Source organism: Cellulomonas sp. URHE0023 (genome assembly GCF_000688475.1).
In the GTDB taxonomy this organism is placed as follows: Bacteria; Actinomycetota; Actinomycetes; order Actinomycetales; family Cellulomonadaceae; genus Cellulomonas.
The window spans coordinates 741275-798731 of the sequence record NZ_JIAN01000006.1 but is presented as its reverse complement, the minus strand read 5'-3'; the positions used below and the strand labels follow the sequence as shown (position 1 = coordinate 798731).

At 71.5% G+C, this 57457-nt stretch carries 54 protein-coding genes and 2 tRNA genes (2 of these 56 cut by a window edge); 41 read left to right on the top strand and 15 right to left on the bottom strand.

What is annotated here, in order from left to right; all coding sequences use genetic code 11:
* The 3 genes from N553_RS22585 to N553_RS0112870 form a co-directional block, all read left to right on the top strand.
* Window positions 1-80: the end of a WhiB family transcriptional regulator gene (locus tag N553_RS22585; RefSeq protein ID WP_034621879.1), read on the top strand. It extends 250 nt beyond the left edge of the window; 80 of the gene's 330 nt are visible here — the last part of the coding sequence; its start codon lies off the left edge, out of view; the stop codon is at window positions 78-80.
* 67 nt (window positions 81-147) lie between these two features.
* A complete protein-coding gene (locus N553_RS0112875; RefSeq protein WP_028046860.1) occupies window positions 148-3669 on the top strand; it encodes a glycosyltransferase in 3522 nt (1173 codons plus the stop codon).
* A complete protein-coding gene (locus N553_RS0112870) occupies window positions 3666-5285 on the top strand; it encodes a DUF5719 family protein (protein ID WP_028046859.1) in 1620 nt (539 codons plus the stop codon). The genes N553_RS0112875 and N553_RS0112870 overlap by 4 nt, the downstream gene beginning before the upstream one ends.
* A 5-nt stretch (window positions 5286-5290) precedes the next feature.
* Here the strand turns inward: N553_RS0112870 and N553_RS0112865 are convergent, their stop codons facing one another.
* Window positions 5291-6172, bottom strand: coding sequence for a glycosyltransferase family 2 protein (locus N553_RS0112865; RefSeq protein WP_028046858.1), 882 nt, complete (start codon window positions 6170-6172; stop codon window positions 5291-5293).
* A 12-nt stretch (window positions 6173-6184) separates the two neighbouring features.
* On the bottom strand, window positions 6185-6682 hold the full coding sequence (locus N553_RS0112860; protein WP_231505258.1) for a metallopeptidase family protein: 498 nt from the start codon (window positions 6680-6682) through the stop codon (window positions 6185-6187).
* 75 nt (window positions 6683-6757) lie between these two features.
* Between N553_RS0112860 and N553_RS0112855 the strand changes: the two genes are divergently transcribed.
* The 6 genes from N553_RS0112855 (at window position 6758) to ahcY (ending at window position 11665) form a co-directional block, all read left to right on the top strand.
* Window positions 6758-7123: a DUF3499 domain-containing protein gene (locus N553_RS0112855; protein ID WP_028046856.1), complete on the top strand. Its 366-nt coding sequence runs from the start codon at window positions 6758-6760 to the stop codon at window positions 7121-7123.
* Window position 7124: 1 nt separating this feature from the next.
* Entirely contained in the window at window positions 7125-7406 is a 282-nt protein-coding gene (locus N553_RS0112850; RefSeq protein ID WP_028046855.1) for a hypothetical protein, read from the top strand.
* 22 nt (window positions 7407-7428) lie between these two features.
* On the top strand, window positions 7429-8901 hold the full coding sequence (locus N553_RS0112845; RefSeq protein WP_028046854.1) for a phosphomannomutase/phosphoglucomutase: 1473 nt from the start codon (window positions 7429-7431) through the stop codon (window positions 8899-8901).
* Complete coding sequence (locus N553_RS0112840; protein ID WP_028046853.1) at window positions 8898-9104, top strand: Trm112 family protein; 207 nt, start codon at window positions 8898-8900, stop codon at window positions 9102-9104. Before N553_RS0112845 ends, N553_RS0112840 begins: the two co-directional genes overlap by 4 nt.
* Entirely contained in the window at window positions 9104-10036 is a 933-nt protein-coding gene (locus tag N553_RS0112835) for a cation diffusion facilitator family transporter (protein ID WP_028046852.1), read from the top strand. The genes N553_RS0112840 and N553_RS0112835 overlap by 1 nt, the downstream gene beginning before the upstream one ends.
* Before the next feature lie 147 nt (window positions 10037-10183).
* The gene (ahcY, locus tag N553_RS0112830) at window positions 10184-11665 is read left to right on the top strand and encodes an adenosylhomocysteinase (RefSeq protein WP_028046851.1); all 1482 of its coding nucleotides are present in this window, start codon (window positions 10184-10186) and stop codon (window positions 11663-11665) included.
* 9 nt (window positions 11666-11674) lie between these two features.
* On the opposite strand, the gene N553_RS0112825 is transcribed toward ahcY, so the two are convergent.
* A complete protein-coding gene (locus N553_RS0112825) occupies window positions 11675-12496 on the bottom strand; it encodes an RDD family protein (RefSeq protein ID WP_081844541.1) in 822 nt (273 codons plus the stop codon).
* Between the two features lie 104 nt (window positions 12497-12600).
* On the opposite strand from N553_RS0112825, the gene N553_RS0112820 reads away from it, so the two are divergent.
* Window positions 12601-13590, top strand: coding sequence for a stage II sporulation protein M (locus N553_RS0112820; protein WP_028046849.1), 990 nt, complete (start codon window positions 12601-12603; stop codon window positions 13588-13590).
* Between the two features lie 14 nt (window positions 13591-13604).
* Here N553_RS0112820 and N553_RS22580 read toward each other — a convergent pair whose 3' ends face one another.
* The 6 genes from N553_RS22580 to N553_RS0112790 form a co-directional block, all read right to left on the bottom strand.
* Window positions 13605-14765, bottom strand: a complete 1161-nt coding sequence (locus N553_RS22580) for a winged helix DNA-binding domain-containing protein (RefSeq protein WP_034621874.1) — start codon at window positions 14763-14765, stop codon at window positions 13605-13607.
* Window positions 14766-14830: 65 nt separating this feature from the next.
* On the bottom strand, window positions 14831-16123 hold the full coding sequence (locus N553_RS0112810) for a DUF58 domain-containing protein (protein WP_028046848.1): 1293 nt from the start codon (window positions 16121-16123) through the stop codon (window positions 14831-14833).
* A gap of 16 nt (window positions 16124-16139) precedes the next feature.
* The gene (locus tag N553_RS0112805; protein WP_231505257.1) at window positions 16140-17288 is read right to left on the bottom strand and encodes a MoxR family ATPase; all 1149 of its coding nucleotides are present in this window, start codon (window positions 17286-17288) and stop codon (window positions 16140-16142) included.
* Complete coding sequence (locus tag N553_RS0112800) at window positions 17285-18481, bottom strand: DUF4350 domain-containing protein (protein ID WP_028046846.1); 1197 nt, start codon at window positions 18479-18481, stop codon at window positions 17285-17287. The genes N553_RS0112805 and N553_RS0112800 overlap by 4 nt, the downstream gene beginning before the upstream one ends.
* Window positions 18478-19167 (bottom strand): DUF4129 domain-containing protein, encoded by a 690-nt coding sequence (locus N553_RS22575; protein WP_231505256.1) that lies wholly within the window; start codon window positions 19165-19167, stop codon window positions 18478-18480. The genes N553_RS0112800 and N553_RS22575 overlap by 4 nt, the downstream gene beginning before the upstream one ends.
* Window positions 19164-20129 carry a glycerophosphoryl diester phosphodiesterase membrane domain-containing protein gene (locus tag N553_RS0112790; RefSeq protein ID WP_231505255.1) on the bottom strand — a complete coding sequence of 322 codons (966 nt, stop codon included), beginning with the start codon at window positions 20127-20129 and terminating at the stop codon, window positions 19164-19166. The genes N553_RS22575 and N553_RS0112790 overlap by 4 nt, the downstream gene beginning before the upstream one ends.
* A gap of 510 nt (window positions 20130-20639) precedes the next feature.
* Between N553_RS0112790 and mtrA the strand changes: the two genes are divergently transcribed.
* The 7 genes from mtrA (at window position 20640) to secA (ending at window position 30696) form a co-directional block, all read left to right on the top strand.
* Entirely contained in the window at window positions 20640-21323 is a 684-nt protein-coding gene (gene mtrA / locus N553_RS0112785) for an MtrAB system response regulator MtrA (RefSeq protein WP_028046844.1), read from the top strand.
* Window positions 21324-21359: 36 nt separating this feature from the next.
* Window positions 21360-23069: an MtrAB system histidine kinase MtrB gene (gene mtrB, locus N553_RS22570; RefSeq protein ID WP_369796712.1), complete on the top strand. Its 1710-nt coding sequence runs from the start codon at window positions 21360-21362 to the stop codon at window positions 23067-23069.
* Complete coding sequence (locus tag N553_RS0112775) at window positions 23066-24760, top strand: LpqB family beta-propeller domain-containing protein (protein WP_034621870.1); 1695 nt, start codon at window positions 23066-23068, stop codon at window positions 24758-24760. Before mtrB ends, N553_RS0112775 begins: the two co-directional genes overlap by 4 nt.
* Before the next feature lie 76 nt (window positions 24761-24836).
* The gene (locus N553_RS0112770) at window positions 24837-25592 is read left to right on the top strand and encodes a ComF family protein (RefSeq protein ID WP_028046842.1); all 756 of its coding nucleotides are present in this window, start codon (window positions 24837-24839) and stop codon (window positions 25590-25592) included.
* Window positions 25593-25788: 196 nt separating this feature from the next.
* Entirely contained in the window at window positions 25789-26424 is a 636-nt protein-coding gene (hpf, locus tag N553_RS0112765) for a ribosome hibernation-promoting factor, HPF/YfiA family (RefSeq protein WP_028046841.1), read from the top strand.
* Window positions 26425-26548: 124 nt separating this feature from the next.
* Window positions 26549-27775, top strand: coding sequence for a winged helix-turn-helix domain-containing protein (locus N553_RS22565; protein ID WP_369796711.1), 1227 nt, complete (start codon window positions 26549-26551; stop codon window positions 27773-27775).
* Between the two features lie 116 nt (window positions 27776-27891).
* Window positions 27892-30696 (top strand): preprotein translocase subunit SecA, encoded by a 2805-nt coding sequence (secA, locus tag N553_RS0112755; RefSeq protein ID WP_028046840.1) that lies wholly within the window; start codon window positions 27892-27894, stop codon window positions 30694-30696.
* 54 nt (window positions 30697-30750) lie between these two features.
* On the opposite strand, the gene N553_RS24320 is transcribed toward secA, so the two are convergent.
* Window positions 30751-31332: an Rv3235 family protein gene (locus N553_RS24320; RefSeq protein WP_051640127.1), complete on the bottom strand. Its 582-nt coding sequence runs from the start codon at window positions 31330-31332 to the stop codon at window positions 30751-30753.
* Window positions 31329-32210 carry a LysM peptidoglycan-binding domain-containing protein gene (locus N553_RS22555; RefSeq protein ID WP_197030045.1) on the bottom strand — a complete coding sequence of 294 codons (882 nt, stop codon included), beginning with the start codon at window positions 32208-32210 and terminating at the stop codon, window positions 31329-31331. The genes N553_RS24320 and N553_RS22555 overlap by 4 nt, the downstream gene beginning before the upstream one ends.
* Before the next feature lie 261 nt (window positions 32211-32471).
* On the opposite strand from N553_RS22555, the gene N553_RS0112740 reads away from it, so the two are divergent.
* The 3 genes from N553_RS0112740 to N553_RS0112730 all read left to right on the top strand — a co-directional run bounded on the left by N553_RS0112740 (window position 32472) and on the right by N553_RS0112730 (window position 34715).
* A complete protein-coding gene (locus N553_RS0112740; protein WP_028046839.1) occupies window positions 32472-33179 on the top strand; it encodes a hypothetical protein in 708 nt (235 codons plus the stop codon).
* A 139-nt stretch (window positions 33180-33318) separates the two neighbouring features.
* On the top strand, window positions 33319-34074 hold the full coding sequence (locus tag N553_RS0112735; protein ID WP_028046838.1) for a hypothetical protein: 756 nt from the start codon (window positions 33319-33321) through the stop codon (window positions 34072-34074).
* Window positions 34075-34193: 119 nt separating this feature from the next.
* Window positions 34194-34715 (top strand): hypothetical protein, encoded by a 522-nt coding sequence (locus N553_RS0112730; RefSeq protein ID WP_028046837.1) that lies wholly within the window; start codon window positions 34194-34196, stop codon window positions 34713-34715.
* A gap of 10 nt (window positions 34716-34725) precedes the next feature.
* Here the strand turns inward: N553_RS0112730 and N553_RS0112725 are convergent, their stop codons facing one another.
* Complete coding sequence (locus tag N553_RS0112725) at window positions 34726-34953, bottom strand: helix-turn-helix domain-containing protein (RefSeq protein ID WP_028046836.1); 228 nt, start codon at window positions 34951-34953, stop codon at window positions 34726-34728.
* 117 nt (window positions 34954-35070) lie between these two features.
* Between N553_RS0112725 and N553_RS0112720 the strand changes: the two genes are divergently transcribed.
* The 15 genes from N553_RS0112720 (at window position 35071) to N553_RS0112650 (ending at window position 49836) form a co-directional block, all read left to right on the top strand.
* Window positions 35071-35733 carry a hypothetical protein gene (locus N553_RS0112720; protein ID WP_028046835.1) on the top strand — a complete coding sequence of 221 codons (663 nt, stop codon included), beginning with the start codon at window positions 35071-35073 and terminating at the stop codon, window positions 35731-35733.
* Window position 35734: 1 nt separating this feature from the next.
* Entirely contained in the window at window positions 35735-36988 is a 1254-nt protein-coding gene (locus N553_RS0112715; RefSeq protein ID WP_028046834.1) for a hypothetical protein, read from the top strand.
* A gap of 58 nt (window positions 36989-37046) precedes the next feature.
* On the top strand, window positions 37047-37502 hold the full coding sequence (locus N553_RS0112710) for a hypothetical protein (protein ID WP_028046833.1): 456 nt from the start codon (window positions 37047-37049) through the stop codon (window positions 37500-37502).
* Between the two features lie 164 nt (window positions 37503-37666).
* Window positions 37667-37738 (top strand) — tRNA-Gln (locus N553_RS0112705).
* Between the two features lie 86 nt (window positions 37739-37824).
* Window positions 37825-37897, top strand: a tRNA-Glu gene (locus N553_RS0112700).
* Between the two features lie 423 nt (window positions 37898-38320).
* Complete coding sequence (locus tag N553_RS0112695; protein WP_028046832.1) at window positions 38321-39673, top strand: LLM class flavin-dependent oxidoreductase; 1353 nt, start codon at window positions 38321-38323, stop codon at window positions 39671-39673.
* A 42-nt stretch (window positions 39674-39715) separates the two neighbouring features.
* Window positions 39716-41257, top strand: coding sequence for an ABC transporter substrate-binding protein (locus N553_RS0112690; protein ID WP_028046831.1), 1542 nt, complete (start codon window positions 39716-39718; stop codon window positions 41255-41257).
* 64 nt (window positions 41258-41321) lie between these two features.
* Window positions 41322-42323, top strand: a complete 1002-nt coding sequence (locus N553_RS0112685; protein ID WP_081844539.1) for an ABC transporter permease — start codon at window positions 41322-41324, stop codon at window positions 42321-42323.
* A 2-nt stretch (window positions 42324-42325) separates the two neighbouring features.
* Complete coding sequence (locus tag N553_RS0112680; protein WP_028046829.1) at window positions 42326-43183, top strand: ABC transporter permease; 858 nt, start codon at window positions 42326-42328, stop codon at window positions 43181-43183.
* A 9-nt stretch (window positions 43184-43192) separates the two neighbouring features.
* On the top strand, window positions 43193-44044 hold the full coding sequence (locus N553_RS22550) for an ABC transporter ATP-binding protein (protein WP_051640126.1): 852 nt from the start codon (window positions 43193-43195) through the stop codon (window positions 44042-44044).
* Window positions 44034-44864 (top strand): ABC transporter ATP-binding protein, encoded by an 831-nt coding sequence (locus N553_RS0112670; protein WP_028046828.1) that lies wholly within the window; start codon window positions 44034-44036, stop codon window positions 44862-44864. Before N553_RS22550 ends, N553_RS0112670 begins: the two co-directional genes overlap by 11 nt.
* 12 nt (window positions 44865-44876) lie before the next feature.
* Window positions 44877-46226, top strand: coding sequence for an NtaA/DmoA family FMN-dependent monooxygenase (locus tag N553_RS0112665; RefSeq protein WP_028046827.1), 1350 nt, complete (start codon window positions 44877-44879; stop codon window positions 46224-46226).
* A gap of 24 nt (window positions 46227-46250) precedes the next feature.
* Window positions 46251-47942, top strand: a complete 1692-nt coding sequence (locus N553_RS22545; protein WP_034621863.1) for an FAD-dependent oxidoreductase — start codon at window positions 46251-46253, stop codon at window positions 47940-47942.
* Between the two features lie 26 nt (window positions 47943-47968).
* The gene (locus N553_RS22540) at window positions 47969-48781 is read left to right on the top strand and encodes an alpha/beta hydrolase (protein ID WP_051640125.1); all 813 of its coding nucleotides are present in this window, start codon (window positions 47969-47971) and stop codon (window positions 48779-48781) included.
* On the top strand, window positions 48781-49836 hold the full coding sequence (locus N553_RS0112650) for an LLM class flavin-dependent oxidoreductase (protein WP_028046826.1): 1056 nt from the start codon (window positions 48781-48783) through the stop codon (window positions 49834-49836). Before N553_RS22540 ends, N553_RS0112650 begins: the two co-directional genes overlap by 1 nt.
* A 54-nt stretch (window positions 49837-49890) precedes the next feature.
* Here the strand turns inward: N553_RS0112650 and N553_RS22535 are convergent, their stop codons facing one another.
* The 3 genes from N553_RS22535 to N553_RS0112635 form a co-directional block, all read right to left on the bottom strand.
* The gene (locus N553_RS22535; protein WP_034621861.1) at window positions 49891-50745 is read right to left on the bottom strand and encodes a LysR family transcriptional regulator; all 855 of its coding nucleotides are present in this window, start codon (window positions 50743-50745) and stop codon (window positions 49891-49893) included.
* A gap of 71 nt (window positions 50746-50816) precedes the next feature.
* Entirely contained in the window at window positions 50817-51047 is a 231-nt protein-coding gene (locus tag N553_RS0112640; RefSeq protein WP_028046825.1) for a hypothetical protein, read from the bottom strand.
* A 1-nt stretch (window position 51048) separates the two neighbouring features.
* Window positions 51049-51768: an IclR family transcriptional regulator gene (locus N553_RS0112635; protein ID WP_028046824.1), complete on the bottom strand. Its 720-nt coding sequence runs from the start codon at window positions 51766-51768 to the stop codon at window positions 51049-51051.
* A gap of 106 nt (window positions 51769-51874) precedes the next feature.
* On the opposite strand from N553_RS0112635, the gene leuC reads away from it, so the two are divergent.
* From leuC to N553_RS0112605, 6 genes are all read left to right on the top strand, one after another.
* Window positions 51875-53329, top strand: coding sequence for a 3-isopropylmalate dehydratase large subunit (leuC, locus tag N553_RS0112630; RefSeq protein WP_028046823.1), 1455 nt, complete (start codon window positions 51875-51877; stop codon window positions 53327-53329).
* 20 nt (window positions 53330-53349) lie between these two features.
* Window positions 53350-54015 (top strand): 3-isopropylmalate dehydratase small subunit, encoded by a 666-nt coding sequence (gene leuD / locus N553_RS0112625; protein ID WP_028046822.1) that lies wholly within the window; start codon window positions 53350-53352, stop codon window positions 54013-54015.
* Window positions 54016-54112: 97 nt separating this feature from the next.
* Window positions 54113-54781: an HU family DNA-binding protein gene (locus N553_RS24315; RefSeq protein ID WP_197030043.1), complete on the top strand. Its 669-nt coding sequence runs from the start codon at window positions 54113-54115 to the stop codon at window positions 54779-54781.
* A gap of 88 nt (window positions 54782-54869) precedes the next feature.
* Window positions 54870-56198 carry a UDP-N-acetylglucosamine 1-carboxyvinyltransferase gene (murA, locus tag N553_RS0112615; protein ID WP_028046821.1) on the top strand — a complete coding sequence of 443 codons (1329 nt, stop codon included), beginning with the start codon at window positions 54870-54872 and terminating at the stop codon, window positions 56196-56198.
* A 20-nt stretch (window positions 56199-56218) separates the two neighbouring features.
* Window positions 56219-56983, top strand: a complete 765-nt coding sequence (locus tag N553_RS0112610) for a 1-acyl-sn-glycerol-3-phosphate acyltransferase (RefSeq protein WP_028046820.1) — start codon at window positions 56219-56221, stop codon at window positions 56981-56983.
* A 5-nt stretch (window positions 56984-56988) separates the two neighbouring features.
* Window positions 56989-57457 carry the 5' portion of an NAD(P)H-dependent glycerol-3-phosphate dehydrogenase gene (locus N553_RS0112605; RefSeq protein WP_028046819.1) on the top strand. The gene runs 530 nt beyond the window's last position, so only the first 469 of its 999 coding nucleotides appear in the window; its start codon is at window positions 56989-56991; its stop codon lies beyond the right edge, outside the window.

Genomic DNA, 57457 nt, shown 5'->3' with positions numbered 1-57457 from the left:
TGCAGAACGACGAGCGCTTCGGCATCTGGGGCGGCCTGTCCGAGCGGGAGCGGCGCAAGCTCAAGCGGCGTGTCGTCTGACCCTCGTAGGTCGCCGGGGCGTGTCGCTCCCGGGCTCCCGCTGGGGCTGACGCACCATGTTCCGAGCATGACTGACACGCTCCAGCCCGTGGATGTCCCCACGGCGACCTCCTCGACACCGGTGACGACGCCGGTGTCGGCGGTCGTCGTCACTCACGGCCGCACCCCGTACCTCGAGACGACGCTCGTCGCGCTCGCGGCGCAGACGCGTCGCCCTCTGCGCGTCTTCCTCGTTGACGTCTCCCAGGCCGCCGACGAGTCCGTCGGGCCGATGTTCCAACGGATCTTCGGCGCCGTCGTCGACTCCCCGACGCCCTCTCTCTACCTCGTGCACGCTCCCGGAGCCCGCACCTTCGGACACGCCGTGCGGCGCGCGCTCGCGACCGAGGTCGGTCCCACCACGACCTGGTTGTGGCTTCTGCACGACGACAGCGCCCCCGCACCCACGGCACTGGCCGAGCTGGTGCGCGCGGTCGGCCGCGCGCCCTCGGTGGCCGTCGCGGGCGTCAAGCAGCGGACCTGGACGGATCCGGAACGTCTGCTCGAGGTGGGCCTTCGTACCTCGCGCTCCGGTCGCCGCATGACAGACGTCGAACCGGGGGAGCTCGACCAGGGTCAGCACGACGGCCGCGACGACGTGCTCGGGGTCGGCCTGGCTGGCGCGTTGGTGCGGCGTGACGTGTGGGAGCACCTGCGCGGAACCGACCCGCTGCTCGGACCCTTCGGCGACGGCTTCGACCTGTCGCGCCGGGCACGCCTGGCGGGGCACCGCGTCATCGTGGTCCCGTCAGCCGTCGTGCGACACGCACAGGCCGGCTACCTCGGGCTGCGCACCGCAGGCGGGTCGGGCGCCACCGCTGTGCCGACCGACCTGGACGGCGACGGCGAGGACGACGCGGCGGACCCTAGGCGCTCGTTCGACGCACGCCGCCGCGCGCTCGTGCACAGCCGTCTGGTCGCGGCGCCGCTCGTGCTCGTGCCGGTGGTCGCGGTACTCGCGCTCGTGGGGGCGGTCGTCCGGTCGCTGTGGCAGCTCGCAGCCAAGGAGCCGGGCCTCGCGGTCGACGAGCTGCGCTCGGCACTGGTCGCGATCGGCCGGCCTGCCGGTGTCGTCCGGGCCCGGGCGCGCGCGACGCGCACCCGGCGGCTGCCCCGACGCGCGCTGCGACCGCTCCAGGCGGGGCTGCGCGACGTCTGGTCGCAGTCGCGCGACCGGCGTCTCGCACGTGCGGAGGTCCGGCGCGTCGTCCAGGCGCCCAGCGAGCTCGAGCTGCGCGAGCTGGCCGCCCTCACGACCAAGCGCCGCACCACCCTCGCCGTCCTGGCAGGCGGGCTCTCGATCGTCACGGCGTTGGCGCTCGGCTCTCTGGTGGCCCCCGTGGTCGGCGGTGCGCGGCTCGTCGGCGATGCTCTGCTGCCGACCACCGCTCGCCTCGGGGACCTGTGGAGCGCGGCGACCTCGGGCTGGGTGGCCGGGGGCCTCGGGACGCCCGGGCCCGCCGACGCGCTGCTGACTTTGCTCGTCGGTCCGACGGCCGCCACGGGCGGGTCCTCGTCGGCCGCCGTCGGGCTGCTCCTGCTCGGGTCGGTCGTGCTCGCCGGGACCGGCGCCTGGGCCGCGGCAGGCGCGGTGACGCGTTCCGTCGGCGTGCGTGCGTGGGCGGCACTGGTCTGGGCTGCGGCGCCGACGCTCCTGCTCGCACTGGGCGCGGGCCGGCTCGGGGCGGTCGTCGCACACGTGGCGCTGCCGTGGGTGGGTCTCGGGCTTGCGCGAGCGGTCGGCGTGCAGCGCGTCGACCAGGTCCTGTCGGGGTTGGTGACGGCTCGGCACGCCGACGCCGACGACATCGACCCTGCAGGGCCGGTTGCGGCCGAGATCCCGCACCAGCGCGTGCCCACGCACTCCGGGCCGACCCCCGCGGTCCCGTTGGCCGAGCCCCTCACGCTCGTGGGTGCGCCCGACCCGACGGGGTCGATCGCCGCAGCGGCGGGTGCCGCGTTGGCATTCGCTGTCGTCGTGGCCGGAGCCCCTGTGCTGCTCGTCCCGGGTCTGCTCGCGCTCTGCATCGTCGCGTTGTGCGCACCACGCCGCCGCGGACGCGTGCTGCTCGCCGCCGTCCCGGCGATCGTCCTGCTGGCCCCGACCCTGGTGGAGGCGGCTCGCCGCGGTCTGCCCGGGTGGCGCCTGCTCGTCGCCGACCCGGGACTGCCGGTTGTGACCCCCGCAGCCGACCCCCTCAGCCGGCTGCTGGGCGTCCCGTCCGATCCGAGCACCCTCGTCGGTGCAGTGCTGCCGTCGGGTGTCGCGAACGCGCTGCCGCTCGCCACAGGTGCCGTCGTGCTCGTCCTTGCCGTGCTCGCCCTCCTGCGCGGCGCCCCCGCGGCTCGCGCCGTGCGCGGCGCCTGGCTGGTCGCCGTGACCGGTCTGGCCACGGCGTCGGTCGTCGTCCTCGTCCCCGTGGCGCTCGACGGTGGGTCACTGGTGCGCGGCTGGTCGGGCCCGGCGGTCTCGCTGGCAGGCGCTGGACTGCTCACCGCGGCGGTGATCGGCACCGACCGCCTGCGTGAGCGGCTCGGCAGCTACTCGTTCGGCGTGCGCCAGGTGCTTGCTGCTGCGCTGACGTTGGTCGCCGTCGTCGTGCCGCTGGCCTGGCTGGGTACGTGGACCTGGCAGGCACGGACGGGTGACGCGGTCGCACTGAGCACCCTCGACGGACCGATCGTCCCTGCGGTCGGGCAGCAGGCGCAGAACTCGCCGGCAGCATCCCGGGTCCTCGCCGTGAGCGCGACGCCGGAGGAGGGCTCCGGCCCGACGGCAACCTGGCAGCTCATGCGGGGGGACGGGCCGGCCCTGGTCGACCAGGCCGCCGCCGCCTGGACCCGCACGCTGGACGGGGACCTCACGGACCCGACCGTGGCCCCGGACGACGCCGCGACACAGGAGGTCGACGCCCTCGTCGCACGTCTCGCGACCGCGGCGAGCGGTGACGTCGCCGGCGAGCTCGGCTCGCTCGGGGTCGCCGACGTGCTCGTGCCAGCCCTTCCCCAGCGCACGGCCGACGACCAGGTGGCCAGGGCTGCGCGCGACGAGCTGGTCAGCCGGCTGGACGCCACCGCGGGGCTCGAGCGCGTCACCGTCAACGCGGCGGGCACCCTGTGGAGGGTCCAGGCGACCGCCCCCGGTGCCGGCGCGGCTGCCCCGGTCGTGGTGTCCGCGTGGGCCCGTCTGGTCCCCTCGGGAGCCGATATCGCCGACCCGACGGTCGCCGCGGTCGCAGTGCCCTCGTCCGACCGCTCCGTCCACGCCCGTGTTCCCGCGGGTGACGCCGGCCGGCATCTCGTTCTCGCGGAGCGTGCCGACCCGCACTGGCACGCCTCGCTCGACGGTGCACCGCTGCGCGCGCTCCAGGACGGATGGCGACAGTCCTTCGACCTCGGCGCCGGTGGCGGCGACCTCGTCGTCCGATACGACACCCCTGATCGGACCCCGGTGCTCGTCGTCCAGTCGCTCGTCCTGCTCGTCACCCTGCTGCTCGCGGTACCGGTCCGCCGGCGTCGCGGCGCCCGGAGCTGGAGCGGACGCTCATGACCGATGCAGAGGTCTCCCGTTCGCACGTCTGGCTGGGACGCACGGCGCGCGCTGCCACGGGGCTCGTGGTGCTCGGGCTGACGGTCGCGGTCGTGGCGGCCGGGACGCGCCTGCCTGATGGCGACGACCCGGCGGTGCCCGCGACCCGGGTGCCCGTCAAGCCGTCGGCGACGACGCTCGTCTGCCCCGGGCCGCTGATCCTGCCCGACGACACGGGTCGCGGCGACGGTGCGTTCGACCCGACACCGGTGGACCCGATCAGCACGGTCACGGCGGTCACCTCGTCCCCCAGCGGTCCGGGCGCGGTCCTCCCGCTGGACCGGTCGACGACCTGGGCGACCCTGGCCGCGGACGGAGACGCAGTCCAGCTCCCGACCGTGGGGGTCCCCTCGATCGTGCGAGCCGACCCGACCGACGTCCCGGCCCGGGTCGCGGCGGTCGGCAGCGGGCTCGTCACGGCAGGCGACCTGCGAGGTCTGGCCGCGGCCTCCTGCCAGCAGTCGACCGGCGACGCCTGGCTCCTCGGAGGGGCGACCGATCTGTCGAGCACGGCGCAGCTGGTCCTCGACAACCCGGGGACGACACCGGCGGAGGTCGCGCTCGAGGTCTGGGGGCCCAACGGCACGGTAGACCTCACCGGCGAGCGGTATCTCGTGGCGCCTGGAGCGCAGCGCGTGATCGTGCTCGGCGGCATCGCGGCGGAGCAGCGCCGGCTCGCGCTGCACGTCGTCGCGACAGGCGGACGCATCGGTGTGCACGTGCAGGACTCCGCGCTCGACGGCTTCACTCCCGGCGGCACCGAGCTCGTGGTGCCGGGTGCGATGCCCTCGACGCGCCAGGTGGTTCCAGGCATCTCGGTCGTCGCGTCCACCGTCGACGACCCGCACGCTCCCGCCCTACGGCTGCTGGCACCGGGCGACGCTGCGACGACCGCGACCGTGACGCTCCTCGGACCGGACGGAGTCCTCGAGCTGCCCGGTGTCGACACCGTGGCGCTCGCGCCTGGCGAGGTCACCGACGTCCCGCTCGGCGGGCTGCCGGCGGGCGCCTACACGGCCGTGGTGGACTCCGACGAGCCGGTGATCGCGTCGTCGGTGATGTCACGCCCCGGTTCGCTCGGTGAGCTCGACGACTCGCCGAGCGTCGAGCGTGCATGGGCGGCGTCGACCGCGCCCGGGCGCGCCGGCCTGGTCGCTCTTCCTGCGGGGACGCAGGGCACGCTCGTGCTCGCCGCCGTGTCGAGCGCGAAGGACGTCACGGCCGGCGGCGCGGCGACAGGACGCCTCAGGCTGCTCGGGCCCGGGGGAGCGGTTGTGGCAGAGCGGACGGTGAGCATCCCGGCGGGCACCACCAGCGCCTGGACGCTCGACGAGCTCGCAGCGGGCACGGGCGCGGTTGCGCCCGCGGATCCCGCCGCTGTCGCTGCGCCGCACGCCGGGGTCGTCGGTGTCGACCTGCTCAGCGACCAGGGTGCGGGGGTGACGCTCGCCTGGGTCGTGGTCGCGGAGGCGCCACAGGCCGACGGGACACTCTTCTCGGTCCTCGACCCGGTCCCGGTACCGGACACCGCGCCGGACGTCGCGGTCCGCGAGGATCCACGACTTGGTACGTACTGAGGCGCTCAGGAGGCTGCGCGCAGCTCCGAGCGTTCACGCAGGCGCAGGCCGAGCGCAGCCGCCTTGCGGACCGGCCACTGGTACCAGCGCGGATAGCGGCGCCCGACGTACCGAGCGGCGCTGGCGTGGTGCGCGGAGATCATCCGCGCAGGTCTGGCGCGCCACGACGTGCCACCCACGTGCGTGACGCGTGCCTGCGGGACGTACAGGTTGGTCCATCCGGCGCGACCGAGGCGCTCACCGAGGTCGACGTCTTCGAAGAACATGAAGTACGCGTCGTCGAAACCTCCGACCGCCTCGAACGCCTCTCGGCGCACCAGGAGGCAGGCGCCCGAGAGCCAGCCCGCGGCCCGCTGCTGCCCGGCGGCCTCCTGCTCGGCGCGGTACCGACGCGTCCACGGGTTGCCCGGCCACACGCGGACGAACAGCGCGTGCCCGGCACCCTGCGTCAGCGACGGCAGCGCGCGGGCGGACGGGTACACCGTGCCGTCCGGGTTGAGCAGGGCCGGGCCTGCGGAGCCGGTCCGTGCGTCGACGGAGGCGGCGGCGACCAGCACGTCGAGTGAGCCCGGCTCCCACTCGAGGTCGGAGTTCGCGACGAGGAGCCACGGCGACGCGCACGCCGCGGCACCCGCGTTCACGGCGCCCCCGTAGCCCAGGTTGGCGCCGGTGACCAGCAAGCGGGCGCCGAACTCGTCGGCCACCGCTCGCGACACGCTCTGGTCGGTGCCGTTGTCGACGATCACGAGGTCGACGGGGTGGGCCGAGGCGGTGGTCAGGGTGCGGGCGAAGGTCGCGAGCTCGTCTCCGGGATGGAAGACGACGCAGACGACGCGAACGGGGGGATCTGTGCTCGGGACAGAGGGGTTCGGGACAACGGGGCTCATCGTGGCGACAGGTTAGTGCGAGTCGCGGTAGTCCGGGTCCACGTCGTCGGGAGAGCGGCCGAGCAGATGGGCCACCTGCTCGACGACGACGTCGCGCACGAGGTCGGCCATGTCGAACGGGTCGCCGGCGCGGGACTCGACCGGCCGCCGGTAGATGACGATGCGGGCGGGCAGACCCGCGTCGGACGGAAAGTAGCGTCCGAGGGGCACCCCGCCGCGTTCCCACGGTGCCGGGTTGGAGGGCGGGACGTCCTCCACCGCGAACTCGGTTCCCGAGAGCTGCTTGGCCCAGTGACGCTCGATCCGCTCGACGGCGTCGAGCACGAGGTCGTCGAAGCGTTCCGCCCGGGTGCGGTAGGCGGGCATCGTGCTCGGCATGAGCGGCCCTCGTGGGCCCCGCCCGCGCCGGTCGCGACGACGTACGGGCTGCACCGCGACCGACGGCACGGCCATGGTGCGTCGACCGACGCCGGCGGTGCGGCGGGCTGGTGGTGGGGACGCGGGACTCACCTCTGAACTGTAGATCGCGGGTCCGTGTCGGCGTGGGGAGCGCGGCGTGTCGTGCCCCAGGGGTACCGTCAGCCCGTGAGATCTGTGAGGCAGTGCACGCGCACGGCGTGCGGCCGTCCGGCGGTGGCGACGCTGACGTACGTGTACGCCGACTCCACCGCGGTCCTCGGCCCGCTCGCGCAGCAGGCGGAGCCGCACTCGTACGACCTGTGCATGGAGCACGGCGAGCGACTGACCGCTCCCCGGGGCTGGGAGGTCGTCCGGCTCACCCCCGAGTTCACACCCGCTGCACCGAGCCGCGACGACCTGCTGGCGCTCGCGGACGCCGTGCGTGAGGCGGGTCGTCCAGCTCAGCCCGACCCGCTCCCGGAGGCAGTGGGCTCGGCTCTGGCGGAGGCGCCCCGGCGCGGGCACCTGCGGGTCCTGCGAGGAGAGGGCTGACGTGGCCCGCCGCAAGGGTGAGGCTGCCCGGGCGCGTGCTCAGCAGGCGACCGAGCCGCTCGGCTCGATCAGCCAGCCTGGCGGTCCGGCCATCCCCGGCACCGCAGCGTGCCTGCGGTGCGGCGAGACGCAGATGACCCGGATCCGGATGGCGCTGACGTCCGGCAAGCAGGTGCTCTTCGTGTCCTGCCCCGCGTGCGAGCAGCGCAACTGGTTCCCGCTCGACGGCGACGGCGCGCCCCTGTCCCGGGAAGAGGTCATGGGCGGCGAGACGCAGGACTAGGGCCGATTCCCCGCCGGGTAGCATGACGCCCGTGACTTCCCCTGCAGCCGACCGTGTCGATCTGTCTGCCCTGATCAAGGCCTATGACGTCCGGGGTGTCGTCCCCGAGGAGCTGAACCCGGCGGTCGCACGAGCGATCGGCGCCGCGTTCGCCGACGTCGTCGTGATCCCCGAGAGCGAGGGTCGGGCCCGCGTCGTCATCGGCAACGACATGCGCCCGTCCGGTCCTGAGCTCGTCGCGGCCTTCGCCGAGGGCCTCTCGCTCCGTGGCGTGGACGTGGTCCGGATCGGGCTCGCCTCGACGGACGGGCTCTACTACGCGTCGGGTGCGCTCGACATCCCGGGTGCCATGTTCACGGCCAGCCACAACCCGGCGAAGTACAACGGGATCAAGCTCTGCCGCAAGGGTGCGCGCCCGGTCGGCCAGGACAGCGGCCTGACCCAGGTCCGCGAGCTCGCCGGTGACTACCTGGCGAGCGGCGAGATCCCGCTGGTCGGACCGGAAGAGATCGGCACGATCTCCGACCAGGACATGCTGACCGACTACTCGCAGTTCTTGCGGTCGCTGGTTGACCTCTCCGGCATCCGACCCCTCAAGGTCGTGGTCGACGCGGGCAACGGCATGGGTGGCTTCACAGCCCCGGCCGTCCTCGGCACGGGTGCCGGCCTGCCCGAGCTGCCGCTCGATGTGGTCCCGCTCTACTTCGAGCTCGACGGCACGTTCCCCAACCACGAGGCCAACCCGCTCGAGCCGGAGAACCTGCGCGACCTGCAGGCAGCGGTCGTCAAGCACGGCGCCGACATCGGCCTGGCTTTCGACGGCGACGCGGACCGGTGCTTCGTGATCGACGAGAACGGTGACCCGGTCAGCCCCTCGGCGATCACCGCTCTGGTCGGCCTGCGTGAGGTGGCGCGCGAGCGTGCCGCCGGGCGGACGCCGACCGTGATCCACAACCTCATCACGTCGCAGGTCGTGCCCGACCTGCTCAGCGCAGCGGGCGCGACGACGGTTCGGACCCGAGTCGGCCACTCGTTCATCAAGGCGGAGATGGCGCAGAACGACGCGGTCTTCGGGGGCGAGCACAGCGCGCACTACTACTTCCGCGACTTCTTCTTCGCGGACACCGGCATGCTGGCGGCGTTGCACGTGCTCGCCGCGCTCGGGGGTCAGCCGCACCCGCTGTCGGCCCTGGCCGAGCAGTTCCAGCCGTACTCCGCCAGCGGTGAGATCAACTCCCGGGTGACCGACGTCCAGGCCGCGCGGGAGCGCGTGATCGAGGCGTACGTGACCACGCAGGGCGCCGGTCCGGTGACGGTCGACGAGCTCGACGGGCTGACGGTGTCGCACTGGGACGGCCACCCCCAGTGGTGGTTCAACCTGCGTGCCTCGAACACCGAGCCGCTGCTGCGCCTGAACGTCGAGGCGGCGGACGAGGACATCATGGAGAAGGTCCGTGATGACGTCCTCGCACTCGTGCGGCAGGACGCCTCATGAGTGACGACGCGCGCGTGCTCGCGCCCTGGGCTCGTGACCTCCTTCGCTGCCCCGTGACCGGCGCGACCCTTGTGGACGGCGTCGGGCCCGACGGTGAACCCACACTGGTCTCCACGGATCCTGACGACCCCCTGGCGTACCCCGTGCGCGACGGCATCCCGGTGCTGCTCGTCGACGAGGCTGTCCCCGTCCGGCGCGGCTGATGGCGCACGAGGGCGGCAGTACCCGAGCCATCCTGGCGGCGCTCGCGGCCAACCTGGGCATCGCGCTCACCAAGTTCATCGCCTACCTGCTGACGTTGTCCAGCTCCATGCTGGCCGAGTCGGTGCACTCGCTCGCGGACTCCGGGAACCAGCTGCTCCTGCTGCTCGGTGGCAAGCGGGCCCGACGTGAGGCCGACGCCGCCCACCCGTTCGGCTACGGCCGTGAGCGGTACGTCTACTCGTTCATCGTGTCCATTGTCCTGTTCTCCCTCGGTGGCCTGTTTGCCCTGTACGAGGCCTGGCACAAGTGGCAGGACCCGCACCCCATCGAGGGGCGCTGGTGGTGGGTTCCCCTGGTCGTCCTGGGCGCATCCATGGTGCTCGAGGGCTTCTCGTTCCGCACCGCGATCATCGAGTCCAACCACACGCGTGGTGACCAGTCGTGGGTCTCGTTCGTGCGGACCGCCAAGGCGCCCGAGCTGCCGGTCGTGCTGCTCGAGGACTTCGGCGCACTCATCGGCCTGGTCCTCGCGTTCTTCGGTGTGTCGCTGACCCTCATCACGGGGAACGGGAAGTTCGACGCGCTCGGCACGGCGGGCATCGGCATCCTGCTCGTCCTGATCGCGATCGTGCTCGCCATGGAGACCAAGTCGCTGCTGCTCGGCGAGTCGGCGACCGCCAAGGACGTCGACGCGATCACCACCGCCCTCGTCGGCCCGGGGGTCGCGTCGGTGATCCACCTGCGCACCCTGCACCTGGGTCCGGAGGAGCTGCTGGTGGCAGCCAAGATCGAGGTGGACGGTGCGACCAGCGCCGCCGACGTGGCCGCCGCGATCGACGCGGCGGAGACTCGCGTGCGCGCAGCCGTCCCGATCGCACGGGTCATCTACCTCGAACCGGACCTGCGCAGGGCCGTCGAAACCTCGGCGTAGGGCCGTCGCGCGGTTAGCATGGCCGCGACGGCGTGGGTGATGCCCGCAGACCGAGAGGGGTCGCGCCGGCGTGAGTGTCCCGTCCTCGGACGGTCCGCTCCGCTGTGCCTATCGACTGCCCATCGCTGCGCACCCGTCAGGAGTGAGATGTCCACCTTCTCCGAAGCCCCCGGACGCTACAAGGTCCGCGACCTGTCACTGGCCGAGGCCGGCCGTCACCAGATCCGGCTCGCCGAGCACGAGATGCCGGGACTCATGGCGCTGCGGGCCGAGTTCGGCCCCACCCAGCCGTTGGCCGGCGCCCGCATCGCGGGTTCGCTGCACATGACCGTGCAGACCGCCGTCCTCATCGAGACCCTCGTCGCGCTGGGCGCGCAGGTCCGTTGGGCGTCGTGCAACATCTTCTCGACGCAGGACGAGGCTGCCGCCGCGATCGTCGTGGGGCCCAGTGGCTCGGTCGACGAACCGACCGGCGTCCCCGTGTTCGCGTGGAAGGGCGAGTCCCTGGCCGAGTACTGGGACTGCACCGAGCAGATCCTCGTCTGGCCCGGGGGAGCCGGCCCGAACATGATCCTCGACGACGGTGGCGACGCGACGCTGCTGGTGCACAAGGGCGTCGAGTACGAGGCGGCGGGCGCGGTGCCGAGCAACCCGGTTCCCGGCGACGCGGACTACTCCGAGGAGCTCACGGTCATCCTCGACACGCTCCGGGCGTCCCTGGCCGCCGACCCGCAGCGCTGGACCACGATCGCCGCGGCGATTAAGGGGGTCACCGAGGAGACCACGACAGGCGTGCACCGCCTGTACCAGCTCGCCGAGGCGGGCGGACTGCTGTTCCCGGCGATCAACGTCAACGACTCGGTCACCAAGTCGAAGTTCGACAACAAGTACGGCATCCGCCACTCCCTGCCGGACGGCATCAACCGCGCCACCGACGTGCTGATGGGCGGCAAGGTCGCGTTCGTCGCGGGCTACGGAGACGTCGGCAAGGGTGCTGCGGAAGCCTTCAGGGGCCAGGGCGCGCGCGTCATCGTGTCCGAGGTGGACCCGATCTGCGCGCTCCAGGCCGCGATGGACGGCTTCCAGGTCGCGCGTCTCGACGACGTCATCGACCAGGCGGACTTCTTCATCACGACCACAGGCAACAAGGACGTCATCTCCGCGGCGCAGATGGCCGCGATGAAGAACAAGGCCGTCGTCGGCAACATCGGGCACTTCGACAACGAGATCGACATGGCCGGCCTGGCCGCCGTCCCGGGGATCACGCGCACGGAGATCAAGCCGCAGGTGCACGAGTGGACGTTTCCCGCGGACGAGGGGCGTCCCGAGCGGTCGATCATCGTGCTGTCGGAGGGGCGTCTGCTGAACCTGGGCAACGCGACCGGCCACCCGTCGTTCGTCATGAGCAACTCGTTCTCCAACCAGGTCATCGGCCAGATCGAGCTGTTCACCAAGCCCGGGGAGTACGGCCGGGAGGTCTACCGGCTGCCCAAGGTGCTCGACGAGAAGGTGGCGCGCCTGCACCTCGACGCGCTCGGAGTCAGGCTCACGGAGCTGACCAAGGTGCAAGCCGAGTACCTGGGAGTCGACGCTGCCGGCCCGTACAAGCCGGAGCACTACAGGTACTGACGGGCGACGTCAGTCGACCGGGTCTGGGATGCCGTGCGGGAGCCGGTGCAGCTGCATCGCCTCGACGGCGTCCCGGTGCCCGGCCCTCTCCAAGGCCACGAACTCCCGGTTCCGACGCTCGGTGAGCACCGCAGCGAGGAACGCCTCAGGGTGGGTACCCGACGGGGGCAGCGGGTTGACGTAGCGCTGCACCTCCTCGCTGAGCCGGGTACCCAGCTGCACCCGTGAGGTCGGGTGCAGGGTGGCCGTGCGACCGAGGAACTGGCGAGCGGACAGCGCCAGGCCGTCGGGCAACCGGGCGATGTCCGAGCTGGCCGCCCAGCCCGCGAGCTGCGCCGGCATCGACAGTGGCGGCCGCTGTGGGGCCGATCCCCGGACCCGGACGGCGTAGGTCCCCGCCAGGAGATCCCCGACCCGCTTGCCCTGCGGGTTGACGGTCGACGTGATCAGGGCGACCGATCCGAACGTCAGCCAGAGCTCGACGATGCCGACGAGCGCCCGGACCAGGGACTGACGGAAGACGATCGGGCCGCCGTCGTCCCGGACGATGCGAATGCCGAGGGCCAGCTTTCCGAGCGACCTGCCCCGGGTCAACGTGTCGACAGTCGTCGGGATGACCACCGTGATCGTCGCGATGAAGACCACGCTGGTGATCCGGGCGGCTTCCTCCGTGGTCGGCGAGATGCTGGAGAGCACGATGATCAGGAGGAACACGACGACGCCGAGAACCAGGAGGTCGAGGAGCGCCGCGAGCAGGCGGACGGCCGAGGACGTCGGCCTCGCATCGAGGACGACACCCTCGCCGATGACGATCCCGTCCATGTTCGCCATGCTCGCCCCCATCCATCCGTCCCCGCGTGCATCCACAGCCTTCCGGCCGGGCTCCTGCCGCAGAGTAGCCGCTGGCAGCGCGTGCAGGATGGCAGGCTGTGCACATGGACCTCGACGCGTACGAGCGGGTGCGCGCAGGCGCGTGGGCACGGCTCGACGAGCTCGCGCGTCGCAGGCGGCTCACCGGAGCCGAGGTGGACGAGCTGGTCCGCCTCTACCAGGCTGCCGCGACCGATCTCTCGGTCATCCGGTCCAGCGCGCCGGATCCGGTCACTGTCGCGAGGCTCTCCCAGCTCGTGGCCCGCGGGCGGGCGGCGATCGCAGGGTCGCACCAGGCCGGGTGGCGGGACGTCACGCGGTTCGTCGTCGTCTCGCTCCCGGCCGCGCTCTACCGCATCCGCTGGTGGACCGCGGCGGTCGCGCTCGGCTTCGCCGTCCTGGCCACCGTGTCCGGGGTGTGGGTGGCCACCCAGCCCGAGGCTCTCGCGCTCATGGGCACCCCTGCCGAGCAGCAGCGGTACGTGGACGACATGTTCCAGCAGTACTACGAGCCGGGACCCGGGTTCGCCGCGATGGTGTGGACCAACAACGCGTTCCTCACGGCGGTCTGCGTCGCGACCGGGATCACGGGGATCGGTCCGCTGTACTTCCAGGTCAGCAACGCGATCGCCGTCGGTTCGACCGGCGGGATGATGGCTGCGCACGGACAGCTCGACGTGTTCCTCCAGTCGATCGCCCCCCACGGGCTCCTCGAGCTGACCTCGGTCTTCGTCGCGGGTGCCGCCGGGCTACGGATCTTCTGGACGTGGCTCGTGCCTGGGCCCCGCACCCGGTCGCGCGCGCTCGCTCAGGAGGGTCGCGCCTTCATCACGGTCGCGATCGGGCTCATCGGCACCCTGGCGGTCTCCGGCCTGATCGAGGGCTTCGTGACAGGGTCCACGCTGCCGTGGTCCCTCAAGATCACGCTCGGTGCGATCGCCGTGACCCTCTTCTGGGTCTACACGATCGTGCTGGGACGGCGAGCGGTCCGCGACGGTGAGACCGGTGACCTCGAGGACGACCGCGCCGGGTACGTCCTGGCCATGGCCGGCTGAGCCGGGCAGCGTGGTCAGTCCTCCACGACGACCCGGTGCGCGACGGCATCGTCGGCCATGAACCGGACGAAGGCCTCCGCCTCGTCCTCGACGAGCCTGCGGTCCGCGGCCGTCACCGGCGCGAACGGGCGGACGGTGAGCGTCGCAGGGGCGTCGCGTTCCCGGGACACCGCCCATGTGCCGGCCACCCGGCCGTCGAGCAGAAACGTGGGCGGGACGACGCCGTTCGACGTGGCGAGCGAGCGACGATGCTCCTCGGAGATGATCCGGGTCCGGTCCGCATGTCCCAGCAGGACGTTGTCGAGGTCGGGCAGGAAGCGCACCGGCGCGGGCGTCCCGGGGTCCGGAAGCGGCCCATCAGGCACATCGAGAAGCTCACGCGGTCGTACACCGCCGGGAGGCGGATCCGCCCGGTACCGCACGAGCTGGTCGCCCAGACGGTCCACGACAGCACGGAGACCCCTGAGCCCCGACCAGTTCTGGACGTCCGCGACGGACGCAGGACCGAACGCCCGCAGGTAGCGGAGCACGAGTCGCTCGTGCTCGCGCTCCAGGACGTCCGGTTCGGACAGGTCTGCCGACGCGGTGCCGAACCATGCGTCCGCGGTGGTCCATGTCGTCGCACCCGATCTGCCCCAGACACCTCGTGGCGGAACCTGCACGAGCGGAAGGGTGCCGCGGGCGGCGTACGCGAGCGTGCTGGGCGCAACCTGCGGCCAGCGTTCCGCCAGCAGGCGGCCGAGGTCGGTGGTGACGCGCGGCTCGAGCTCGACCAGAGTGCGGGCGACCGCGGTGACCTCGCCGACGTCCACGCCCCGCAGCCCCGCCGCGTGCTGGACGTTGACCTCGAGGTCCCGTGCGTACAGCGGAGCCATCAGCGCGGGCAGGAGCAACGCGTCGTCGCGCGTCACCAGGTGGATCGTGCCGCGCATCACCGCGATGCGGGCAACCGTCCTGTCCCAGATCGCATCGCCCAGCTCGGCCGGGCGGAACCCGCTGACCCGGCTCCACAGCCCCACGTACGGCGACCAGGCGTTCTGCGCCTGCTGGCCGACCAGGTCTTCGACCACCTCGAGCGCGGGCCCGCTGTGCCGATCCAGAAGGTGCTGTCGCGCGAGGAGCGCTCGGTTGAGCTGTGCGGAGGAGAGCAGGTCGCCGGGAACGGGTGCAGCCACATCGGTCTCCTGTCTCGGATGTCGGCCTGGCCTGCGGTCGATGTTGTCCGCGGCCAGACCGATGCTCAGAGCCGGCCGGCCGCCTTGAGGGCGAGGTACCGGTCTGCCAGCTGAGGTGCGAGGTCGTCGGGGAGGGCGTCCAGGACCTCGACGCCCCGCTGGCGCAGGCGGGCCGCCACCGCCGCACGTTCGAGGCCCACGCGCTCGGCCGCGGCCGCGTCGAACATCGCGGCCGCGTCCTGCCGGCCAGTGCGCAGGTCGTCGACCTCCGGGTCGGCGACCGACGCGAGCACCACCTGGTGCCGCTCGGTGAGCTGGTTCACGACGCCCAGCAGCCCGTGCTCGACTGCGGCGGGATCGAGCGCGCTGAGCAGCACGACGAGGGCCCTCTGGCTCAGCCGCTGGCGCACCTGCGCGACGACGCCCGGCCAGTCGGCCTCGATGAGCTGCGGCTCAGCGAGCGAGAGCACGTCCGCGAACGCAGGCATCACCCGCGGACCGCTCTGACCGGCGACCCGGCCGCGCACGGTGCGGTCGTAGACGATCAGCTCGACCCGGTCGCCCGCGCGGGTGGCCAGTGCGGCGAGCAGCAGCGCGGCCTCGATCGACGCGTCGATCCTGGGTGCGTCCTGGACCCGGACCGCCGAGGTCCGAGAGGTGTCGAGGACGATCAGGACGCGTCTGTCGCGCTCCGGACGCCAGGTACGGACCACGACGTCGGCCCTCCGGGCGGTCGCGCGCCAGTCGATCGAGCGCACGTCATCGCCGATCACGTACTCGCGCAGGGAGTCGAACTCCGTGCCCGGACCCCGCACCTGGACCGCGGCACGGCCGTCGAGCTCACGCAGGCGGGCGAGCCTGCTCGGCAGGTGCTTGCGGGATGCGAACTCCGGCAGCACGCGCAGCCGACCGGGCACCGTCAGCGAGGCCTGTCGACCCGCGACGCCCAACGGGCCCACGGTCCGGATCGTCACACGGTCGGCGTGCGCGTCCCCTCGCCGGGTCGGTGCCAGGACCGTCGAGACCCGACGACCCTCGCCTCGTGGGACGAGAACCTGGTGCCGATTCTCGTCGGCACCGCTCGACGGCGGCCACGCGTCGCGCACGAGGGCACGCAGGCGTCGGCGACCGAGGTTCGTCAGCGTGAGCGTCGAGCGTGCGGTCTGCGACATGCGGATCGACGACGGCACCTCGCGGCTCACCGCGACCTGCCGTGGGGACGCGGCGAGCACGGCGTCGAGCGCGACCACCACGACGACGAGCACGGCCCACAGCAGCACCGTGCCGGTCGCCGGGAACAGGACCACCGCAACGATCCCGGCCGCCGTGAGCGCGACCGCCCGCCAGGTGATCGCCATCAGCCCCGTGCCTGCGTCATCGAGGGACGGGCACGGACGCGAGGACCGTGTCGAGGACGCTCTCCGTGCTGACGCCCTCGAGCTCGGCCTCGGGTCGCAGCTGGACACGGTGGCGCAGGGTCGGGTGCGCCAGCGCCTTGACGTCGTCCGGTGTGACGTAGCTGCGGCCCGAGAGCCAGGCCCAGGCCCGCGAGGTGCCGAGCAGTGCCGTCGCGCCGCGCGGCGAGACACCCAACGACAGCGACGGCGAGCGACGCGTCGCCCGGCAGACGTCGACCGTGTACCCGAGGACCTCGGGCGACATCTGGACCTGGGCGACCTCGGCGCGAGCCGCAGCGAGCATGGACGCCGAGGCGACCGGTCGTACTCCGGCTGCGCGCAGGTCTCGCGGGTCGAAGCCGGCAGAGTGCCGACGAAGCACCTCGATCTCCTCGTCGCGCTCCGGAAGCCCGAGGACGAGCTTGAGCAGGAAGCGGTCGAGCTGGGCCTCGGGCAGCGTGTACGTGCCCTCGTACTCGACCGGGTTCTGTGTCGCGATGACGAGGAACGGGTCCGGCAGGGGGCGAGGTGTCCCGTCGACGGACACCTGCCGCTCCTCCATGGCCTCGAGCAAGGACGCCTGGGTCTTGGGAGGAGTCCGGTTGATCTCGTCGGCGAGGAGGAGGTTGGTGAACACCGGTCCCTCGCGGAACGAGAACTCCGCCGTCCGCGCGTCGTAGACCAGCGAGCCAGTGACGTCACCAGGCATGAGGTCGGGCGTGAACTGGACGCGCTTCGTCTGAAGGTCCAGTGCCGCCGAGAGCGTGCGCACGAGCAGCGTCTTGGCGACCCCGGGGACGCCCTCGAGCAGCACGTGCCCGCGGCACAGGAGTGCGATGACGAGTCCTGAGACCGCCGCGTCCTGCCCGACGACCGCCTTGGACACCTCGGCGCGGACCGCTGCAAGCGCCGCTCGGAGCTCCTGCGACGGGCCGGTCTGCGCGGGGCGTGCTGCCGTGGCAGCCGGGGGCGCAGCCGCAGGTGCGGCACTCGGGTACCCGCTCGACGGCACGGCACCCGACCCGGCTGGTGCAGCAGCGTGCGGCGGTGCCGGTGGCGGCGTGGCCCCGTACGGGGACGGGGCAGGGGGCGCCGTCTGCGGCCACTGCAGGCTGTCGTCGCTCACGATCGGTGAACCTCGCTCTCGAGATGGTCCAAGTCCCGCGCCAGCTGCGCGAGACCGTGGTCGTCTGTGGGGGGCGGCCCGTACAGGAGCGCCTCGATCTGCCCGGGACTGCGTCCGGACGCCCGGGCCAGGGCGTCGATGACCACCTGGGGCGGGGCCGAGCGCGGCAGTCCGAGCCGGGCGCACGAGCGCGCGGTGGCACCCGCGCGCAGGGCCGCCGCAGCATGTCCGAAGGAACCGGAGCGGCGGTACAGGCGGCCGCGCCCGCGGGTCGTCTCGCCCGCGCGCACGACGACCGGCATCTGTTCGGTGACGATGCGGCCGAGGCGACGTCCGCGCCACAGCGCTGCTGCCGCCGCGACGAGCAGGAGCTGCAGGCCGATGAGGCTGACCAGCGGCGGGACGACGTCCGTGATCCCGGGTCCGCCGGACTCGAGCGGGTCCTGGTCGTCGGCCGACGGGATGTACCAGACCAGCACCTCGTGCCGGCCCAGCGTCCGAAGCACGAGGGCGGCGTTTCCCTCGTCCGCGAGCCGCTCGTTGGTCAGAGGCTCCGTGTCGGCGAGGACGGCGACGCGCTGGTCGTCGACGTTGGTGACGGCGTACGCCCCGCCGGTGCTCGACGACGTGCCGGGCGCGGGGAAGCAGACGACGGCGTCCGAGCCGAAGGCGAGCACGGAGCCGCTGGCCGTGATCGTCCCGGCGGCGACGGCGTCAGGATCGTCGCACTCCGCGGTGCGCGTCTCGACGCCGCCAGAACCGTTCCCGTAGCCGAGGGACTCGGTCAGCTCGCTGACCGCCCAGCTCGCGTTGACGAGAACGAGGTCGGCACCCGTCTCTCGAAGCACGTCGGTGTGCTCCGTGTCGATCAGCTGGTCCCCGACGAGCAGGACGGTCGTACCCGGTCCGGCGAGCCGCTCGACGTCAGTGATCCGGCGAACGTAGTGGACGTCGACACCTTGCTCGCCCAGGATCTGCGCGGCTGCGCGTGCGCCGGCCGGCAGAGGGTTGTCGGGCGCGAGCGGCACCGTCGAGGTGACGGGCTGCGGGAGGGCCGCGAGCAGGGCCACCAGGCACAGCAGCCCGAGGATCCCGAGGGGCAGCCGCCATCGGCGCCAGCGGGACGCCGCACGTGAGCGTCCCGTGGTCCCGTCACCGACCACAGCCTCCGCCGGTCCTGCGTACACGCTCACGAGGACACACCGACAGCATCGCTCGCGGTCCGTGCGCGTGCCACGGGCCGTGCTGCGCGGACCCGCGTGTCGAGGTCGCGCAGACGGTGGTCGTCCGCGGCGCTCGCGGCCTCGTGGCCGTAGGCGACCGCATCGAACAGGTAGCCGGCCGTGACCAGGTCGCTGCCGAGCTCAGGGAGACGACCGGCCGCGGCGTCGGCGGCCTCGTGCGCCGTGCGCGCCGCGCGCTCGTCCAGCACCGTGCGCTCCTCGAGCCCACGCACGATGGCGCGGAAGCGCTCGACCACCGCGAGCGTCCAGTCCTCGGCGCCGGCGGCCGCGTCGGCTGCACGTCGGATCTGGTCAGACGTCCGGACGTCGTCGGCGTCGAGGACGCTGCGTTCGGACGCGACCCGGCGAGATCGTCGGACCGGCCCGTTCACGATGAACGCGACGGCGACGACGGCCGCGATGACGGCGACCACCAGGAGCAGGACGACGGGGCTCGGGAGCCCGGTCGCGGTGACGCCGGAGAGCTGTTCGGAGAGCCACTCGATGATGCGGTTCAGCAGCGAGGGACGCTGGTGGTACACCGGGTCCGCGAGCTCCTCGGTCGCCCAGCGCTGCGCCGTCGTGGCATCCGGGTCGACCGGGATGGTGACGGGCAGGCGTGCTGCGCCGATCACCGCCCAGGCCGACAGGGTCACGCGGTCTGCTCCGCTGCGCGCGCCAGCTCGACGTCGAGCCCTTCGCGACGCATCCGCACGTCGACGTACAGCAACGCGGTGACGGCGGCGACGAAAGTCGTCGCAAGGGTCAGGGCGATGACGTTGGCCACCCCGTTCACGGCGATGGACGCGAACGACCTGCCGGCGGTGTCGCCGAGGAACAGCTGCCCGAACATCTGCGCCGGGACCGTGAAGATCGCGGTGATGATGTTCGCCAGGATGTTCGTCAGCAGCCAGATCCCGAACAACCGCCAGAAGACGCCGCGCGTCAGCCGCCACGCCCGCCTGATCGTCGACCAGAAACCCTTGCCCTCGAGCATCAGCGCGGGTGCGACCAGAAGCGTCCGCACGCTGACCCAGAACGTCGCGATCACGTAGGCGATCAGGCCCAGCACACCGAGCAGGATCCCGATCCCGAGGTTCCCGCTCGCGCCCAGGAGCGTCACGACGCCGACGCCCAGGCCCAGGACCAAGGACACGATGAGGGTCAGGAGCAACGAGAACCCGACGACGAGCCAGACACGCCCTCCCTTCAGCACCTCCCGGACGGTCACGACCTGGCCGAGGACCGACCGGCTCACCGAGACGATCAGCAGACCCGTCAGGACGGTGGTGGCGAGCGCCGTGATCGGCAGGCCGGACAGCTCCCCGACCATCGCGCTCAGGGTCGAGTCCAGCCCGGCGACGCCCTGCGGATCCAGCTCGGCAGCCAGGTCCGTGAACTGCGTCGATACCAGGCCCTCGACGTACCAGGAGATGAGCGACTGCAGGGCGACGGCGATCGTCACCACGATCGCGGACATCCCGAACATGACCTTCGGGTTCGCCCTGATCGCCCGGAAGGCGCCGTCGTAGATCTCGCCGAGGCCGATCGGTCGCAGCGGGATGATCCCCGGCTGCAGCGCGGGCGGTCGCCAGGACGCACCCGGTGGCGGCGCCATCGGCTGTCCCCATCCGGGTGCGACGGGCGGCTGCCCGCCCCAGCCTGGTGGTGGGGTCGGCTGCTGCTGCCCGTACGCCGGAGGCTGGGGGTACCCGGACGGAGGGACCGGCTGCCCGTATCCCGGCGGCGGTGTCGGCGAGCCGTATCCGGGCGGCGGTGTCGGCGAGCCGTATCCGGGCGGCGGTGTCGGCGAGCCGTATCCCGGAGGCGGTGTCGGCGAGCCGTATCCCGGCGGTGCGGAAGCTGCGGGGGGCTGCGGCGCGGTGCCGGGGCCTGTCGGGTCGACCCAGGCCGGAACTTCCGGCGCGTCGTCGTGCGGGCTCGTCATACGAGCACTGCTCCCTCGGCTCGGTGGTTTTCGCGAGGAGCTGGACCCGGCCCCCGCGGAGGAATCATCGTGCCATGGGGGAGCTGCGCGGGACGCGCGACCGGGTGATCTGTGGGCGGCGTGCCGCATGGCGGACACGAACGGGCCGAGACCATCGTCGTGTGATGCGAGAATGCGCGCATGAAGGGACGCGTGCTGGTGGTCGACGACGACACCGCGCTGGCCGAGATGATCGGCATCGTGCTGCGGTCCGAGGGTTTCGACCCGGTGTTCTGCGAGGACGGTGACGAGGCGCTCGGGGTGTTCCGGGCGACGCAACCGGACCTCGTCCTGCTCGATCTGATGCTGCCCGGCAAGGACGGGAACGAGGTCTGCCGGCAGATCCGTGCCGAGTCGGGCGTGCCGATCGTGATGCTCACGGCCAAGAGCGACACGGTCGACCTCGTCCTCGGGCTCGAGGCCGGCGCGGACGACTACATATCCAAGCCGTTCAAGCCCAAGGAGCTCATCGCCCGCGTGCGCGCGCGGCTCCGGCGCAGCGACGAGCCGGCGCCTGAGCACCTCTCGATCGGTGACGTCTCGATCGACGTCCCCGGCCACCGCGTGTCCCGCGGTGGCAAGCCCGTCTCCTTGACGCCCCTCGAGTTCGACCTGCTCGTCGCGCTGGCCCGCAAGCCGTGGCAGGTGTTCACGCGCGAGGTCCTGCTGGAGAAGGTCTGGGGATACCGGCACGCGGCGGACACCCGTCTCGTCAACGTCCACGTGCAGCGGCTCCGCTCGAAGATCGAGAACGACCCTGAACAGCCCGAGATCGTCGTGACCGTGCGCGGAGTCGGCTACAAGGCGGGCGTGGCTTCGACGTGACGCTCGTGCCGTGAGAAGGGCGGCGACGTCGTGCGTGTGAACAGCGCGTGGCGGCTCGTTCGGGCCCGCACAGCGCGGCGGGTGCGTTCGGGCGCCCGGACGTGGCGGTCCTCCCTGCAGGTCCGCGTGATCACGACGACCATGGCGATCGGCCTGGTCGCGCTCGCGGTGATCGGTGTCTACGTGAGCCAGCGCATGCGTGACGGGTTGTTCACCGCGCGTGTGGACCAGGTGCTCGTCGAGAGCGCGCGCTCGACGCTCGTGGCGCAGGCGACCTTCGATGCGTCCACCGCCAACTCGGGCACCGACGTCCAGCGTCTGCTGTACGTCGTGGCTCGCGCGCAGCGTGCCGGTGGCTCGGGGGAGCGCGAGGTGTTCCTGCTGCGCGCACCTGGCCAGAAGGGCGGCGGGGTCGCGCTCAACGGGGCGGCGTCCACGTTCTCCCTCGTCGGCCTGGTGAGCCCTGAGCTCCGGGCGGCGACGGCGACGGGGGGCCAGCACTGGCAGTCCGTCGCCTGGCCCGTCGAGGTCGGTGAGGAACCTGCCGTCATGGTCGGTCAGGACGTCGAGGTGCGTGGCGTCGGCACGTACCAGCTCTTCTTCCTGTACAGCCTCCAGTCCGAGCAGGACCGGCTCGACTTCCTGCAGCGCACGCTCCTGCTGGCGGCCATCGCGCTCGTCGCCCTACTGGGCAGCATGACCTGGCTGGTCACCCGGCAGGCGGTACGGCCTGTGCGCCGGGCCGCCGAGGTGGCCGAGCGGCTCGCGGACGGCCACCTCTCCGAGCGGATGCCCGAGCGCGGTGAGGACGAGATGGCGACGCTGGCTCGCTCGTTCAACGAGATGGCGGCCAGCCTGCAGGACCAGATCCACCGCATGGAGGAGCTCTCGACGCTGCAGCGGCGGTTCGTCTCGGACGTGTCGCACGAGCTGCGCACCCCGCTGACCACGGTGCGGATGGCCGGCGAGATGATCTACGCGGCTCGCGGGAGCTTCGACCCTGCGGTGAAGCGCTCGGCCGAGCTGCTGCAGACGCAGCTCGACAGGTTCGAGGAACTGCTCGCGGACCTGCTGGAGATCAGCAGGTTCGACGCGGGCGCCGCGTTGCTCGAGGCGGGCGGGCGCGACGTGCGTGACGTCGTCGTCTCGGCCGTCGACCACGCCACCCCGCTCGCGGAACGCCGGGGCACGTGGCTCCAGGTCACCGTCCCCGAGAAGTCGTGCGCGGCCGACATCGACCCGCGCCGCGTCGAGCGGATCCTGCGCAACCTTCTGGTGAACGCGATCGAGCACGCCGAGGGAACGTCGGTCGAGGTGACGGTCGGCGCAGACGCGCACGCCGTCGCGGTGACGGTCCGCGACCGCGGCGTCGGGATGACCCCTGACGAGGCACTGCACGTGTTCGACCGGTTCTGGCGCGCCGACCCCGCGCGGGCACGGACCACGGGCGGCACCGGACTGGGCCTGGCCATCTCGCTCGAGGACGCCCACCTGCACGGCGGCTGGCTCGAGGCGTGGGGGCGCCCGGGCCGCGGTGCGTGCTTCCGTCTGACGCTCCCTCGGCGCGCGGGCATCCGGCTGACCGACTCGCCGCTGCCGCTGGTGCCCGACGAAGGCCCGGTGGTCGAGGCCATGCAGGTGCCGCTCGTCCGTGGCAGTACCGATCCAGCGGCGTTGCCGGACCTGACGGTCGGACGGTCGGACGACAGCCCGGAGCCCGTCGACGAGCCACAGGAGGTCCGATGAGAACGAACCGGATCCGAACCACCAGGCTCGGCGCGCTCGCGGCTATCGTTCTGCTGCTCGGCACCGCCTGCGCGGCGATCCCGACCTCGGGTGCGGTGCAGAAGAGCGAGATCACGGTGGTGACGCCGTCCGACGTCGACGTGATCGCAGCAGGCCCTAGTCCGGACGACACGCCGCAGCAGATCGTCGACGGTTTCCTCACCGCGAGCGCCGCCGGGTTCTCCGACGACTTCGAGCGGGCCCGCGAGTACCTCGCGGGCGAGGCCAAGGCGAGCTGGGAGCCACTCTCCGGGCAGGTCGTCGTAGGGCCGATCCGGTGGGGGCCGAGCACGAGCGAGGCACAGGTTGTCGGCGACGTCCCCGTGCACGCGCGGGTCGACGGCGACGGGCAGTACGTCGAGGCGCCACCGAACGCCATCGAGTCCGTCACGTTCGACCTGGTCCAGGACGACGACGAGCAGTGGCGGATCTCCGTGGCACCGGACGGGCTGATCCTGCAGCAGCCCGACTTCGAGCGGACGTTCCAGTCGACGCCGCTGTACTTCCTGTCGCCTGACAAGACGTTCCTCGTACCTGACACGAGGTGGCTCCCGAAGAAGAACCTCCAGACCTACGTGGTGCAGGAGCTTCTCGCCGGTCCGGCGGTGTGGCTGCGCGACGCGGTGACCACGGAGATTCCTGAAGGTGTGGACCTGAACCCGGAGGCCGTGCTGCTCGGCCCGGACGGTGTGGCCCACGTCGGGCTGAGTCCTCAGGTGGTCGTCACGAAGGCCGACCGTCGACTCCTGCTCGCGCAGATCGACGAGAGCCTGCGCCAGGTGCCCGGGGTCGGTTCCGTGGAGGTCACGGCAGTGGAGGCCGGTGGGAACGCAGCGACCGACGGTGTGCCGCTCGTGGGCGACCCCGCGACGCTCGAGCGCGGGACCGCGCCGTCGGGGAACGTCGAGTTCCTCCAGGCGGACCGGCTCGTGTACCTGTCGCGTGACGAGGTGTCGCCCGTGCCGTCGGTCGGCACGCTGGAGGGGCTCGACGCCAGGAGCCCTGCGAGCAACCTCGACGGCTCGCTGCGGGTGCTGCTGTCCGGACCCGGTGCGCTCGTCACCGCACCCACGACCGACACGCCGGCGACGACGCTCTACACGGGCACCTCGCTCGCTGCGCCCTCGATCGACCGGCTCGGCTGGATCTGGACGGCGTCGGCGGACGACGGGATCGTCACGGTCAAGGTCGGCTCCCAGGACGTCGCCGTCCAGGCCGACTGGCTGAAGGGCCGGACCGTGCGAGCCCTGCGCGTCGCGGCCGACGGCACCCGCATCGCCGTGGTCTCGGTCGGTGCCGACGGTGTCTCGATCGACGTCGCGGGGGTCATCCGCGACGAGTCGGGCGCTCCGCAGCGCATCGGGTCTCCGATCCGGGCGGGTGCGTCCGTGGTCGACGCGACGGAGGTCAGCTGGGTCGACGAGTCCACGCTCGGGGTCCTGGGGCGGAGCACGGGCAACGTCACGGTGCACCGGGTCCCGGTCTCCGGACCGACGACGTTGCTCCCGGAGGTCGCCGAACCGACGGCGATGGCCGGTGGCACCGTGATCTACGTGACGACGCAGGACGGCAGCCTGCGCCGGTCGGTGGGCTCGACGTGGGCGCCCGTGGCGGGGGTCACCGGGGCGTCCTACCCGTCGTACCCCGGCTGAGCCGCCCTCAGCCCGGGGCTGACGCGGCGAGGGCCGTGATGCGTCGGGCCTCGGCGGTGACGCCGACGATCGTCGGATGGCTTCCCCTTTCCGCGACCTCCTCGGGCTGGTGCTGCCCGTGGAGTGCGCCGGGTGCGGGGTCGACGACCTCGCATGGTGCCCGAGCTGTGCCGGACGGCTCGCGGGCACGCCGTGGCGGTGCGACACCAGGGTTCCGCGCCTCGACCGCATGGACGGACGGGGACCTCTTCCGGTCTGGACGCTCGCCGACTGCACCGGCGACGTGCGACGGGCGATCATCGCGTGGAAGGACCGTGGTCGCGCCGATCTGAGCGCAGCCTTCTCCCGGGCGATCGCCGACCAGGCCCGGCAGGTCGCCGACGAGCTCGCGGCCTGGGCGCCGATCGTCGTGGTCCCCGCGCCGTCGACAGCGGCGTCCCGCAGGCGCCGCGGTGGCAACCTCGTGGACACGCTCGCGTCGGGCGTCGCCTCCGGACTGCGCGCGGCGGCCGTCCCCGCAGAGGTCGCGCCGGTCCTGCACCGTGCCCGCGGAGGCGACCAGGTCGGCCTCGGCGCCCGCGACCGTGCTCGGAACCTCGCGGGTCAGCTCTGGGTCCCTGATCGCCGGACGCGGGATGTCGCGGGTCGTCACATCGTGCTCGTCGACGACGTCCTGACCACGGGGGCGACGTTCGCAGCGTCGCGCAGGGCGCTCGAGCGCGCGGGGGGTGTCGTGGTCGCGGGTCTGACCCTCGCGTCGACGCCCGGTTCGGGGCGACCGCCGGCGCTGCCACCGCGGTCTGCTGTCCACACCTCGGACGCGCGGGGGTGATCCCCGGCGCGGGAGTGGTCTCAGATGGGTCACGGGGTTAGCGTGTGACCAGAGCCGGCGCCGAGCCTGGACAGACCTCACGGGTCTTCCGGATCGGCTGCGGGAGGAGGTGACGCCGCCTGACTGCCCTCAGGGCAGCCCAACGCATGTCACCCGGGTGGGCACGTCCCACCCCCGACCCTCGCAGGAGGCTCACATGGAGATCGTGGTTGCCGGCCGGCACACCGAGGTGCTCCCGAAGTACCGGGCGCACGTCGAGCAGAAGCTCGCGAAAGTCGAGCAGCTGGCCCCCCGCGCCCAGCGCATCGATGTCGTCGTGTCGCACGAGACGAATCCCCGCCAGTCAGGAAGCTCCGAGCGTGTCGAGCTGACCGTGGTGGACCGAGGTCCCGTGATCCGCGCCGAAGCATGCGCAGACGACAGGTACGCGGCTCTGGACATGGCGCTCAACAAGCTCCTCGAGCGCCTGCGCCGAACCCGCGACCGGCGCAAGGACCACCGCAACCACACTCCGATCGCGCCGGTCGACGTCCGCCCGCCCGAGCCCGAGCCCGAGGCACCGGCGCCGCTCGACCCCGACGCGGCTGTGGAGACGACGCTCGGCGACTCGCCGGTGATCATCCGCGAGAAGGTCCACGCAGCCCATCCCATGACCGTCGACGACGCGCTCTACGAGATGGAGCTGGTCGGTCACGACTTCTTCCTGTTCATCGACGCCGAGACCGCTCAGCCGTCGGTCGCGTACCGCCGCCGCGGCTGGAGCTACGGAGTCATCAAGCTCGACACGGCCGTGTCGTCCGTGCACGTCCCGCTGGAGGTCGGCGCGGGCTGACACTCGCCGACCATGGATCGCTCCGACGCCCGACCGTCGCACGACGGCCGGGCGTCGGTGCGTTCCCACGGCGCGTCGTGTCGGCCGACGGGTCGGTGTCGGTGGTCGGCGCGAGGATGGGCCGGTGACCGTGGAGCGCCTCAGCCTGTCGCAAGCCCGACGCCTGACCCTGCGCGCTCAAGGCCTCGACGCGCCCAGGCCGGTGCGTGGGGCGCCGCCGACGATGCGGCACTTCCAGCAGGTGGTCGACCGGCTGGGCGTCCTGCAGATCGACTCCGTCAACGTGCTCGCACGAGCGCACCTCATGCCGACGTACTCGCGGATCGGCGCCTACGACGCCTCGCTGCTCGACACGGCATCGGGGAAAGCCCCTCGCAGGCTCGTCGAGACCTGGGCGCACATGGCCTCGTTCGTCCCGCCGGAGACGTTCCGGTTGCTCGGGTGGCGTCAGCGCTCCTACCTGACGGAGGCCTGGGGGTCGATCGCGGACGTCCCGCTGCAGCACACGCCGCTGCTCCGCGAGATCCGCGAGATCATCACCGCACGGGGCCCCATGACGGCCCGGCAGGTCCAGGAGGGCTTCGAGGCCGAGCACCCGACCACCCGGACCGAGTGGGGCTGGAACTGGACCGTGGCCAAGCGGGTGCTCGAGTTCCTCTTCTTCACCGGCGAGGTGACGTCGGCGGGACGCAACGGGGCGTTCGAGCGGCGGTACGACCTGACGTCGCGCGTCCTTCCGCCCGCAGTCCTCGCGGCGCCGGAGCCGTCGGAATCCGAGAGTGTCCGCGCTCTCATGGAGATCGGTGCACGTGCGCACGGCATCGGCACGCTGCGCAGCTTCGCCGACTACTTCCGCATCAAGCTGGCGCCTGCGGCTCTCGCGGTCGCCGAGCTGGTCGAGGAGGGTGTGCTCGCCGAGGTCACGGTGGACGGCTGGGACGAGGGTCCCGTCTGGTGGCACCGGGACGCGACGCTCCCGCGCCGAGCGACGGGGCGCGCGCTGCTCAACCCGTTCGACCCCCTCGTGTTCGAGAGGCGCCGCGTCGAGGCGCTGTTCGGGCTGCGCTACCGCATCGAGATCTACGTCCCGGAACCGAAGCGTGTCTGGGGCTACTACGTGCTCCCGTTCCTCCTCGGGGAGTCCCTGCCGGCTCTCGTCGACCTCAAGGCGGACCGCCAGGCCGGCGTCCTTCGGGTCCAAGGTGCGCACCGGAGCCCGGGCGCACAGGTCGAGGTCGTCGAGGAGCTGGCGGCCGAGCTGCGTGACCTCGCGCTCTGGCTCGGCCTCGACGACGTCGCCGTGACCGACCGCGGCGACCTCGCGGCGTCCCTGAAGGCCACGATGCGGTAAGGACTTTCGCCCACGCCCCGCAGGCTCGCCTACGATGGTCGGGCCCGGCCGTGCGGTCGGCACCCAAGCCGCTCCGACGCCGCGCGCCCGGAGTGCGAACACGTCGGGAGTAGTGCGTGCCAGCGATCCTCGAGAAGGTCCTGCGCCTCGGTGAAGGCCGGATCGTCAAGAAGCTGTCGGGCATCGCCCAGCAGGTCAACACCTTGGAGGACAGCTTCGTCGCGCTGTCCGACGCAGAGCTGCGCGAGGAGACCGACCGGTTCCGCGCACGCCTGGCCGACGGGGAGTCGCTGGACAGCCTGCTCGCCGAGGCGTTCGCTGCCGTCCGCGAGGCGGCGCGCCGCACGCTCGGCCAGAGACACTTCGACGTCCAGCTCATGGGCGGCGCCGCACTGCACCTCGGAAACATCGCCGAGATGAAGACGGGCGAGGGCAAGACGCTGGTCGCGACCGCTCCGGCGTACCTCAACGCCCTGGCCGGCAAGGGCGTGCATGTCGTCACCGTCAACGACTACCTGGCGAGCTACCAGTCGGAACTGATGGGCCGCGTCTACCGGTTCCTCGGGCTGACGAGCGGTGTCATCCTGTCGACGCAGCGTTCCGACGAGCGCCGGCAGCAGTACGCGTGCGACATCACCTATGGAACGAACAACGAGTTCGGCTTCGACTACCTCCGCGACAACATGGCGTGGAGCACCGACGAGCTGGTCCAGCGCGGTCACAACTTCGCGATCGTCGACGAGGTGGACTCGATCCTGATCGACGAGGCGCGCACGCCGCTGATCATCTCCGGCCCCGCCTCGGGCGACGCCAACCGCTGGTACGCCGAGTTCGCCAAGGTCGTCCGTCGGCTGCAGGCCGAGCGCGACTACGAGGTCGACGAGAAGAAGCGCACGATCGGCGTCCTGGAGCCCGGCATCGAGCGCGTCGAGGACTACCTCGGCATCGACAACCTGTACGAGTCGCTCAACACGCCGCTGATCGGCTTCCTCAACAACGCCATCAAGGCCCAGGAGCTGTTCAAGCGCGACAAGGACTACGTCGTCATGAACGGCGAGGTCCTCATCGTCGACGAGCACACCGGGCGCATCCTGCCGGGTCGCCGCTACAACGAGGGCATGCACCAGGCGATCGAGGCGAAGGAAGGGGTGGCGATCAAGGCTGAGAACCAGACCCTGGCCACGATCACGCTGCAGAACTACTTCCGCCTGTACTCCAAGCTCTCCGGGATGACGGGTACGGCCGAGACGGAGGCCGCCGAGTTCCAGGGCACCTACAACCTCGGCGTCGTCCCCATCCCGACGAACCGCGAGATGCAGCGCATCGACCAGCGGGACTTCGTCTACAAGAGCGAGAACGGCAAGTACGACGCCGTCGTCGAGGACATCGTCGAGCGGCACGCCAAGGGCCAGCCGGTCCTCGTCGGCACGACGAGCGTCGAGAAGAGCGAGCTGCTCTCGAGCAAGCTGAAGAAGCAGGGTGTTCCGCACGAGGTGCTGAACGCCAAGCACCACGCGCGCGAGGCGTCGATCGTCGCGCAGGCCGGTCGTAAGGGCGCGGTCACCGTCGCGACCAACATGGCCGGTCGTGGGACGGACATCATGCTCGGTGGCAACGCCGAGTTCATGGCCGTCGAAGAGCTCGAGAAGCGTGGCCTCGACCCTGCCGAGAATGCTGAGGAGTACGAGGCCGCCTGGCCGGCAGCGCTCACCAAGGCCAAGGAGTCTGTCGCGGCCGAGCATGACGAGGTCGCGGAGCTCGGCGGCCTGTACGTGCTGGGCACCGAGCGGCACGAGTCGCGCCGCATCGACAACCAGCTGCGTGGTCGTTCCGGTCGCCAGGGAGACCCGGGGGAGTCGCGGTTCTACCTGTCCATGCAGGACGATCTGATGCGCCTGTTCAACTCGGGCCTGGCGGAGTCGATGATGACGCGCGCCGGATTCCCGGAGGACATGCCGCTGGAGTCCAAGATCGTGACCCGCGGCATCCAGTCGGCGCAGTCACAGGTCGAGGCGCGCAACTTCGAGATCCGCAAGAACGTCCTCAAGTACGACGACGTCATGTCCCGGCAGCGCACGGTCGTCTACGACGAGCGTCGGCGCGTGCTCGAGGGTGAGGACATGCACGTCCAGATCCAGCACTTCCGCAAGGACGTGCTCACGGACTACGTCGCCGCGGCCACGGCCGAGGGGCGCCCGGAGGACTGGGACCTGGACGGGCTGTGGACCGCTCTGAAGGCGGTGTACCCGGTGTCGATCACGCCTGAGGAGGTCATCGCCGAGGCCGGCGGCGAGACGCGCCTGTCGGCGGACCTGATCATCCGGGAGATCCTCTCGGACGCCGAGGTCGCGTACGCCGAGCGCGAGGAGACCATCGGCGCGGAGAACATGCGTCAGCTGGAACGGCGAGTGACCCTCTCGGTCCTGGACCGCAAGTGGCGCGAGCACCTCTACGAGATGGACTACCTCAAGGAGGGCATCGGCCTGCGGGCGATGGCCCAGCGTGACCCGCTGGTCGAGTACCAGCGCGAGGGCTTCCAGCTGTTCAACGCGATGAACGACGCGATCAAGGAAGAGACCGTCGGCTACCTGTACAACCTGGAGGTGCAGGTTCAGGAGCAGGAGCAGGGCGCCGCACCGATCACGCTCGACTCTGTCGCTGCGGCTGCGAGCAGTGCGGGTGCCGCGGCCGCCGATCGACCCGGCGCACCCAAGCTCGTCGCGAAGGGCATCGACGGCCCGGAGCAGCGGGCGCCGTTGCAGTACTCGGCGCCGACCGTCGACGGTGACGGTGGTGTGGTCACGCGTGCCACGGGTCCCTCGGGTGCGAACGGTGCGTCTGCCGAGCCCGGATCGCAGGCTGGCGGCACGGTCAACCGTGAGGAGCGCCGCAAGGCCGCCAAGCAGCAGCGCAAGCGCTGACGTCGGGAGCCGTTGGCCCGTCCGCCCTCGTGGGTGGGCGGGCCGTCGCCCGCGTCAGCCGATCTCGAGCGCTGATGCGCGCCAGGCGCCGCGGTGCGCCTCGAGCCTGAGCGCCACAGCACGAACGCGACCGCCGTCGTCTGCGACGACGGTCACCTCGTGCGCCGTCGCGACGACCGAGACCAGCCGGAACCGTCGAACCACGGGTCGTCGCACCTCCTGGCGCGGACGGAGGACGCGCGTCGTCAGGGCGCTGCGCACCTGGACGGCTTCGTAGACGCCCGGGGCGAGCCAGCGGGCGAGCTGCGCGACCGGCCGGCGGCCTGAGAGGACCTCCAGCGCAGCGAGGGCGATCGAACAGCCGATGGCTGCGGGGTTGCCCGACGGGACGGCACTCGGCGCGTCCTCGTCGTCGGTCGGGGCTGACGTCTCGAGGGCACGCAAGACGGAGATCCGCGCTGTGATCGTGGGTGCGACCGGTTGCGGGGCACCTGTGGCCCGTGGGATGAGTGCCTTGGCGGGAGCCGGGACGAGACGGATCCGAGGTGTGGCCCTGGGACCCGACGCCGGGCCGTGCACCAGGGCGAACGCGTCCTCCGCGCTCGATGGTGCGAGCTCGACGGCGACGGCGGTCATGACGACGCTCCGTCGTGCGCCAGTGGCGCCGTGAGCTCCTGACCGGGCACGATCCGGCTCGGGTCAGGTCCGATCACGGCCGCGTTGGCGTCGTACCACTGCGGCCAGGACGCCGCGATCTGGGCGTCGGTCGCATCGGGTCCGAGATGCCTCGCCGCGATGGCCCAGAGGCTGTCGCCGGCCGCGACGACCACGTGTCCGCGGTCAGGGGTCGTGGGTGCGGTGGCTGCGGGCGACATGAGCGCCGGCGCGGGCACCGCGACCGCAGTGTCCGCAGGCGCGATGACCTCCGGTGCCAAGTCTGGCGTGGGCTGCGCAGGGAGGTGCGACTCCGCGGCTGGCGATGCACTGGGTTCGGGCGACGGGCGCGCGCTGTCGCCGGCTGCACCGTCCGCGGGAGTCGTCACGTGCCAGCCGAGGTCCTCGGCGGCGACCGCGACGGTGCTGGGCGAGGGGCTCGGTGCCGGGGCGACCGTGGCGGAGGCACCCGTCGCGGCGCCGAGCCCGACCGTGGCGCCGACGACGAGAACGAGCGACCGGCGCACGACCGCGGGGGCCCACCGATGCACGAGCCGCTCTCCGAGTCGCCAGCTCGACCCCACCAGTCGCATCGCCAGGCAGCAGAGCGCGACCAGAGCCGATGCGGTGAGCCAGGCGGCGACCAGCGCACCGACCCCGCAGAGGGCGATCTCCACGAGCGCGTCGACGGACGGCGACGACGACCCGCCGGCCAGTGACCACGCCCGCGCCGCGAGCCCGACGGCCAGTCCTGCACCGACCAGCGCGGCGACCAGGAGGCCGAACGTCGTCGTCACCCGCGTCGGCCGGGGCTGTGCCGGTGGGGGTGTCGTGCTCGGGCGCAAAGCGTCGGTCACCATGGTTGATCCTCAATCATGTCGTTTGATGCTGTTTGGCATCAGTTGAGGATCATAGATGTACCTGATTGTCCGATTCGTGTCCAGTGCGCATGGCTCCGGACCTGCGCATCGGTCACGACGCGATGGCGCGGCGCAACGGCGCCACCTCGGCAGGCGTCGCACGGACGTGCTCGGGCGCTCGCACGCTGCGGGGGGCGTGCGCAGACCCCTGTCCCAGCAAACCTGCCGGTCAGGCATCGCGTTCTGCGAAAGGATGGAGCCGTGCTGCTCACCCCTAACGTCGGACGCTTCGATGCGACGTGGCTCCGGCGCCAGTACGAGGGGACATCCCTGGCGGTGGGGCCAGAACGGATCACCTGGGCTGCCCCGAGCTATGTCGCCTTCCGGCGGGGCGGGTTCGACCTCGCGGTCGGAGACAAGCCCGGGCAGGCCAGAACCGTGACCCACATCCGAACGATGTTCCCGTCCCAGTTCAGCCCGGGACTCATCGACCGGTACCTGGTCACCGACATCTCCGGAACCGTGCTCGGCGCGTTCCCGTCGGGCTTCGGTGAGACCGGGTCGGCGCTGCCGGAGCACTTCGCGGGGTGGTACCCCGTAGCAGCCGTCAAGTCGGCGGTCGAGGCGGCCGGCATGAGGTGGGAGGACAGGAACTACATCGGGAACGCCCCCGACCTCGAGCGGGACTTCCCGGGCGTCGTACCGAAAGTTCGTGGCCGGCACGCGATGGTCTGGGGCCTGACGCTGACGTACTGCATTGCCGGGGCGGTCTTCATCGTCTTGCCGTGGGTGGCCCGACCGGAATCCGGCCACGCACCCATCGTGTTCATCCTGCTCGCCGAGCTTCTGGGCGCGTGGCTGCTGTTCGTGGGTGTGACGGCAACGCCGGCCGTGATGCGACGCAGGCGAGAGCGCCTCCGTGCACGGCAGGCGGCGACGCATGCAAGTTCCGAGGCGTCGGGCGACTGAGCTGCTCGCAACCTCGCCGGTTCCCCGTCGCCCGTGAGCGGCACAAGAGGTGAGCATCTTCTGTCGACGGCCGCCGTCTAGGATCTCGGCCATGCCGAAGGGCCCGCATCCTCCTGATCGGACCGGTCACAGACCACGCGTGATCAGGGCCGTCGTGGTGTGGGCCCTGCTGCTGGCCGCGCTCGTGGCCGGCGCCGCTGTCGTCCTCCTGCCGGCGCTGTGGTCCCACGTCGACGCGGTGAGCAACCAGTTCGCAGCCCGCGGAGTTCTGGTACTCACGATGGCGTTGGTCGGGTTCGGGTCGCTCTTCGTGCTCGGCGCGAGAGACCTGTGGCGATGGGGGCGCCCCGGGCGCCTCAGGTGGGCGTTCGGAATCGTCGTTGCCGTCTCCGTGTGGGGAGCGATCGCCTCGTGGGTGGAGCGCGAACCGTCCTCGGCAGTCGTCGCGGTGGTGGTCTGGGGCGCCGGAGCGGGCCCCCTCGTGCTCCTGCGGACTCCTTCGGCGCGCCGCTGGGTCAGTGCGGTCCCGCGCTCGCCCCACCCGAGGATCGAGACTCGCTGGGCGGGGAGGTTGGGGCCCGAAGCAGCCCAGCACCTGGCACGGTTCTCGCGTGCGGTCGTCGTCGCCATCGTCTTCGCCGTGATGGTGCCGACCGCACTCGGCTTCGCGGGCGCCGACGGTGCACCGGTCGGGCTGGCCGTCGCTGCGGTGGCCGTCATTGGTCTCGTGCTCTCCGGGGTCCTGGCACGCCTGTCCCTGCGCGCGGCTCGGGATGCCGTCGCGGCACAGCACGGCTTGCCGCGAGGCTCGTGCCGATGGGTGGTGCTCACCAGTCCCTCCGCCTTCGACGCGACCCTCGCTCGGGCCATCCGCCTGAGTTCCGGCACCGGTTGACCGGCGCGCGCCGCGCACGAGCACCAGCCCCAGCTGGCGGTACACCGAGGCCGCTTCCCGGAGGTCTTCCCGCTACGTGCCTGACCACGGGCTCGACGAGCGTCGCCTACGGTTCTCGGATGCGGTGGGAACAGCTGTTCGCGGACATGGAGGCCCAGCTCGCGGCGGGTCGGCTGGCGGACCTGCGCGCTGACGTCTCGGAGCTGGCCCGGGCGGAACGCGGCTCGGTGATGCTCTCGGCTCGCCTCCGGGCGTCGGTCGGGCAGCGGCTGCGTGTCCGGGTCGAGGGTGGCGAGCCTGTCGACGGGACAGTGCTGGAGGCGGCGCCTGAGTGGTTGCTGCTGGCCGCACCGGCACGACGAGCTCTCGTTCCGCTCGCGGCGGTGGCCGCGGTCGAAGGTCTCGCGACCGACTCGGCGCCGCCCCCCGGCGTCGTCGAGTCCCGGTTGGGGCTCGGTCAGGTGCTGCGGGCGTTGTCGCGCGACAGGGTAGGGGTCCGGGTCGCAGCCGGCGGGTCCGAGCTCATCGGACGCATCGACCGGGTCGGAGCCGATCACCTGGACGTCGTCGAGCTCGGCACTCAGGGACGTGCGTCGTGGTCGGTGCCGTTCGAGCGGCTACGCGTGGTGCACGAGGCCTGAGCCGAGTGCCTCAGCCGGCGTCGGCGGAGGAGGTGGCGTCCGACGAGTTGCGCGCTCGTGTCTCCTCGTACATCCGCTGGATGTACTTCTCGAGCTCGTCCGACTCGATGCGCCACTGGAGGCGACCACCGATCTGGATCGCCGGCAGGTCGCCGGAGCGCACGAGGGCGTAGGCCTGCGGGGCCGAGATGTTGAGCACCTCGGTGACGTCCGCGAGTGTCAGGAACCGCGAAGGCATGACCGCAGTCTGACACGCACCGGCGCAGCAACCGGTTTGTCCACAATGCTCTGTTCTCGCCCGCACGGGGCCGTCCGGACGGCAGGATGCACAGGTCTGCCGACGAACAGGGGAGTCATGGACACCAGCGTCATCGATCTGCCCGCGCCCGTCGCGGCTCGGCTGCGCCGACCCGGCTGGCGCGACCCGCGGCTGCTCGCCGGCATCGCCATGGTGGCGGCGTCCGTCCTGCTGGGCTCGTGGGTGGTGCGGACCGCTCAGGCGACCGTGCCGGTGTACGTGTCGCGCGTCGCGCTGGTCCCGGGGGACCGGCTCGAGGCCAGCCAGCTCGTCGTCGTGGATGTCCGCCTGGGCACCGTCAACCTCGACCACTACCTGCGTGCCGACGAGGCCCTGACCGACGCGGTGGTCGTACGGGTCGTCGGCCGCGGTGAGCTCGTCCCGGCGTCGGCGGTCGGTGACGCGAGCGATCTCGACCTCCGCCCCGTGTCGGTGACGCTGGAGCACGTGCCGTCCAAGGACGTGACCGTCGGCGCGCAGGCGGACCTCTGGTTCACGCCCACGCCGGCGTCCGGCCAGAACGAAGGACCGGCCGAGCCTCGGCAGCTCGCGCGTGACCTCGTCGTCTCGGAGGTGACGACGCCGGACAGTGCGTTCAGCGTCGGTGGGGGGACTCAGGTCCAGGTGCTCGTGCCGAGCGCGCAGCTGCCGGACATCCTCGCGGCGCTCTCGGCGGACGGCACGCTCGACGTCGTCCCCGTGCCGGGAACGGGTGGCTGACGTGTCGGTCGGGGTGCTGTGCGCGGTGCACGGGTCTGCTGAGTCGATCATCGTGCAGGCTTTCGAGCGCACGGGTGGCCGCCTCAGCGTGACGCGACGGTGTGCCGACCTCACGGAGCTGCTCGCAGCAGCCGAGGCGGGTCTGGGCAGGCTCGCGGTCGTCTCTGGTGACCTGGACCTGCTCGACAGGGAGGCTGTGGACCTTCTGCACCGGGCCGGGGTCCGCGTCGTCGGCGTCGGAGACCTGTCGCGCCCGTGGATCGGAGAGCGGCTCGCCGCCCTCGGCGCGGACCTGGTGGTCATGGAACCGCACGACGAGGATGCGGCCGGCTCGGTCGTCCGCGAGGCGCTGGCGATCCTTGACGCCGCGAGCACCTCCCAGGCTGCCGGGGCGCCGCCCGACGACGCTCCGGTCGTGCGTCCTGCCGCGGGCTTGGTCGTCGCGGTGTGGGGTCCGACGGGGGCGCCCGGCCGGACCACGGTCGCCGTGAACGTCGCCGCGGAGCTGGCTGCTGCGGGTCGCCGCACGCTGCTGGTGGATGCCGACACGTACGGGGGGTGCGTCGCGCAGGTCGTGGGGATGCTCGACGAGGCACCGGGGATCGCCGCCGCTGCCCGGGCGGCGGGACAGGGCACCCTCGACCTGGTGACGCTGGCGCGCCTGACGCCCCTGATCTCGCCGGACCTGCGGGTGCTGTCCGGGATCTCGCGCGCCGACCGCTGGGCGGAGCTGCCGTCGTCGTCGCTCGAGTCCGTCTGGGGCGTGGCGCGCTCGCTGGCCGAGTGGACCGTGATCGACTGCGGCTTCAACCTCGAGCAGGACGAGCTGTTGAGCTACGACACCCGTGCCCCGAGTCGCAATGCCGCGACCCTCAGTGCCCTCGAGGCTGCGGACGTCGTCCTGGTCGTCGGCTCGGGGGACCCGGTCGGGGTCCAGCGGCTCGTGCGTGGCCTCAGCGAGCTGACCGAGCTGGGTCTGGGCGGCACGCGGATCGTGATGGTCAACCGGGTGCGTGCCTCGGTTGCCGGTGCCCACCCGGGCGAGGCGGTCCAGCAGGCCCTCGCGCGGTACGCAGGGGTGACCGACGTGCACCTCGTGCCGGACGACCGGCCGTCGCTCGACGCAGCACTGCTGGAGGCGCGCACCTTGCGCGAGGTCGCGCCGGGTTCTCCGGCGAGGCGCGCTCTCGCGGCCGTCGCGGTGCAGGTGGACTCCATGCTGGCGCCCGTGGCGCGGCCGGCCGTCGCCGGCTGACACCCTGCGGGCCGCGCGGGAGCCGACCGATGGGCCCGGCGACGGGCACACTGGGTGCGTGCGCATCTACCTCCCCGCGTCCCTCGACCAGATCCAGCCCGCGGCAGGCCCGTTGACGCCGCGTCGGGTGCATGCCGTGACGCCGGCTCTTCGGGCGATGTTCCCCGACGAGGACGACGAAGGCCTCGAGTTCGCGGCGCAGCTCGCGGCCGCCGACGACTCGCTCGCCCTGCTCGGTGAGCTGCCCGGCGCCCCCCGCGCGCGGCTCGTGGTGTCGGTCGACGTGTCGCAGGAGGACGTCCGGGCGTTGGTCGACGACGACGAGGTCCCGAGCGCGATGGATCTGTTGCGGGCCGTCGACCTCGAGGACATCGCGTGCGTGCACGTGGACGAGCCCGGGGTAGGTGCCGACGTCGACGCGGCGATCACCGGCGACGACGCGGCGATCGACCGCCTCGACGAGCGCGACCTGCTCTGGTACGACGCGTCGGAGCTGGGTGCGATACCGCGCTGAGCCGGTCGTCCGGCTCGGTCCGGAGCCGTGGCCTTCGTCACGGTGCGGCCACCTGGTTGGACCCTGTCCCCGCGACCGGGTAGTGTTCACCGCCGGTACGACGTCCGGCTGCACGTAGGTTCGCCCCGCCAGGCGACCGACGAGGGTCGGGCGTTATACCCCCATGGGGTATGGTGTAATTGGCAGCACGACTGATTCTGGTTCAGTTAGTCTAGGTTCGAGTCCTGGTACCCCAGCGTTGACACCGCTGATTCGGTCCACCGTGGTGGATCGGGTAAAGTGTTCAATCGCAAGCGAGGCCCTCGGGCCTCGCAGCGTATAGGCCCCCGTTGTGTAGCGGCCTAGCACGCCGCCCTCTCACGGCGGTAGCGCCGGTTCGAATCCGGTCGGGGGTACGTAGAGAAAGGCCCGGTCCATGTGACCGGGCCTTTTCTCGTTCCCGGAGGACCAGCGCCACACCGGCCGTGCTGAACGATCGAGTACGGCTGCTGATCGATGACGATGCCGAGGCGTCGTTGGACGCGCCGGGCACCTGACAGCAGACTCGTCCTATGACTCCGGTCCCCAGCCTCGACCCGCGCCGCACGGCGCTGACCAGCCCTGCGCTGGTCGTCGTGCCGCGTGCGTGTCGTTGTCTGGACGCGGCGTCCGGCATCACCCTCGCGTGTCTCTGACGCGCGCCGTGCTGCCCGTCGGCTGAAGCCGACCCCCGCCCTCGTGGGCCCCCCGCACATCCATCGACACCCGCCTGCCGCGAGCAGCCGGGCGTCACTGATGCGCGCATCCCGAAGTACGCACCCGACCCAGGGAGTTCCATCGTGACCACTCGTCAGCTCAAGCTCGGCGCCGTCCTCATGGGCGTCGGCGGCCCGGGGCAGCACGCCACCTGGCTCAGCCCGGAGATCCCCGGCAACGCGAGCGTCGACATCAACTGGTACATCGAGCGCGCACGGCAGGCCGAGGCCGCCAAGTTCGACCTCGTGTTCATCGTCGACAGCCAGTTCATCACCCCGGACTCACCGCACCACTACCTCAACCGGCTCGAGCCGCTGACCCTGCTGTCGGCACTCGCGGTGAGCACCAGCAACATCGGGCTCGTCGGCACCCTGACCACGTCGTACAACGAGCCCTTCAACGTGGCGCGCCGGTTCGCGTCCCTGGACCTGATCAGCGGGGGTCGCGCAGGGTGGAACGTCGTCGCCACGGGCGACGGGGGGACGGCGGGCAACTACAGCCGCGACGAGCACTTCGACTACGCGACGCGCTACGGCCGCGCGCTCGAGCACGTCAACGTGGTCAAGGGCCTGTGGGACTCCTACGAGGACGACGCGTTCCCGCGCGACAAGGAGAACGGGGTCTTCCTCGACCCGTCGCGCCAGCACCAGCTCAACCACAAGGGCGAGTACTTCTCGGTCGTCGGGCCGCTCAACATCGAGCGCTCGGCGCAGGGGCAGCCGGTGATCTTCCAGGCCGGCGACTCCGACGAGGGAAGGGACCTCGGCGCGACCATCGCCGACGCGATCTTCACGCACGCGCCGACCCTCGAGGCCGGCCAGGCGTTCTACCAGGACATCAAGGCGCGTGCCGCCGCTCAGGGGCGCAACCCGGAGCACGTCCTGATCCTGCCGGGCGTCTCACCGATCATCGGAGACACCGACGAGGACGCCCGCGCCAAGGAGCAGGCGATCCTCGGCACGAAGAGCTTCGAGCGTGCGCTCGCGGAGTTCGGCCGGCCGTTCGGCTGGCACGACTTCTCGCAGTACGACCTCGACGCGCCGTTCCCCGAGGTCGGCGACCTCGGCGACCGGAGCTTCAAGACGCAGGCGGACCGCATCAAGGCGCTCGCCAAGGAGAACGGGTACACGCTGCGCGAGACCGTCGAGGCCGTCTCGACGAGGCGCCGGTCGCCGTTCGTCGGCTCGGCGCTCACGGTCGCCGACGAGATCCAGCGCTGGTTCGAGGGGCGGGCCTTCGACGGGCTCAACATCCACACCAGCGTGCCCAGCGAGTTCGCGCGGTTCACCGACGAGGTGCTTCCGATCCTGCGCGAGCGCGGGGTGGTCCGCAGCGAGTACGAGTCCTCGACCCTGCGCGGGAACCTCGGCCTGCCCGTCCCGCAGAACGTGCACGCCGTCGCGCGCGAGGCGCAGCGTCAGCCCTCCCTCGTCTGACCAGAACGTCCACAGCAACCACCACCCCACACGGAAAGTTCCATGAGACGACTCAGAACAGCCGCAGCCCTGACCACCGCAGTCGCCGCATCGCTCGTGCTCGCGGCCTGCGGCGGGACCGCCGGCGGAGCCGCCCCGGCCGATGCCTCCCACACGCCCGACCCCGACAAGCCGCAGGTCCTGCGGTGGGCGATCGACTTCCCCGCGAACTGGGACCCGGTCGTCTCGGGCAGCGGCGCACAGTTCCGGATCCTGTCGCTCGCGTACGCCTCGCTGACCAACATCGACGAGGACGGCGTGGCCCAGCCGGGGCTCGCCGAGAGCTGGGACTACAACGAGGCCGGCGACCAGGTGACGTTCCACCTGCGCCCCGGTCTGACGTTCAGCGACGGCGCACCCGTGAACGCCGAGGCCGTCAAGCTGTACCTCGAGCGCGCCAAGACGCAGGAGAACTCGGCGCTCGACGGTGACCTGGGCTCGATCGCGTCGGTCGACGCGGCGAGTGACACCGACGTCGTGGTCCACCTCACGCAGACGGACTACCAGCTCCCGCTCCTGCTCGGTCAGCGCGTCGCGCAGATCACGAGCCCCGAGGCTGCGAAGGACCCGGCCAAGCTCAACACCTCGCCCGTCGGCGCCGGACCGTTCATCGTCAAGGAGCTCGTCACGGGCTCCCACGCGGTCCTGGTGAAGAACCCGAACTACTGGGACGCGGAGCACATCCACATCGACGAGGTGGACCTGTCGGCCGCGCCGGACCCCGCGACCGTCGTCTCAGGCATCCAGACGGGCGTCTTCGACTTCGCCTACCTGGCTCCGAGCCAGGTCAAGGCCGCCGAGGCTGCAGGTCTCGACGTCGTCAAGCAGCCCGGCTACAACGCGTCGAACATCAGCCTGAACATCAACAAGCCGCCGTTCGACGACCCCAAGGTCGTCGACGCCGTGAGGTACGCGATCGACCGCCAGGAGTTCGTCGACAAGGTCACGTTCGGCACGGGCTCGACCACGGCGGAGCCGTTCCCTGCCGGGTACATCGCGTACGACAAGGAGTCCGAGGACCTCTGGCCGTACAACCCCGAGAAGTCCAAGGAGCTGCTCGCCGAGGCGGGCCACCCGAACGACATCTCGGTCGACCTGGTCATCCCGGCGGAGTCTCCCGCCGCGGAGATCGTGCAGTCCCAGCTCGCCGAGGTGGGCATCACGGTGAACATCAAGGTGCAGCCGGACTGGGCCACGCCCTTCTTCGCCAAGGACCTCGCCCTGTCGCTCTACGGCACGACGGGCCGCGAGTCGCCGGTGCAGACCCTGACGGCCCACTTCGGTCCGCAGGGCCCGCTGAACCTGTCCTCGCCGTACGTCCCTGAGGGGTTCGACGCCGCGATCGCGGTGGCCCGCCAGACCCCGCTCGACTCACCGGACTACGCGAAGAACCTCCAGGCAGCGACACGTGCCGGGCTGGAGAGCCAGGCGCTGGTGTTCACCTACAGCCAGCCGAACATCTTCGTCAAGAGCCCGCGGGTCTCCGACCTGCCGGCAATCCCTGGCCAGGTGCACTGGACCGGCGTCACGGTCGCCGAGAAGTAGCAACGCCCGCCGGGGCGCGCCTGATAACGCGCCCCGGCCGTCGACCCGAGAGGAGGGGACCCTGATGAGCACCACCACGACCACGACTCACGTCCAGGGCTGGGCGCGGACGCACGGCATCTCGCGTGGTCTGGGCCGAACGCTGGCCGTCTTCGTCCCCGTGTTCTTCCTGGGCACGTTCATCACGTTCGGGCTGCGCCAGCTCAGCGGGCTCAGCCCGGCGCACCTGCAGCTGGGGGAGTCCGCAACGCCCGAGAAGGTGGCGCAGCTCGAGGCGCAGTGGGGACTGGACCAGCCGTTCCTCACGCAGTACTGGAGCTGGCTGACCTCCGTCCTGCACGGTGACCTCGGCCTGAGCTGGGTGGACGGGACGAGCATCTCGTCGGCCCTGTTCGGTCGCGCGATCATCAGCCTGTCCATCGCCGGCCTCGCACTCCTGATCGGGGTGACGATCGGCTTCGCACTCGGAACGGTCGCCGCCCTGTGGCAGACCACCTGGGTGGACCGTGCGATCACCGGGTTCACGACGGTCATCTCCGTGATGCCGTCCTTCGTGGTGGGCATCGCGCTCGTCGCGGTGTTCGCGGTGAGCCTGGGCTGGTTCCCGTCGGCCGGCTACGTGCCGATCTCGCAGGGCGTCACACCGTGGTTCGAGCACATCTGGCTGCCCGCGCTGGCGATCAGCTTCGACACCATCGCCGACGTCGCACGCCAGCTGCGCTCCGGCCTGATCGGGGCGTACCGCGAGAACTACGTCGTCGGCGCCGTCGTGCGCGGTCTCGGACCGCGGCGGATCTTCTTCGTCCACGTCCTGCGCAACGGCGTCGGCCCGGCACTGACCGTGTTGGGCATGAAGTTCCCGAACCTGCTCGGCGGGGCCGTGGTGACCGAGGCCATCTTCGGTCTCGCCGGCTACGGCAAGTACGCGGCCGACTCCGCGCAGCGCGGCGACGTCCCGGCGGTCCAGGGCGTCCTCGTGGTCTCGATCGTCGTCGTCGTCGTGTTCAACCTGCTGGTCAACACGGCGCTCGTGAAGATCACGCCCGCCTCGGCGAGAGGGGTCTGACCATGCTCGGACGCATCGCGCGGCTCCCGAGCGGCCGCCTGGGGCTCGTGATACTCCTCGGCGTGCTGTTCCTGGCAGCCTTCGGCCCCGCGCTGGCCCCCTACGACCCCCTCGAGGGCGGGGACGCGGTCCTGGCCGGACCGTCCAGCGCCCACTGGATCGGAACCGACTACCTGGGCCGGGACGTGCTCAGCCGCATCCTGGCCGGCTCGACCGTCAGCGTCCTCGGTGCGGTGCAGGTCGCACTCATCGCACTCGTGGTCGGTGCCGTGCCGGGAATCCTCTCGGTCTACCTCGGGCGGTCGTTCGAGTGGTTGTCGCTGCGGCTCGTCGACACCCTCATCGCCCTGCCGTTCCTCGTGTTCGCGGTGGCAGTCACCGCTCTGCTGGGCAACGGCATCCCGCAGGCCATGTTCACCGTCGGGGTCCTCGTCTCGCCGGTCTTCTACCGCGTCTCGCGAGCCGCCGCGCTCACCGTGTCGCGTTCGCAGTACGTCGAGTCGGCACTCCTGTCGGGCGCCTCGGTCGGCTGGGTGGTGCGCAAGCACGTGTGGGCCAAGGTCCTGCCTCCGCTGTCGATCGCGCTCGCCACGACCATGGGCGCCGGCTTCGTCGTCGTCTCGAGCCTGACGTTCCTCGGGATCGGGGTGCAACCGCCCGCGCCCACCTGGGGCGGCGTGCTCGCCTCGGAGCTGATGTACCTGAGCTATCAGCCGTTCGCACCGCTCGTCCCGACGCTCCTGATCATGGTCACCGTCTGGGCCTTCAACCTGCTCGCCGACGCCATCCGGGACGTGACCGGCGACGCCGGCCGCGCACTCTCGCGACCCGCACCCGTCGCCGCCGACGCCACCGCCTAGGGAGACTCCATGACCCACGACGACATCGTCCTGTCGCTGCGCGACGTGACGATCACCAACACCGCCACCGGTGCCGACCTCGTGCGCGGCGTCGACCTCACGCTTCGTCGCGGCGCCGTGCTGGGCATCGTGGGGGAGTCCGGGAGCGGCAAGACCCTGACGTGCCGGGCCGTGCTCGGCATCCTCCCGGCGCGGTTCGAGGTGTCCGGAGGGGAGATCGACCTGCTCGGCGAGGACGTGGCCGGCCTGTCCGCACGAGACTGGCAGCGGCTGCGCGGCACCGAGATCACCGCCGTCTTCCAGGACCCGGCGTCCTACCTCAACCCGTCGATCCGGGTGGGCAAGCAGATCGCCGAGGTGGTCAGGGTCAAGAAGCGCGTGTCCCGCAAGCTGGCCAAGGCGGAGGCGATCGAGCTCCTGGAGGCCGTGCGGCTGCGCAACCCGGCACGCGTCTACGACCAGTACCCGCACGAGCTGTCGGGCGGGATGCTGCAGCGCGTCCTGATCGCGACCGCGGTTGCCCTCGACCCCCAGATCCTGATCGCCGACGAGGCGACGACCGCTCTGGACGTCACCGTGCAGGCCGAGATCCTCGACCTGCTGATCGAGCTCAAGGAGCGCACAGGGCTGTCACTCATCGTCGTCTCCCACGACCTCGCGGTGGTCGCGCAGCTGTGCGACGAGGTGCTGGTCATGCGGGACGGCGTGATCGTCGAGCGAGGGCGGACCGACGACATCCTCTTCGACCCGAAGCACGAGTACACCCGACTCCTGATCGACGAGCACAACCGGTACGGCCTCGACCGGTTCCTGACGCAGCCCGCGCTCGCCGAGACGAGAGAGCTGACCGGTGTCGCCTGAGTCTCCGCTGCTGCGGATCACGGACCTCGACGTGCACTACGGCTCGCGGCGCTCGCGGACCCAGGCGTTGCACGGAGCCTCGTTGGACGTCTTCCGGGGCGAGACGGTCGGGATCATCGGCGAGACCGGCTCGGGCAAGTCGACGCTGGCCCGGGCCGCTGTGGGGCTCGTCCCTGTCTCGGGCGGGTCCGTGACGATCGGCGACGAGGCGGTCACGGGCTTCAACGGCCGTCAGTGGCGCGACTTCCGTCGCCGGGGCGTGGTGCAGCTGGTCTTCCAGGACCCGTTGCGCAGCCTCGACCCCGACAACACCGTCGGGGACTCCCTGGCGGAGCCTCTGGTCCTCCAGGGGCGGTCGTCGCGCACCCAGATCGCCGACCTCCTCCGGACGCACCTCGCGCGCGTCCGGCTCGACGAGGACGTGCTCGACCGGCTGCCCGGTGAGCTCTCGGGGGGGCAGCGACAGCGCGTGGCCGTGGCACGCGCCCTGGTCACGGGACCCGAGCTCGTGATCCTCGACGAACCGGTCAGTGCCCTCGACTCGGCGAACCGGGTGCAGGTCCTCGAGATCCTTGCGGACCTACGGGCGTCCGGCGTCGCGCTGGTCTTCATCTCCCACGACCTCGGCTCCGTCGCCGGCATCACCGACCGCGTGGCCGTCCTGTACCAGGGGGCGGTCGTCGAGGTCGACCAGACCGACGCGATCGTCAACCGGCCCCAGCACCAGTACACCCGACTCCTGGTGGGCTCCGCGCCCACCCTGGCCACCGGCTCGCTCGACCGAGCGCGCCGCGACGAGCTTCGCGCGCTCGTCTCCTGAGAGGACCCTGACATGACCCGACGACAGATCAAGCTCGGCCTGCGCGCATACGGCGTGGGCGGACCCGGCCAGCACAACCTGTGGCGCGACCCGCGCATCCCGAAGAACGCCAGCATCGACATCGACTGGTACATCGCCCAGGCCAAGGCCGCCGAGGCCGCCAAGTTCGACGCGCTGTTCATCGTCGACAGCCAGTTCATCGACGCGACCTACCCGCCCCACTACCTCAACAGGCTCGAGCCGCTGACGCTGCTGTCCGCCGTCGCGACGCACACGTCGCACCTCGGCCTGGTCGGGACCCTGAGCTCGACGTACAACTCGCCGTTCAACGTGGCCCGCCGGTTCGCCTCTCTCGACCACATCAGCCACGGCCGTGCGGGGTGGAACGTGGTCACGAGCTTCGACACCGGAACGTCGCGCAACTACGGCCTCGAGGAGCACCTCGACTACGCCACGCGGTACGGCCGGGCCCTGGAGCACGTCGAGGTGGTCCGCGGGCTGTGGGACTCCTACGAGGACGACGCGTTCCCCGCCGACGCCGAGCGGTTCCTGGACCCGTCGAAGCTGCACGCGCTCGACCACCGGGGTGAGCACTTCGACGTCGCTGGGCCGCTGAACCTGTCCCGCTCGCCGCAGGGGCAGCCGGTGATCTTCCAGGCGGGGCAGTCCGACGAGGGCCGCAACCTCGCGGCGCACGTGGCGGAAGGCATCTACACCGCGCCGGACACGCTCGAGGTCAAGCAGGCGTACTACGCGGACATCAAGTCACGGGCAGCCGCGCTCGGTCGCGATCCGGAGCACGTCGTCATCCTGCTCGGCGCCAACCCGGTGATCGGTTCGACCGACGCGGACGCGCAGCGCGCCGCGCGGGACATCTACGAGTCGGACAACGACTTCGACCGCAAGCTCGCGGCGTTCGGTCGCGGATTCGGCGCCTACGACTTCACTGCGCACGACCTGGACGCGCCGTTCCCGGATGTCAGCGCGCAGGCCGAGCGCGGCGGCCGTACACGTGGTGCCGAGATCGTCCGACGGGCGCGCGAGGAGAGCCTCACGCTGCGCGAGACGGTCCTGGCCTTCTCGTCGTACACGCCCTCACCGTTCATCGGAGACCCGCGCACGGTCGCCGACGCGATCGAGACGTGGTTCGAGGCGCATGCCTTCGACGGGTTGAACCTGGGCTTCCGCACGCCGGACGACCTGGACCGCTTCGTCGGGGACGTGCTGCCGATCCTGCGCGCACGAGGACTGTTCCGGGTCGACTACGAGTCGGACACGCTGCGCGGGAACCTCGGGCTCCCGGTCCCGGACAACCGCCACACCACCGCCCGCCTGCGCGAGCCCGCGCCGGCCGGTCACTGACCCCGCCCGAGAAGGAGCACACCCATGAGCGACGACATCCTGCGGGCGACCGGCGGTCGTGAGGTCGAGACGGTCCGTTTTCCCATCGGCCGGCCCCCGAGCGAGGTCGACGTGCTGGTCGTCGGTGCCGGCCCGGTCGGGCTCTCCGCCGCCGTCGAGCTGACCGCACTCGGCGTGGAGGTTGCGGTGGTCGATGCCGCGACCTCCGCCTCGCTGGCGCGAGCAGGCGCGATCGGGCACACGCCCCGGGTCGTGGAGCTCTTCCGGCGTTGGGGTCTGCTCCAGCAGATCCGCGACGAGTGGACCTTCCCGCCCGAGTGGAACCGCGGCACGCGGTTCGTCACCTCGTTGGCCGGGCATGTCCTGGTCGCTCCGCCGCGACGCGGTTTCGCGCAGTCGAGCGTGACGCCGTTCTCGTTGGCGGACTCGATCCGCCGGCCGCAGTCCGCGTTGCAGAAGGTGTTCCTCGAGAGGCTCGAGGCGCACAGCGTGAGTGTGACCGGAGGATGGCGCGTCGAGGACGTGCAGGACACGGGCGACGGCGTCGTCACGACGGTCGTGGGCAACGGCGAGCGGCGTGAGGTGCGCTCGCGGTACGTCATCGGCGCCGACGGCGGCAGCAGCACCGTGCGTCGCCTCGCGGGGGTCGGACGGTCCGGGGACTACGCGACCGAGAAGAACTACCGTCTCGTCGTCCGCACGAAGCCCGCCGCGGTCGGAGCCGCACCGAGCGGGGTCAACATCGTGTTCAACCAGCAGGCGTCAGGGTTCCTGGCCGCCATCAGCAGCACCGACTGGCGGGTCTACTCCGAGCCCTACCCGCTCGACGCCGAGCCGACCCAGGACGAGCTGCTCGCCACCGCGCGTGCGGCGTTCGGGATCACGGACCTCGATCTGGAGCTGCTGTCCGTGACGTCGTTCTTCCGGGCCACGCGGATCGCGGACACCTTCCGGTCGGGGCGCATCCTGCTCGCGGGCGACGCCGCGCACGTCCGCACGCCTGGTGGCAACCTCGGCGAGGGCTTCGGCGACGTCGTCAACCTCGGCTGGAAGCTTGCCGCGGTCCTGCGCGGGCACGGCGGCGAGGCCCTTCTCGACTCCTACGACCGTGAGCGGCGCCCGCACAACCGGCGGGTCGCCCAGCATGCGCTCGCACGCTCGCAAGCCGGGGCCTCCACGCTCGAGGAGATCCGCCGCCTCGGCGTTCCCGACGACGCCGACACGAGCGAGCAGGCCGACGCCACGCGTGCGCTGATCGGTGGCCTCATCGCAGCGCAGTACTCGCCGTCGCCCGGCGTGACGTTCGACGAGCGGTACGACGACTCACCCGTCGTCGCCTACGAACCCGGGCAGGCTCAGGAGGATCACCCGTGGGCGGCTGAGCGGTACACCCTGGACCCCCGCCCGGGTCACCGGGCCCCGGACGGCTACATCGACCCGTTCGGGGACACGCTCTACGACCGGATCGGGCACGACCTGACGCTCCTGGTCCTCGGTGGCTCCGGCGCCGAGGCGTTCGAGGCGTCCGCCCTCGAGCGCGGGGTCCCGCTGTCCGTCGTCCACCTGGACGACGAGCACGTCCGGGAGCTCTACGGCGCAGACCTCGTCCTCGTCCGGCCCGACCACCACGTCGCCTGGCGCGGAGACCTCCTGCCGGAGGACGCCGACGCCGTGCTCGACGTCGTGCTCGGCCAGCGAGCCCTCGTCCACCTCTGACCCTTCACAGAAACGGTTCCCCCACCATGTCCACCAGCACTCTCACAGCGACCCGCGTCCGGGTCCTCCCGCCGTCGACCGTCCGCCCCCGCGGCGCCCTTCTCGTGGTGCCGGGACGCGGCGAGAACCTCGTGCACTACGGCCGCTTCGCCCAACGCATCGCCGCGGACGGCTACGTCGTCGACGTGCTCGACACGCTGCCTGCCGATGCGGCCGAGGTCGGTGACCTCCTTGCGGAGATCGACGGGGAGGAGTCGGCGATCGAAGGTCCGCGCGTCCTGGTCGGGGTCGACGCCGGGGCAGCGGTCGTGGTGGACGCCGTGCGGCAGGGCCTCGTGAGCCCGTCGGCGATCATCCTCGCGGGGGCCGCGGTGGGGGACAGCGTGTCGGCGGCCGCCGACATCGACGACGAGATCGCGCAGCGCACGTCGTGCCCGGTGCACCGCGAGCTGCTCGTCGAGGACCCGCGGTTCACGCGCTCGCTGAGCGAGGTCACCGACGCGTCCCGTGCGTGGGGGACGTCGGTCACGTCGCGCGAGCCGTCTGGCACGAGCGGCGGCCCCTGGTACGTCGGTATCCCCGCCCTCGCCGTGCACGGGAACGCCGATGAGGTCTCACCGCTGCGCGACGTCGTGCGCGCCCTGTCGTGGTGGCCCGACGCCGAGCTCGTCGCCGTGCGCGACGGCGTGCACGACGTGCTCAACGACGCCGCCCACCGGTCGGTCGCCGCGTCGGTGGTCCAGTTCCTGGAGCGCGTGCGCTCCGGCAACCCGCACCGCTCCGTCGTCGTGCGGGTCCCGCTCGGCAACGCGTTCGAGGCTGACGGGACGGGCATCTGATGCGGTACGGCTACTGGACGCCGATCTACGGCGGGTTCCTGCGCAACGTGGGCGACGAGGGGATGCCCGCGACGTTCGACTACGTCAAGAAGGTCTCCCAGACTGCTGACCGGCTGGGCTACGACCTGACGCTCGTGCCGGAGCTCTACCTCAACGACCGCAAGGGCATCAGCGCGCCGAGCCTTGAGGCGTGGGAGCTCGCCGCGGGCATCGCCGCGGTCACGGAGCACGTCGAGATCATGGTCGCGGTACGTCCGGGGTTCCACCTGCCGGCGGTTCTCGCGAAGCGTGCGGCGACCCTCGACGACATCAGCCACGGGCGGCTGGCGCTCAACGTGGTCTCCGCATGGTGGGCGGAGGAGGCCAAGCAGTACGGCGGCATCTTCGGGGTGCACGACGAGCGCTACGCCCGGACGCAGGAGTGGGTCGACGTCGTCACGGGCCTGTGGCGGGAGACGCCGTTCCGGTACGAGGGCAGCTACTACACGGTCGAGGATGCGGTGCTCGAGCCCAAGCCGCGCCGGACACCGCCGATCTGGGCCGGCGGCGAGAGCGAGGGTGGCAAGGCGTCGATCGCGAGGTTCGCCGACTCGTACGTGATGCACGGTGGCACCGTCGAGGAGGTCGGCGGCAAGATCGCCGAGATGGCGCGTCGCAGGGAGGCGATCGGCAAGGACCCGTTCGTCGAGACCGGGATGGCCGCGTACGTCATCGTCCGGGACACCGAGCGCGAGGCGCAGGCGGAGCTCGAGCGGATCACGACGGTGCCCGCCGAGGGTGCCGGGGCCAGCTACGCGTCCTACGAGGAGTTCGTCCAGCACTCGCAGCTCGAGCGGTCGGTGAGCCTGCAGGAGTACTCGGTGGGCACCCGTGGCCTCCGGCCGGGGCTGGTCGGGACGGCCGAGCAGGTCGCCGAGAAGCTGCTGGCCTACGAGGAGGCGGGCCTTGGTCTCGTCCTGCTGCAGGCGTCACCGCTGGACAGCGAGCTGGAACGGATCGCGGAGCAGGTCTTCCCGCTGGTCGGCAGGACCGCGCGAGTGCCGGTCCTGGTCTGACGCGGCAGAGCCGGGCTGGTTCGCGGAACCAGCCCGGCTGTGGCGACCGGTGGATCAGGCCGCGACGAGCGCGCGGTCGTCGACGAGACGCCGCACCGCGGCCGCAGCGACCCGGCCGATCTCGGGGTCCGCGCCCCGGCGGACGCGCACCTCGAGGTCGATCGGGTCCACGGGCGGCAGGTCGTCACGCACGACGAGCCCGAGCGGCGGTTCCCCGATCAGGGGCAGGAGGGTCACGCCGAGTCCTGCGCGTACCGCGGCGTGCACGCCGGCCAGGTGCGGTGACTCGGCGGCGACGTGCGGTCGCAGACCTTCCGACGAGAGGGTCTGGACCGCGCGTCGGCGGATGGCGCAGGGCTCGTCGAACGCGACGAACGACGTGACCGAACCCGGGGTCCACTGCGGGCCGGACACCCACACGAGCGGGATCCGGCCGGCCGAGTGCCCGGCCGGGCTCGCGCTGCCGAGCAGCAGGGCGGCATCGAGGCTCCCGCCGTCGACCGCCTGGTTCAGGGCCGTCGTGCGGTCGAGCCGGAAGCGCAGCGTTCCGGCGTGCAGGCCACCGAGTGCGGTGCCGACCGCGGGCAGCAGGTCGTCGGCGCCGTGCTCGGTCGAGCCGAACACGAGCTCGGCGACCGGGACGCGCACACCGAGGCTGCGGAGCGCTGCGTCGTGCGCCTCGAGGACCCGGCGCGACTCCGCGACGAGGACCTCACCGGCGACGGTGAACCGTGAGCCGCGGCCGTCCTTCTCGACCAGAGGCCGCCCCACGGTCTTCTCGAGGCGCCGGACGTGCTGGCTGACCGCGCTCTGCGTGAGGTGCAGCGCCGCGGCCGCCCGGTGGAACCCACCACAGTCCGCCACAGCCACGAGGCTGCGGAGCGGGCCGATGTCGAGGGTGAGGTTCACGCCGGGGAGTGTGGGCCACGCAGCAGGAGGTGACCAGGGGTGAGCGGATCCGTCTCATTTCCCGAGACGGGTCAGTGCTGACCGCGCGGACCGCCGGACGTGGTCGGCAGGAGAGTGACGACCAGAGCAGCGACGGCCGCGCACAGTGACCCGAGGAGCACCCCGACGATGACCGTTCCGACGACGTCCCCGCCGCCGAGCACGCTGATCACGGCGCCGCCGACGAACCCGCCGACGAAGGACCACAGGGCCGCGCGACGACGTTGCCGACGCCGAGCCGCGGCCGGACCTCGTACCGCCACGTCAGTCGGCCGTGCGGCGAAGGACCTCGGTGAGCCTGTTCGCCGCCGAGACGACCGCTGCGGCGTGCAGGCGGCCCGGCTGGCGGGAGAGGCGCTCGAGCGGTCCGGACACCGAGACCGCGGCCACGATGCGACCGGACGGGCCCCGCACGGGAGCGGAGACCGACGCCACGCCGACCTCGCGCTCGGAGACCGACTGCGCCCAGCCGCGCCGGCGGACGCCCGACAGGATCGTCGCGGTGAACTTGGCGCCCTGCAGCCCGCGGTGCAGCCGGTCCGGCTCCTCCCAGGCGAGCAGGATCTGCGCAGCGGATCCCGCGTGCATCGTCAGCGTCGCGCCGACCGGGATCGAGTCGCGCAGGCCGATCGGACGCTCGGCGGCGGCGACACAGATGCGCTGGTCGCCTTGCCGGCGGTAGAGCTGCGCGCTCTCGCCCGTGTGGTCGCGCAGCGCGGCGAGCACAGGACCGGCTGCGGCGAGCAGTCGGTCCTCGCCGGCGGCCGTCGCCAGCTCCGAGAGCCGCGGCCCGAGCACGAACCGACCCTGCATGTCGCGGGCGACGAGCCGGTGGTGCTCGAGGGCCACGGCCAGCCGGTGGGCCGTCGGGCGAGCAAGATGGGTGGCGGTGACGAGCTGCGCCAAGGTGGCCGGACCGGCCTCGAGGGCGCTGAGAACGGATGCGGCCTTGTCCAGCACGCCGACTCCGCTAGAGTTGTCCATAGGTCGATATTGGCGTCTCGAAGACTGAGATGCAAGTACGACGAACGGTGAGCCGGGAAAAACCACACTCCCGGACGAATGAATGACGAGAGAACGGACCGAGAAGATGGCCGGCACGTTGGCAGAGAAGGTCTGGGACGCGCACGTCGTGCGGCAGGGCACCGACGGTGCACCCGACCTGCTCTACATCGACCTGCACCTGGTGCACGAGGTCACGAGCCCGCAGGCGTTCGAGGGTCTCCGGCTCGCCGGCCGGAAGGTCCGTCGCCCGGACCTCACGCTGGCGACGGAGGACCACAACACCCCGACGCTGGACATCGACCGCCCGATCGCGGACGAGACCAGCCGGACGCAGATCCAGACGCTGCGCAACAACGCCGCCGAGTTCGGGGTGCGGATCCACTCGCTGGGCGACGCGGACCAGGGCATCGTCCACCAGGTCGGCCCGCAGCTCGGCCTCACCCAGCCGGGCCTGACGGTCGTCTGCGGCGACTCGCACACCTCGACGCACGGCGCGTTCGGTGCGCTCGCGTTCGGCATCGGCACGAGCGAGGTCGAGCACGTGCTCGCCACCCAGACGCTTCCGCTCGCCCCGTTCAAGACCATGGCGATCACCGTCGACGGCGCGCTGCCGGCCGGCGCGACGAGCAAGGACATCATCCTGGCGATCATCGCCAAGATCGGGACCGGCGGCGGCCAGGGCTACGTGCTCGAGTACCGCGGCGAGGCGATCCGCGCCCTGTCCATGGAAGCGCGGATGACGGTCTGCAACATGTCGATCGAGGCCGGCGCGCGCGCGGGCATGATCGCGCCGGACGAGACCACGTTCGAGTACCTCAAGGGCCGCCCGCACGCGCCCGAGGGTGCCGACTGGGACGCCGCCGTCGAGTACTGGTCGACGCTGAAGAGCGACGACGACGCCGAGTTCGACGTCGAGGTGGTGCTCAAGGCGCAGGACCTGGAGCCGTTCGTCACGTGGGGGACCAACCCGGGCCAGGGCCTGCCGCTGTCCGGCTCCGTGCCGGTCCCCGAGGAGATCGCCGACGCCGACGAGCGTGGCGCCGCCGAGCGGGCCATCGAGTACATGGGCCTGACCCCCGGGCAGCCCTTGCGCGAGATCAAGGTCGACACCGTCTTCATCGGCTCGTGCACCAACGGCCGCATCGAGGACCTGCGCTCGGTCGCCAAGGTGGTGCAGGGCAAGCACAAGGCCGACGACGTCCGCGTTCTCGTGGTCCCGGCGTCCGCACGCGTCCGCCTGCAGGCCGAGGCCGAGGGGCTCGACAAGATCTTCCTGGACTTCGGCGCGGAGTGGCGCAACGCCGGCTGCTCGATGTGCCTGGGCATGAACCCCGACCAGCTCGCCCCGGGGGAGCGCTCGGCGTCCACGTCGAACCGCAACTTCGAGGGTCGTCAGGGCAAGGGTGGGCGCACGCACCTGGTCTCCCCGCTCGTCGCCGCCGCGACCGCCATCCGCGGCACGCTCTCGTCGTATGCCGACCTCGGTACGGGTGCACCCACCCCCGACGGCAGCCCTCTCACTGACCTCCAGACGGTCTGACCCAGGAAGCGAGAAGACTCATGGAGAAGTTCAGCCAGCACACCGGCGTCGGCGTCCCGCTGCGGCGCAGCAACGTGGACACCGACCAGATCATCCCGGCCGTCTACCTCAAGCGGGTGACGCGCACCGGGTTCGAGGACGCACTGTTCGCCGCCTGGCGCGGTGACCCGTCGTTCGTCCTCAACCAAGACGCGTACAAGGCCGGCTCGGTCCTCGTCGCCGGCCCCGACTTCGGCACCGGCTCGTCGCGCGAGCACGCCGTCTGGGCGCTCAAGGACTACGGGTTCAAGGTCGTCATCTCGAACCGTTTCGCGGACATCTTCCGCGGCAACTCCGGCAAGCAAGGGCTGCTCGCAGCCCAGGCGTCGCAGGAGGACATCGAGCTCATCTGGAAGATCCTCGAGACCCGCCCGGGCACCGAGGTGACGGTCGACCTCGAGTCCAAGACGATCACGTGCGACGACGTCGTGGTGCCCTTCCAGGTGGACGACTACACGCGGTGGCGCCTCATGGAGGGCCTCGACGACATCGGTCTGACGCTCGAGCACGCCGACGAGATCTCCGAGTTCGAGGCGCGTCGCGAGTCGTGGCGCCCCGCCACCCTGCCGGCCAAGCACCTGCCGCCCGTCGAGATCGTCGCTGCGCGCCCCGTGGGCGTGCCCGTGGAGATCGGCCGCAAGCCCTGACGTCGGTCTGCGGCGGGTCCGACCTGCGGATCCGCCGCAGATGACTACGGTGATCAGCGAGCCCGACGTGCGTGCGTCGGCCGACGGAGGGACAACCATGCCCGGCAAGTCTGACCTCGCTGATCGCATCGCCGCGCGCGGCTGGAGCAGGGCGGCAGCATCAGGTGCGGTGGACGCCGTGCTCGACGAGATCACCGCGGCCCTGGCCGCCGGCGAGCGCGTCACGCTGACGGGGTTCGGCACGTTCGAGTCCGCGGCGCGCGCCGCACGGACCGCGCGGAACCCGCAGACGGGCTCGTCGATCGACGTCCCGGCCACCACCGTGGCGCGGTTCCACCCCGGTGCGACGCTGAGGTCTCGTGTGGCGTCGGGTGCAGCGGTACCGCTCGCGTCGCTGTCGGGTGCTCCCTCCGGGTCGTTGGCACCGATCGCCGTCGCGGAGCCGAAGACACCCGCGAAGCCGAAGGCGCCCGCTGCCCAGAAGGCGGAGGCCGACGCGCCCGCGGCGACGAAGGCCAAGAGCGCGAAGAGCGCCAAGGTCGCCGACGAGGGGAAGAAGTCCGCGGCAGGGAAGAAGCCGAGCTCGAAGAAGCCTGCCTCGACGAAGGCTGCCTCGACGAAGGCTGCGAAGGCTGCGCCGACGAAGGCCGTGTCGACGAAGAAGAAGGACACCAAGGGCGCCGCGACGACGAAGGCGGCGAAGTCCGCGGTCGTCTCCGGCAAGAACAAGGCCAGCAAGTCCAAGAACACCAAGAAGAAGAAATAAGCCCCTGACCACGTGAAGTCCTGCCCGGCGACGGCGTGCCGGGCGCTCGTGGTCGGATGCACGCGGGTCCGTGGGAGACGATTGTCCGATGAGCGATCTGCTGTACGTCGACGGGGGCAACCCGCTGTCGGGAGACATCACGGTCCGTGGGGCCAAGAACTTCGTCTCGAAGGCGATGGTCGCCGCGCTGCTCGGTGAGACGCCGAGCGAGCTGCGCAACGTGCCGCAGATCCGCGACGTCGCCGTGGTCACGGGCCTGCTGGAGCTCCACGGCGTCACGGTGGATGCCGACGCCGACGGCGGGACGCTCCACCTGGATCCGACGGATGTCGAGTCGGCACACGTCGCGGACATCGACACGCACGCAGGATCGAGCCGGATCCCGATCCTGTTCTGCGGCCCGCTGCTGCACCGGCTGGGTGAGGCGTTCATCCCCGACCTGGGCGGCTGCCGGATCGGCGACCGGCCGATCAACTACCACCTCGACATCCTGCGCCAGTTCGGCGCGGTCGTGGAGAAGACCGACAACGGCATCCACATCCGCGCTCCCCGTCGTCTGCAGGGCACCAAGATCGCGCTGCCGTACCCGAGCGTCGGAGCGACCGAGCAGCTGCTGCTGACCGCCGTGCGCGCCGAAGGCATCACGGAGCTGGCCAACGCGGCCATCGAGCCCGAGATCATGGATCTCATCAACGTCCTGCAGAAGATGGGCGCGATCATCTCGGTCGACACCGACCGGGTGATCCGCATCGAGGGCGTCGACCGGCTCGTCGGGTTCCAGCACACCGCGCTGTCGGACCGGATCGAGGCCGCGTCCTGGGCCGCTGCCGCCCTCGCCACCGGCGGCGACGTGTACGTGCGCGGGGCCACGCAGCCCGAGATGACGACGTTCCTCAACACGTTCCGCAAGGTCGGTGGCGAGTTCCAGGTCGACGACGCGGGGATCCGGTTCTTCCATCCCGGTGGTGACCTGCGTTCCATCCAGCTCGAGACCGACGTCCACCCGGGGTTCATGACGGACTGGCAGCAGCCGCTCGTCGTCGCCCTGACCCAGGCCAAGGGCCTGTCGATCGTGCACGAGACGGTCTACGAGAACCGGTTCGGGTTCGTCGACGCGCTGGTCGGGATGGGCGCCACGATCCAGGTCTACAAGGAGTGCCTGGGTGGCCGTCCGTGCCGGTTCGGGCAGCGCAACTTCTACCACTCGGCCGTGATCTCTGGTCCGACGTCCCTGAGCGCTGCCGACATCGAGGTGCCGGACCTGCGCGGCGGGTTCAGCCACCTCATCGCGGCCCTCACCGCGAAGGGCACCTCCTCGGTGCGGGGCATCAGCCTGATCGACCGCGGGTACGAGCGGTTCACGGACAAGCTCGAGGCGCTCGGGGCTCAGTTCAGCCGCGAGCTCACCCGCGCTTGAGCCCGGTAGCATCGGCTCCCGTGCATCCCCCCGCCAGGTCCAACCGTGCCTACCGCACCGTCGCGCATCTCGTCCGCCCGGTGCTGCGGCTGATGACCCGCAAGGACTGGCGCGGCGCCGAGAACCTGCCGACCGAGGGCGGTTTTCTGGCGGCGTCGAACCACATGACGAACATCGACCCGCTGACGTTCGCGTACTTCCTGTGGGAGAACGGCTTCGCCCCGAAGATCCTGGCCAAGGCGTCGCTGTTCAAGGTGCCGGTCATGCGGAACGTGCTGCACGCGACCGGACAGATCCCCGTCCATCGCAACACGGTCTCGGCCGCTGACTCGCTCAACGCCGCGGTCGACGCGATCGCCGACGGCGACTGCGTCGCCGTGTTCCCCGAGGGCACGCTGACCAGGGACCCCGACCTGTGGCCGATGGCCGCCAAGACAGGTGTCGCTCGGCTCGCGCTGACCACACGCGCTCCTGTCGTCCCGGTCGCGCAGTGGGGCCCGCAGCTCCTGCTCCGCCGGTACGAGAAGCTCCTGCGGCCGTTCCCTCGCAAGACGATCACGATCGTCGCCGGCCCCGCGGTCGACCTGAGCGACCTGTACGACAACCCGCAGGACACGGCGACGCTGCGCGAGGCCACGGAGCGTGTGATGGCTGCGATCACGGCGCTTCTGGCCGACATCCGCGAGGAGCAGCCTCCCGCGACCCGGTACGACATGCGCACGCCGCTCGAACCGGGCGAGAAGCGCATCGGCGGGGACCGCGCGACGAAGCCGGAGCTGCCGTGACGGTGCTGCGCGCTGCCGTGCTCGGAGCCGGTGCGTGGGGCACCACGTTCGCTGCGGTACTGGCGGACGCCGGATGCTCGGTCACGGTCTGGGGACGCGACGACACGGTCTGCCGGCAGATCACGGACGACCACCGCAACGAGGCCTACCTTCCGGGGGTCGTCCTCCCGGCCGGTGTGTCTGCGTCGTCGGACCCGTCCGTCGTCCTCGACGGGGCCGATCTCGTCGCTGTCGCGATCCCGTCGCAGTCGGCACGTGCTCTGCTGACACCGCTGCGGCCGTTCCTCGCGCCGGACGCGGTCGTCGTGTCGCTGATGAAGGGCGTCGAGCTCTCGACGGACCGACGGATGAGCGAGGTCGTCTGCGAGGCCCTCGACATCCCGGCGTCGCGCGTCGCCGTCGTCTCCGGACCGAACCTGGCCCTCGAGATCGCCCACCGGCAGCCGACCGCGACCGTGGTGGCGTCCAGCAGCC

Coding starts and splice junctions, on each gene's coding strand:
- N553_RS0112875 (WP_028046860.1), top strand. CDS start 148: ATGACTGACACGCTCCAGCCCGTGGATGTCCCCACGGCGACCTCCTCG.
- N553_RS0112870 (WP_028046859.1), top strand. CDS start 3,666: ATGACCGATGCAGAGGTCTCCCGTTCGCACGTCTGGCTGGGACGCACG.
- N553_RS0112865 (WP_028046858.1), bottom strand. CDS start 6,172: ATGAGCCCCGTTGTCCCGAACCCCTCTGTCCCGAGCACAGATCCCCCC.
- N553_RS0112845 (WP_028046854.1), top strand. CDS start 7,429: ATGACGCCCGTGACTTCCCCTGCAGCCGACCGTGTCGATCTGTCTGCC.
- N553_RS0112840 (WP_028046853.1), top strand. CDS start 8,898: ATGAGTGACGACGCGCGCGTGCTCGCGCCCTGGGCTCGTGACCTCCTT.
- N553_RS0112835 (WP_028046852.1), top strand. CDS start 9,104: ATGGCGCACGAGGGCGGCAGTACCCGAGCCATCCTGGCGGCGCTCGCG.
- ahcY (WP_028046851.1), top strand. CDS start 10,184: ATGTCCACCTTCTCCGAAGCCCCCGGACGCTACAAGGTCCGCGACCTG.
- N553_RS0112825 (WP_081844541.1), bottom strand. CDS start 12,496: ATGGCGAACATGGACGGGATCGTCATCGGCGAGGGTGTCGTCCTCGAT.
- N553_RS0112820 (WP_028046849.1), top strand. CDS start 12,601: ATGGACCTCGACGCGTACGAGCGGGTGCGCGCAGGCGCGTGGGCACGG.
- N553_RS0112810 (WP_028046848.1), bottom strand. CDS start 16,123: ATGGCGATCACCTGGCGGGCGGTCGCGCTCACGGCGGCCGGGATCGTT.
- N553_RS0112790 (WP_231505255.1), bottom strand. CDS start 20,129: ATGGCGCCGCCACCGGGTGCGTCCTGGCGACCGCCCGCGCTGCAGCCG.
- mtrA (WP_028046844.1), top strand. CDS start 20,640: ATGAAGGGACGCGTGCTGGTGGTCGACGACGACACCGCGCTGGCCGAG.
- N553_RS0112775 (WP_034621870.1), top strand. CDS start 23,066: ATGAGAACGAACCGGATCCGAACCACCAGGCTCGGCGCGCTCGCGGCT.
- N553_RS0112770 (WP_028046842.1), top strand. CDS start 24,837: ATGGCTTCCCCTTTCCGCGACCTCCTCGGGCTGGTGCTGCCCGTGGAG.
- hpf (WP_028046841.1), top strand. CDS start 25,789: ATGGAGATCGTGGTTGCCGGCCGGCACACCGAGGTGCTCCCGAAGTAC.
- N553_RS24320 (WP_051640127.1), bottom strand. CDS start 31,332: ATGACCGCCGTCGCCGTCGAGCTCGCACCATCGAGCGCGGAGGACGCG.
- N553_RS22555 (WP_197030045.1), bottom strand. CDS start 32,210: ATGGTGACCGACGCTTTGCGCCCGAGCACGACACCCCCACCGGCACAG.
- N553_RS0112730 (WP_028046837.1), top strand. CDS start 34,194: ATGCGGTGGGAACAGCTGTTCGCGGACATGGAGGCCCAGCTCGCGGCG.
- N553_RS0112725 (WP_028046836.1), bottom strand. CDS start 34,953: ATGCCTTCGCGGTTCCTGACACTCGCGGACGTCACCGAGGTGCTCAAC.
- N553_RS0112720 (WP_028046835.1), top strand. CDS start 35,071: ATGGACACCAGCGTCATCGATCTGCCCGCGCCCGTCGCGGCTCGGCTG.
- N553_RS0112690 (WP_028046831.1), top strand. CDS start 39,716: ATGAGACGACTCAGAACAGCCGCAGCCCTGACCACCGCAGTCGCCGCA.
- N553_RS0112685 (WP_081844539.1), top strand. CDS start 41,322: ATGAGCACCACCACGACCACGACTCACGTCCAGGGCTGGGCGCGGACG.
- N553_RS0112680 (WP_028046829.1), top strand. CDS start 42,326: ATGCTCGGACGCATCGCGCGGCTCCCGAGCGGCCGCCTGGGGCTCGTG.
- N553_RS22550 (WP_051640126.1), top strand. CDS start 43,193: ATGACCCACGACGACATCGTCCTGTCGCTGCGCGACGTGACGATCACC.
- N553_RS0112665 (WP_028046827.1), top strand. CDS start 44,877: ATGACCCGACGACAGATCAAGCTCGGCCTGCGCGCATACGGCGTGGGC.
- N553_RS22545 (WP_034621863.1), top strand. CDS start 46,251: ATGAGCGACGACATCCTGCGGGCGACCGGCGGTCGTGAGGTCGAGACG.
- N553_RS22540 (WP_051640125.1), top strand. CDS start 47,969: ATGTCCACCAGCACTCTCACAGCGACCCGCGTCCGGGTCCTCCCGCCG.
- N553_RS0112650 (WP_028046826.1), top strand. CDS start 48,781: ATGCGGTACGGCTACTGGACGCCGATCTACGGCGGGTTCCTGCGCAAC.
- N553_RS0112635 (WP_028046824.1), bottom strand. CDS start 51,768: ATGGACAACTCTAGCGGAGTCGGCGTGCTGGACAAGGCCGCATCCGTT.
- leuC (WP_028046823.1), top strand. CDS start 51,875: ATGGCCGGCACGTTGGCAGAGAAGGTCTGGGACGCGCACGTCGTGCGG.
- leuD (WP_028046822.1), top strand. CDS start 53,350: ATGGAGAAGTTCAGCCAGCACACCGGCGTCGGCGTCCCGCTGCGGCGC.
- N553_RS24315 (WP_197030043.1), top strand. CDS start 54,113: ATGCCCGGCAAGTCTGACCTCGCTGATCGCATCGCCGCGCGCGGCTGG.
- murA (WP_028046821.1), top strand. CDS start 54,870: ATGAGCGATCTGCTGTACGTCGACGGGGGCAACCCGCTGTCGGGAGAC.